The organism is Streptomyces sp. MUSC 14 (assembly GCF_001866675.1).
GTDB lineage: Bacteria > Actinomycetota > Actinomycetes > Streptomycetales > Streptomycetaceae > Streptomyces.
The window spans coordinates 168338-224200 of the sequence record NZ_MLYN01000022.1; the positions used below are offsets into that span (position 1 = coordinate 168338).

Sequence of the window (55863 nt, forward strand, 5' to 3'; positions counted from 1 at the left end):
CCCTCGCCAAGCACCCGGCGGTCGCCGACTACGACCTGTCCTCGCTGAAGCACGTCATCTGCGCCGCCGCCCCGCTGGACGCGCACCTCGCGCGCGCGTGCGCCGAGCGGCTCGGACTGCCCCCGATCGGCCAGGCCTACGGCATGACGGAACTGTCCCCGGGCACGCACGTCGTCCCCCTCGCCCGCCTGCACGACGCCCCCGCCGGCACGGTCGGCCGCCTCGTCGCCGGTACCGAGATGCGGATCGTCTCCCTGGACGACCCCGGCAAGGACCTCGCCGCCGGCGAGCCGGGCGAGATCCTGATCCGCGGACCGCAGGTGATGAAGGGCTACCTCGGCCGCCCCGACGCCACCACCGCCATGATCGACGCCGACGGCTGGCTGCACACCGGAGACGTCGGGCACGTCGACGCGGACGGCTGGCTGTACGTCGTGGACCGGGTGAAGGAACTCATCAAGTACAAGGGCTTCCAGGTGGCCCCCGCCGAGCTGGAGGCGCTGCTCCTCACCCACCCCGGCATCGCCGACGCCGCCGTCATCGGGTCCTGCAACGAGGACGGCAACGAGGTCCCGCACGCCTTCGTGGTCCGCCGGGCCGGTGCCGCCGAGGACCTGACGGAGAACGAGATCATGCTGTACGTCGCCGAACGGGTCGCGCCCTACAAACGCGTCCGCCGGATCACCTTCATCGACACCGTCCCGCGCGCGGCCTCCGGCAAGATCCTGCGCCGCGAACTGCGGGCACTCTAGGGAGCACGCGTGAGCACACCGATCGGCCGCACGCGCACGCGTGGCGTCGAGACCCTCAGCCTCGACGCCACCGGCACCCGCAACGCGCTCTCGGCGGCCCTCGTCTCCGGCCTGGCGAGCGCGCTGGCCGACTGCGCCGCGGACGCGGACGTACGCGCCGTCGTCCTCACCCACAGCGGCAACACCTTCAGCGCGGGTGCCGACCTGCGCGACCCGCCCGAACCGGACGCGCTCGTCGGCCTGCTCCGGCAGATCGTGGAACTGCCCCGACCGGTCGTCGCCCGGGTCACCGGGCACGTCCGCGCGGGCGGCCTCGGCCTGCTCGCCGCCTGCGACCTCGCCGCCGCGTCCGCCACGGCCACCTTCGCCTTCACCGAGGTCCGCATCGGGGTCGCCCCCGCGGTGATCTCCCTGCCCGTGATCCCGCGCACCGACCCCCGAGCCCTGGCCCGCTACTACCTCACCGGCGAGCGCTTCGATCCGGCCGAGGCCGTCCGCCTGGGCCTGCTCACCACGGCGGGCGAGGACGTGGACGAGGCCCTGGCCCCCATCCTCGACGGCCTGCGCCGCTCCTCCCTCGAGGCCCTGGCCGAGACGAAACGGCTGCTCACGGCTAGGGTGCTGGAAACATTCGACCGGGACGCGGCGGAGCTGACCGCGCTCTCGGCCCGGCTGTTCGCCTCCGGCCCGGCCCGGGAGGGGATGACGGCCTTCCTTCAGAAGCGGGACGCGGCATGGGTGGTGTGACCGGATGAGCACGACGGCGGAACGCGACCGCGCGCCCAAACAGGACCGCAGCCGGGCCACCCGGCAGCGGCTGCTGGAGGCCGCCGTGGCCTGCCTGGCCGAACACGGCTGGGCGGGCTCCACCGTCTCCGTCGTCGCCGAACGCGCCGGTGTCTCCCGGGGCGCCGCCCAGCACCACTTCCCGACCCGCGAGGACCTGTTCACGGCCGCCGTCGAGTACGTCGCCGAGGAGCGCTCCAGTGCGCTGCGCGAGCTCTTCCCGGGCGGCGCCGCCACCGACCGCCGGGCCGTCCTCGCGGCCGTCGTCGGCCTCTACACCGGCCCCCTCTTCCGCGCCGCCCTGCACCTGTGGGTCGCCGCCTCCGACGAGGACCAGCTCCGCGCGCGTGTGACCGAGCTGGAGGCCCGCGTCGGCCGCGAGACCCACCGCATCGCCGTCGAACTGCTCGGCGCCGACGAGCGGCTCCCCGGCGTCCGGGAGACCGTCCAGGGCTTCCTGGACATGGCCCGCGGCCTCGGCCTCGCCAACCTCCTGACCGACGACACCGCCCGCCGCGACCGGGTCGTCGCCCAGTGGGCCGACCTGCTGGAACGCGCCCTCGCCTGAGCCGGAGAAGCGTGAAAGCGTGAAGCAGGCCACATCCGTATCCCGTACGGCGCAGTACTCTTGCCGCATGCTTCCGATGCTCGTTCGCCGTCGCCACGTGGACTACGTGCGCGTCACGAGCATGGGCTGTCGCCTTTCGGCCTGAATCAGCCCCTTTCTTCCGCTCCTTCTTACGGCATCCTGGGCGCCGCCCTACCCTCGGCGGCCTGCCCGTGGCCCACACACCCCTGTGGACGCACCCATGACCTCGCACACCGCGACGAACCCGTCGTACGAACAGCTCCCGATCATCGACCTGTCGGCCGCCGACCGCGGCTCCCAGGCCCGGGCCCTGCTCCACGCCCAACTGCACAGCGCCGCGCACGACGTCGGCTTCTTCCAGCTCGTCGGGCACGGCGTGACCCGGGCCGAGACCGACGCGCTGCTCACCGCCATGCGCGCCTTCTTCGCCCTTCCCGAGGCCGACCGGCTCGCCCTCGACAACGTCAACTCCCCGCATTTCCGCGGCTACACCCGCACCGGCGACGAGCGCACCGCGGGTGCCCGCGACTGGCGCGACCAGCTCGACATCGGCGCCGAACGCCCCGCCCGCGTCCCGGGCCCGGCCGAGCCGCCGTACTGGTGGCTCCAGGGGCCCAACCAGTGGCCCGCCGCCCTGCCAGAGCTGCGCAGCGCCGCCCTGACCTGGATCGACAGGCTGAGCGCGGTCGCGGAACGCCTCCTCGCCGAACTGCTGACGGCGATCGGCGCCCCGGCCGACTTCTACGCCCCGGCCTTCGGCGAGCACGCCCACCCGCACCTCAAGCTCGTCCGCTACCCCGGCAGCGCGGGCGACGGCACCGACCAGGGCGTCGGCGCCCACAAGGACTACGGCTTCCTCACCCTGCTCCTGCAGGACACGGTCGGCGGCCTCCAGGTCCAGCGCGAGGACGGCCTCTTCCACGACGTCCCGCCCGTCCCGGGCGCCTTCGTGGTCAACCTCGGCGAACTGCTGGAAGTGGCCACCAACGGCTACCTGGTGGCCACCAACCACCGCGTGGTCAGCCCGCCCGGAGCGACGGAACGCTTCTCGGTCCCGTTCTTCTACAACCCCCGCCTGGACGCGAGGATCCAGCCGCTGTCCTTCCCGCACGCGGCGACGGCCCCCGGCATCACGACCGACCCCACGAACCCGCTGTACGCCGAGTACGGCTACAACGAGCTCAAGGGCAAGCTGAGGGCGCATCCGCTGGTGGCGGAGCGGCATCACGGGAAGCTGCTGACACCGGCGGGGTGAACGCCGCCGGGGCGCGGGGGCGCGTACCCCTCAGGTATGAGGTACGCCCCTCAGCGGGCGATGTCCGCGAACCCGTCCACATCCCGCGGACTGCGCACCCCCGGCCCCACGTACCGCGCGGAAGGCCGCACCAGGCGGCCCGTGCGCTTCTGCTCCAGGATGTGCGCCGACCAGCCGGCGGTCCGGGCACACGTGAACATCGACGTGAACATGTGGGCCGGGACCTCGGCGAAGTCCAGCATGATCGCCGCCCAGAACTCCACGTTGGTCGCCAGCACACGGTCCGGGCGCCGGCTGTGCAGCTCGTCCAGCGCGGCCTTCTCCAGGGCCTGTGCGACCTCGAACCGCGGCGCCCCCAACTCCCGTGCCGTACGCCGCAGTACACGCGCGCGCGGGTCCTCGGCCCGGTACACCCGGTGCCCGAAGCCCATCAGCCGCTCGCCGCGGTCCAGGGCCCGCTTCACGTACCCCTCCGCGTCCCCGGTGCGCTCGATCTCCTCGATCATGCCGAGCACCCGGGACGGCGCGCCGCCGTGCAGCGGACCGGACATCGCGCCGACCGCCCCCGACAGCGCGGCGGCCACGTCGGCACCGGTCGACGCGATCACCCGCGCCGTGAAGGTCGACGCGTTCATGCCGTGCTCGGCGGCGGAGGTCCAGTACGCGTCCACGGCCGCGACGTGCTTCGGGTCCGGCTCGCCCCGCCAGCGGATCATGAACCGTTCGACCACCGACCGGGCCTTGTCGATCTCCCGCTGCGGCACCATCGGCCGCCCCTGCCCGCGCGCGGACTGGGCGACGTACGACAGCGCCATCACGGCGGCCCGCGCGAGGTCGTCGCGGGCCTGGTGCTCGTCGATGTCGAGCAGCGGCTTCAGCCCCCACACCGGCGCGAGCATGGCGAGCGCCGCCTGCACGTCCACCCGGATGTCACCGGAGTGCACCGGGACCGGGAACGGCTCGGCGGGCGGCAGGCCGGGGGTGAAGGCGCCGTCGACCAGCAGCCCCCACACGTTCCCGAACGAGACGTGCCCGACCAGGTCCTCGATGTCGACGCCCCGGTAGCGCAGGGCGCCGCCCTCCTTGTCCGGCTCGGCGATCTCCGTCTCGAACGCGACGACTCCCTCGAGTCCGGGTACGAAATCGGACATCAGGCGGCTCCTCGTGATGTGTCGGGGGTGGTCACCCCGGTGATGCCCCGATCGGCCGGTGGTCACCCGGTGGTCACCCGTACGCAGGGCTCATCGGCGGGGAACCAGCACGATATCCCTCAGTGCCAGATATCGGGAGACCGAACGACACTGAGTGCCACGACTGTTCGAGATATCTTCGGTGGCGGGTACGGCAAGATGACCGCGTGACCGACCGCGAATTCCGCCTGGACTCCCTCGACCCCGCCTTCGATCCCGCCGCCATGCGCAAGCAGTACCGGGTCGACGGCCTCGCCGAACAGGACCTCGCCTCGCACCCCATGGACCAGTTCACGCGCTGGTTCGAGGACGCCGCGCGCGTGGCCCTGCACGGCACGCTCTACGAACCCAACGCCATGGTCGTCTCCACGGCGGACGCGACGGGCCGCCCCAGTTCACGCACGGTCCTGATGAAGCGGTACGACAGCGACGGCTTCGTCTTCTACACCAACTACGACTCCCGCAAGAGCCGTGACCTCGCGGAGAACCCGCACGTCTCGCTGCTCTTCCCCTGGCATCCGATCGCCCGACAGATCATCGTCACGGGCACCGCCCGCCGCACCGGCCGCGACGAGACCGCCGCCTACTTCCGTACCCGCCCGCACGGCTCCCAGCTGGGCGCCTGGGCCAGCGCCCAGTCCGCGGTGATCGCCTCCCGCACCGAACTGGTCGCGGCCTACGCCGATCTCCAGGCCCGCTACCCCGAGGGCGAACAGGTCCCGGTCCCCCCGCACTGGGGCGGCTTCCGGGTCGTCCCGGAGACGGTCGAGTTCTGGCAGGGCCGTGAGAACCGCCTCCACGACCGGCTGCGCTACGTCTCCCGCCCTGACGGCACCTGGGCGGTAGAACGCCTCAGCCCCTGAGGGACGGTGAAGCCCCGGGAACGCAGACGACCCGCGGGCTGGGTTCCTCCGAGGAGGAGCCGGCCGGACGTACCGGCAGCCCGCGGGTCGGGTGACTGCTTGGGATAGGCCGGCTGCATGCTCGTATCGCACGCTGGTCCGGCACCGCACAGAGCGTGGTGACGGGCCGCTAGCCCGCAGCCACCTCACGCGTCCGGTATGCATACATCTGCCGAACCACCTCCCTTCTCGTGTACCTCACACCCTAGGAAGCCGACGGGAGACGCTCAAGCTCTTTTTTCTCGGGAACAGGATGTGGGCTGAGTCACGTTCCAGTTGAATGAAGGCCAGTGAGAGGCCAGTGAGCGAGTCGTGCGCCGTTTACGCGCCGACGCAGCCTGCAGGGGGTCCAGGTGAGTGCTTCCCGGCGGAGTGGGACCACCGACGAGCTGGGGCCGGACGAGCCTGGCGAGCCGGGCCAGCCCGGTGAGTCCGGTGAGTCCGGGGGGTCCGATCTGCTCGCCGCGCTGCTCGACGGCATGGACGCGGCGCTGTGCGCCTTCGACGCCGACGGGGTCGTCACGCACTGGAACCGGGAGGCCGAGCGGATCCTCGGCTGGACGGCCGCCGAGGCGGTCGGCCGGCACGGCTTCGCGGGCTGGGCGGTGCGCAGCGCCGACGCCGAGGAGGTCCAGTCCCGGCTGATGTCCGCCATGCACGCGGCCGGCCGGCAGGTGCACGAGTTCGCCCTGGTGACCAAGGACGGCGGGCGGGTCCTGGTGCGCACGCAGTCCGCCGCCGTACGCGGTCCCGACGGCAAGCCCGCCGGCCTGTACTGCGCGTTCAGCGAGGTGCACGCGCAGATCGACCTGGAGCGGTCGATCGCGCTGAGCGAGGCCCTCTTCGAGGACGCGGCATGGGGCGTCGTCCTCATCGACGCCGATCTGCGCCCCGCCGTCGTCAACGCGCACGCGGCCCGTGCCCTCGGCGTCGGCCGTACGTCCGTGCTCGGCAGGCCCCTCGGCGAGCTGCTCGCCCAGGGCGTCGAGGACCTGGAGGCCGCGCTCACCCACGTCCTGTCCGAGGGCGCGCCGCCCGCGCCCGCCGAGATGTGGGTGAGCCTGCGCACCCCGGAGGGCGAGCGGCGGCGCTGCTGGCGCAGCGGCTTCGTACGGCTCGCCTCGCCGCTCGCGGAGGAACCGGTGCCGCTCGGCGTGGGCTGGCTGTTCCAGGACGTCACCGAGGCCAAGCAGGGCGATCAGGAGGCGTCCCTGCTGCGCTTCCGCGCCAACCAGCTGCGCCGCGCGGGCCACGCCGCCGCCGAGTGCGAGGACCCGGCCGAGGCGGTCACCGTCCACCTGGACTTCGCGCTCGCCGGCTTCGCCGACCACGCCCTGATCGACCGCGTGGCCCACTCCTCGCGCGCCGCCGGGGAAGAGGGCCAGGAGGGCGCCGTACGGCTGGTGCGGCTGGCCGCCACGCCCGCCGGGGCGCCGGGCCCGAGCATGCTGACCGGCGCGGCCGGGCTGCCCGTGCGCTATGCCGCCGGGCATCCGGCCGTGCAGTGCGTGGAGCGGGCCGGCTCCGTGCGCGCGGACGCCGGGTCGGTCCCGGCGGAGCTGGCGCGGCAGTGGGCGCTGGCCCGGCAGTGGCCCGACGACGCGGTGCACGCCCTGTGCGCGGTGCTGCGCAGCCGGGGCCGCACCCTCGGCGTCGTGACCTTCCTGCGCGGCTGCGGCCGCGCCCGCTTCGAGCGCTCCGACACGGTCTACGCCGAGGACGTGGCCGTACGCATAGCGGCCGCGCTGGACCTGGCGGACGCGGCGCACGGCGAGTAGGCGATACCTGCCGTCGGGCCTCCGGGTCAGTGCCGGTAGAAGATCCGGTCGCCGTACTCCCGCATCACCCGGCCGTTCCACTCGTGTCCGCCGTCGACGTTGCCCGAGCGCAGCAGCGGGGGCTCGATGCCGCGCTCGGCGAGGGTGGCGGCGGCGGTCGCCATGACGGCCTGCAGCAGGGCGGTGGTGACCACCGTGGAGGCGGGCGCGAAGGGCGCCGGGATGGTGTCGAGGGTGAGTTCGGCGTCGCCGACGGCGATCTTCGAGTCGAGGACGAGGTCGCAGTGGTCCTTCAGGAAGGTGCCCGAGACGTGCCGGGACGTCGTCTCGGCGGCGTACGCGACCGAGGTCACGCCGATGACCTTCACGCCGAGCACGCGGGCGTTCAGCGCCATCTCGACGGGCAGCGCGTTGCGGCCGGACAGGGAGATGATCACCAGGGCGTCGCCCGCGCGGACCGGCGAGGTGTCGAGAACGGCGCTCGCCAGGCCGTCGACGCGTTCGAGGGCGGAGCCGAGGGTGGCCGGGGTGACGTCGACGCCCACGACGCCGGGCACGGCCAGCAGGTTCATCAGGGCGAGGCCGCCGGCGCGGTAGACGACGTCCTGCGCGGCCAGCGAGGAGTGCCCGGCGCCGAAGGCGAACAGGCGGCCGCCGGCCGCGACGGTGTCGGCGAGCAGGGTGCCGGCCGCCCTGATCGGCTCGGCCTCCTCCTCGCGGACCCGTTGCAGCAGGTTGATGGCGGCGTCGAAGAACAGGTCGGCAGGCGTGCCGTCGCTCATGCGGTGCCCCTTCGCAGCGTCTGTGTCGCGGATCACCGTGCGGTCTGGACCAGTGCGGTGTCAATACGGCCGAGGGGGAGCGCACCGAAGGGGGCCGGCCCCTCGTTTTCCCGGTGCCCCCCGCTTGTCAGTGGGATCCGGCAGAATTGGTGCCAGGGCCAGCGCACGCGCCGGGCTTCGGGCAGAGGTTTCCGGCAGAGGTAATCGAGGGGCACGTATGTCCGGACTGATCGACACCACGGAGATGTATCTCCGCACCATCCTCGAACTCGAAGAGGAAGGCGTCGTGCCCATGCGAGCCCGCATCGCGGAGCGGCTCGACCAGAGCGGGCCGACGGTGAGCCAGACGGTGGCACGCATGGAGCGCGACGGCCTGGTGTCCGTCGCCAGCGACCGCCACCTGGAGCTCACGGACGAGGGCAGACGGCTCGCCACGCGCGTGATGCGCAAGCACCGGCTGGCCGAGTGCCTCCTCGTCGACGTGATCGGCCTGGAGTGGGAGCAGGTCCACGCCGAGGCGTGCCGCTGGGAGCACGTGATGAGCGAGGCCGTGGAGCGCCGCGTCCTGGAGCTGCTGCGGCACCCGACCGAGTCGCCGTACGGCAACCCGATCCCGGGTCTGGAGGAGCTGGGCGAGAAGGACGGCGCCGACCCGTTCCTGGACGAGAGCATGGTCTCGCTGGCCGACCTCGACGCGGGGGCCGACGGCAAGACGGTCGTCGTCCGCCGGATCGGCGAGCCGATCCAGACGGACGCCCAGTTGATGTACACGCTGCGGCGCGCGGGCGTGCAGCCCGGCTCCGTGGTGAGCGTGACCGAGTCGGCCGGCGGTGTGCTGGTGGGCAGCGGCGGCGAGGCGGCCGAGCTGGAGGCGGACGTCGCCTCCCATGTGTTCGTCGCCAAGCGCTGACAAGCGAAGGGCCCCGGCGCCTTGCGGCGCCGGGGCCTGTCCTCCCCTGTGCTGACCCGGAGCCCCGAGCTCTCAGGGTCATCCCCCTCGGACCGTTTTTCCCCGAGCGGTCCGCCTCCCGCCAGAAAGATCCCCTGGGCGGCGGCGATCATTCCTGGAGGGGTGTCACTCGAATGAGGGGTGTTGTCCGCGGAAACAGATCTTTCGAATAGCCATTCGATAATCTGCGACGGTACGACATGACATGGCACGACATGACGAGCACGACAGCGACAGCAGCGAGTACGAGCGAGTACGGCAGTACACCGGTACGAGGCAGGCGGAGCTGGGGGGTGCCAAGCCCATGGCGCGACGTATCGACGTGACGGGAGCGGGCGGGGTGCGCCTGGCCGCCTGGGAGTTCGCCGACCCTCCCAAGACGGACCCGGCGGTCGCCGACCGGCCGGCCCCGCAGCCCGGCGCTCCGGGCGTGCTCCTGCTCCACGGGCTGATGGGCCGCGCCTCGCACTGGGCGTCGACCGCCCGCTGGCTCGCCGCCCGGCACCGCGCGGTCGCCCTCGACCAGCGCGGCCACGGCCAGAGCGACAAGCCCGTGCAGGCCGCGTACACCCGCGAGGCCTACGTCGAGGACGCCGAGGCCGCCCTCGAACAGCTCGGCCTCGCCCCCGCCGTCCTCGTCGGCCACGCCATGGGCGCGCTGACCGCCTGGCAGCTCGCCGCGAAACGCCCCGACCTCGTGCGGGGCCTGGTCATCTGCGACATGCGCGCCTCCGCTCTCGGCGCGGCCTCGCAGCGCGAATGGGCCGAGTGGTTCCGCTCCTGGCCCGTCCCCTTCGCCACGCTCGCCGACGTCCGCAAGTGGTTCGGCGAGGACGACCCCTGGGCTGAGCGCCCGAACCCCGCGCGCGGCGCGTTCTACGCCGAGGTCATGCACGAGTCGGCGGACGGCTGGCGCCCCGTCTTCGAGCCGGAGCAGATGCTCAACTCCCGCGAGACATGGGTGTACGACGCCCACTGGGAGGAGCTGGCCCAGGTCCGGTGCCCCGCGCTGGTCGTCCGCGGCCTGGACGGCGAGCTGGGCCGCGCGGAGGCGCAGGAGATGGTGCGGGTGCTGCCCCGGGGGGAGTACGCGGAAGTGACGGACGCGGGGCACCTGGCCCACTACGACCGGCCGGTGGCTTGGCGGTCGGCTGTGCTGCCGTTTCTTGATTCGTTGCTCGGGGATTGAGGGGCTGCGCGTCTGCCGGGCTGCTGCTTCGTCGGCGGGTGCGGGTGGGCGGTGGGTTCTCGCGCAGTTCCCCGCGCCCCTCAGGCATGTTGATGCTCGCCGACCCAAGGGGCGCGGGGAACTGCGTGACAAGCCACGAACCACCCGCACCCGCCGACGGAACGGAAACCCGGCACACGCGTGGGCGAACGCCTACCGGTCCCTTCCGCACGCGTACGCCAGCGGGGAGATCAGCTCCTCCGCGTCCGGCAGCCATCGGTTCGCCGGGGTCGGGCGGCACGCCCACTGGACGGCGCCGCGGGAGCCGAAGCGGGTCGGCGGGGCGGCGACGTAGGAGCCCTCGCCCAGGGCCGCGAGGTCGAGGGACGACAGCGACCAGCCCAGCTTGCGCACCAGCTCCGGCACCTTCGCGCAGCCGCCCGGCAGCACGAAGAACTGCATCCGCCGGTCCGGCGCGAGCGTCACCGGCCCCAGCGTCAGCTGCATCCGCTCCATCCGGGCCAGCGCCAGGAACCCCGCGCTCTCCGGGACGGACAGCGCGTCGAAGGTCCGTCCCGTCGGCAGCAGGATCGACGCGGTCGGCTGCTTCTGCCACATCCGGCGCGCGACGGTCGCACTGCCGGTCGCCTGGGTCGGCCAGTCGGGGCGCGCGGGGTGCGCACCCGGCGCAGAGCAGGAGACGTCGCCGCACGAGCAGTGCTGCCGCCCGTCGGCGGCTTCCAGCCAGGTGCCGGGGACCACGTCCCAGTGCCGCTCCTCGGCGTACCGTACGGCGGTCTCCAGCAGCGTTTCCCCACGCTGCTGCGGAATCTGACCGGTCATCTGACTGTTCGGGGCGCCCGCGATCGTCTCTTCCACGCTCCTCTCAACTCCCGTGCCCACCTGGAGTTACGGCCGTACCGCGCGCGGGGGAGGAGCATCGATTCCGCAGCCGGGGCGCATGGGTGCACGTGCGGGGGCGCGTGGGGGGAAGCGGGGCGTGGGGTGGGTAGCCAGGTAGGGGGTTGGCAACCGTCTTTACCCCGGCAAACCGCACATGTCGCGCATTGACGGTATGTCAGCTGGGCAGTGATCTTTCCGAACGGATCGACTCGGCCGGATCTTTGCTCCAGGGGATCGCAACGCATCACAGGGGGTTGTACATGGCCGCAAGGCCTCTCGTGGCGAGGCAGCCGAACGAACGGCTGCAGGCACTCATCCAGGAAGCGGGATGCTCGAACGCCGGGCTGGCCCGGCGGGTCAACATGTGCGGGGCGGAGCACGGACTCGACCTGCGCTACGACAAGACGTCCGTGGCCCGCTGGCTGCGCGGCCAGCAGCCGCGGGGCCGGGCGCCGGCCGTCATCGCGGAGGCGCTGGGGCGCAAGCTCGGCCGTACGGTCACGATCGACGAGATCGGCATGGCCAACGGCAAGAACCTCGCTTCGGGGGTCGGTCTCCAGTTCTCGCCGACGGTACTGGGGGCCATCGAGCAGGTCTGCGAGCTGTGGCGCAGCGACGTGGGGCGCCGGGACTTCCTGTCCGGCTCCTCCGTCGCCGCCTCCGCGCTGGTCGAGCCCAGCCGCGACTGGCTGATCTCGGCGCCGGACTCCCAGGTGGCCCGGCAGGCGGGCCCGAGAGTCGGCCAGGCCGACGTCGCCGCCGTACGGTCCATGACACAGGCGCTGACCGACCTGGACCACCAGTTCGGCAGCGGACACGTCCGGCCGGTCGTCGTGCACTACCTCAACAGCGTCGTCTCCGGGCTGCTCGCCGGCTCCTACCGGGAGGCGGTCGGGCGCGAACTCTTCGCCGCCGTCGCCCGGTTGACCGAGCTGGCCGGCTACATGGCGGTGGACACCGGCCAACCCGGCCTGGCCCAGCGGTACTACATCCAGTCGCTGCGGCTCGCCCAGGCCGCCGGGGACCGCGGCTACGGCGGCTACGTGCTCGCCGCGTCCATGAGCCACCTCGCCGCGCAGCTCGGAAACCCGCGCGAGATCTCCCAGTTGGCGCGGGCGGCGCAGGAGGGCGCGCGCGGGCAGGTGACGCCGCGGGTGGAGGCGATGTTCCACGCGGCCGAGGCGCGCGGGCACGCCCTGCTCGGTGACGCGCGCGCGGCACAGACGGCCACCGGGCGCGCGGTCACGGCGATGGAGCAGGCGGACGACGCCTCCGGGGACGACCCGGCCTGGATCCGGCACTTCGACGAGGCTTATCTGGCCGACGAGTTGGCGCACTGCCACCGCGACCTCGGTCAGGCCGAGCAGGCGGCCCGGTACGCCGAGCAGTCGCTGGCCGGGCACCCCGAGCACCGGGCCCGCCGGCGCGCCATCGGCTATGTGCTGCTCGCCACGGCCCAGGTGCAGCAGCGCGAGATCGAACAGGCCTGCACCACCGGCCTGAAGGCGGTCGAGCTGCTCCAGTCGCTGCGCTCCAACCGGGGCGCCGAGTATCTGGAGGATCTCCAGCAGCGGCTGGAGCCGTTCGGGGAGGAGGCGGTGGTAAGGGAGTTCGGGGCGCGTCTCGATCTCCAGCAGGCCGCCTGAACACCGGCCCCGCGATGCGGTGAACACCCGGGAAACGGAACCCCCGGGTGTGACATGTGCCCTTGTACTGCGCATTGCGGGGCGGTTTTGTTACCACTCTCACAGGGATCGAGGTCGTGCCCTGAGCTGCGTGGCACCCGGCTCGGGGGACCCGGTAGCGTGACCCGACGATTCACAAGGTCCCCCATTAGTAGGAGTCCCGGTGACGCAGAGTGGACAACGCGAGGAGCCCGCGGCGCAGAACGCGCGCGAAGGCATCGTGCTGCCCTCCGACGGAGGCGAGCCCGTGCTGCCCGGCATGACCGGCGCGCCCGCTCCCGCCGCCCCCGCCGGCGGGCAGGCCTGGAGCGGATCCTGGGGGCCCGGACAGCAGCCGTCCCAGCCCGGCCAGGGCTGGCCCCCGGCGGCCGCCCAGCAGTGGGAGGCGCCCGCGGCGAGCCCCGGCGCGCTGCCGCCCGAGGGGGCCCCGGCCCCGTCGTACGGCGGCCAGGGCGGCGCGTACGGCACGGTTGCGCCGTACCAGCACCAGCCGGAGTACCCGCAGCCGCAGCAGCACCAGCCGGAGTACCCGCAGACCGCCGCGCACGGCGCGCATGCCGCCCCGGCCGGCGCCGCGCCGCTGCCGCCCGCCGTGCCGCCCGCCCGGCCCGGCGCGCTGCCCCCGGCGGCCGACGGTGCCACGCAGTACATACCGCCGGTCCCGGCCGTACCCGGCCCCGCCGACGAGGGCGCCACCCAGTACATACCGCCCGTGCAGGCCGCTCCGGCCGACGGTGCGACGCAGTACATCCCCCCGGTGACCCCCGGCGCCCTGCCGCCCGAGGCGAGCGGTGAGGAGACCCGCTACCTCGGTGTCACGCCGCAGCAGCCGGCGCCCGCGTCGTCCGACGCGGAGGCCACCCAGTACATCCCGCCGTACACGGCCCAGGCCCAGGGCGGGGACCGGCAGCCGCCGGCCGAGTTCGACAACCTCTTCCGCAGCGGCCCGGCGGGCGCCGACGGCGTGGCCGGGTCCACCCAGCAGCTGCCGCGCGTCGAATCGCCGGGCGGCTACCAGGGCCCCGCCCAGGCGCACGCCCCGGCACAACCGTCGTACGGCCAGTCGCAGACGTCGTACGGGGCGCAGCAGCCGGCGTACGACCCGGCGCACGACGACGACCGGCCCCGGCGGAAGTCGCGGGTGCCGCTGATCGCGGGCATCGGCGTCGGTATCGTCGTGATCGGCGTGGGCGCCGGCGCGCTCCTCAGCGACGGCGGCAGCAAGGGCACCGACAGCAAGACGGTCGCCGCCACGTCCCCGGCCGCGGGCCAGGGCTCCGCCGCGCCCGGCGCCGACCCGGCCCGGCAGCAGGCGGTCGAGCTGGACAAGCTGCTCGCCGACAGCGGCAGCAGCCGCGCCTCGGTGATCAGCGCGGTGGCCGCCGTCAAGGGGTGCGACAACCTCGACGGCTCCGCCGCCGACCTGCGCGCCGCGGCCAAGCAGCGCGACGGGCTGGTCACTCGGCTCGGCACGCTGGCCGTCGACAAGCTGCCGAACAACGCCGCCCTGACCGGCGCGCTGACCCAGGCCTGGCAGGCCTCCGCCGCGGCCGACAACCACTACGCGGCCTGGGCCGACCAGGTCAAGGGCCAGCACAAGGGCTGCCGCAAGGGCCATGCCAAGGTCACCGGGGAGGCCCAGGCGGGCAACCGGGCCAGCGGTACCGCCAGCGAGCAGAAGGCGAAGGCGGCCGGGCTGTGGAACGCGATCGCGCAGAAGTACGGCCTGACCCAGCGCCAGCCCACCCAGTTGTGAGCCGCGGCCGCTGAGCCGCGGCCTGTGACCCGTACCGCCGTCGGCACCCGTACTCCCGCCGGGGCCGGCGGCGCTCACTGCACCTGGGCGTTCTCCAGCGTCTGCGTCATGTCGGCGGTCCCGCCGACGCCGCCGGTGCCCTTGCGGGCCGCGACCAGCTCGCCGTTCTGCACGACCTCCAGGGTGACGTTCGCGTTGACCAGCCGCGGGAAGCCGACGGAGGCGAGTTTGCCCTCGTAGGGCCAGGTCAGGGTCGGGGTGAGGCCGCCCGTGGAGACGTGCAGGCCGTCGTTGAGCGTGCGGCGCACGGAGTCGGCGGTGACGCCACCGGAGCCGATCTTGTCCAGCACGGCCTTCAGCACGGTGTAGGCGATCCAGGTGGTCTGCACTCCGGCGTCCGCGGGGTCGATGCGGTTGTCGCCGAAGGCCTCCTCGTTGATCACCTTCTTCATCAGGTCCCAGCGCGCGTCCGTCGCCGGCGGGTACCAGCTGGTGATGTACGACCCCTCGTACGGCCCCTCGGCCCCGCCCGTGGAGTTGATCAGGGTCTGGTCGACGCTGCCGAGGACGGTCGCCATGCGCACGTCGGGGTAGTTCTCGCGGGCCCGGCGGAAGGAGTCCATGAAGGTGTCCGTGCGGTCCTCCAGGGCGGGCACCACACAGCCCTTGTGCAGCACGTCCCTGGTGGCCTCGCGCAGGGCCCGGTCGGACTGGGTGCTGTACTCGGTGGCGTCCTCCTCGGCCATCTCGTCGTCGGCGTTCGCGTGCCCGCCCGCCTTCAGGCCCGAGTCCAGCAGCGGGGGCAGCTCGTCGCCGGCGATGCTGTCGGGGCGGACCAGGGCGACGTTTCCGCAGGTGGACGCGAGGGCGCGGCCGAGGCCGGCGAGCAGGGCGGGCTGGCCGCCGTTGACCGGGTACGACATCTGGCCGGTGAACTCGTCGGTGGTGACGCCGTAGCCGCCTATGTACGGGATGCCGGCGCTCTCCAGCGGGGAGAGGAAGGAGTCGCCGAACTGGCTGTAGGAGCCGACGACCGCGACGACGTTCTCCTGGGCGGCCTGCCGGGCGCACTGCGCGGCGGCCACGCTGTCGTTGTGGTCGTTGCAGGTCAGGATCTCCAGCTTGCGGCCGTCGATCCCGCCGTGGGCGTTGATCCACTTGCCGTAGGCGCGGGCCATCGCGGGCATGCCGGGCTTGTTGGTGGCGTCGGTGTTCTCCGGCGCCCAGGTCATGACCTTGATCGGGTCATCCCCGGAGCCCCCCGTGGCACCGGGGATGACCCCGCATCCGGCGGTGAGCGACGCGCAGAGGGCCACGGCGCCCGTGGACAGCGCGGCGGCTCTGACGGGCCGGGAGAAGGAGCGGGGGAGGGTGGTGCGGTTGCGCGGCCTGCCGGTCATGTGCGCCCACGCTTCCCTCACATCACTAACCCGGGAGTGACCCTCGGTCAACGAAAGGTGACGTCGAGGTGAATTACGGGGGCCGGTGAGACGCGTGTGGCGAGGAACGTACGATCGATGACCGTGCAAGGTTCGGAGAACTCTTCCCGTCGCGGCCGTCGCTCCTCCACCATGGGCGGCATGCCTCTAAGCGACATGCCGTGGTGGCGCTGGCGCAGCAACGTGCGTTCGGCCCTGCACATGCTCTCCGACCCCGTGTTCCAGCGCGACGTCTGGCTGGCCGGCGTGGACGGGTACGGCGACGTCACCGACGCCGTGTACCGGCTGGTGGAGGACACCTGGCTGGACAACTGGTCCGCGGAGAAATACGTCGGCACGATATTCCGGGACTCGCAGGAGGCGGCGCTCGTGGACACCGCCGTGCTGCGGGTGCTGCGCATCATGCACCAGGTCGGTCCGGACGCGCAGGTCTCCGCGTATCTCGACCACCAGGGCTGGCCGGAGGCGGTGCGGGCGGCGCGGGACGCGCACGTCCGTATGTCGGTGAGCGACGGGGAGGACCCGGAGACGCCGCCGAAGACGCTGGAAGTGCTGCGCATCCTGACGCGGACCGCCTAGAACTGCCGAGATCCGCCGAGGACCCCGTAGGACCTCCTGGGCCGGGGCGCCGTTCCGTCCCGCGGACGATCGCCCACGGCGGGTGGTCGACATGAGACCCTGTGGTGCATGAACGAGCAGTCCGCGCCCGCCGCCGCGCCGTCGGCCCAGTACGTCCTCACCCTCTCCTGCCCGGACAAGAAGGGCATCGTGCACGCGGTGTCCAGCTATCTCTTCATGACCGGCTGCAACATCGAGGACAGCCAGCAGTTCGGCGACCACGACACCGGTCTGTTCTTCATGCGCGTCCACTTCTCGGCCGAGGAGCCGGTGACGGTGGACAAGCTGCGGGCGAGCTTCGCGGCGATCGGCGACTCCTTCCGCATGGACTGGCAGATCAACGAGGCCGACGCGAAGATGCGCATCCTGCTCATGGTCAGCAAGTTCGGGCACTGCCTGAACGACCTGCTCTTCCGGGCCCGGATCGGTGCGCTGCCGGTGGAGATCGTGGGCGTGGTGTCCAATCACACGGACTTCCAGGAACTGGTGGGTTCGTACAACATCCCCTTCCACCACATCCCGGTGACGAAGGACACGAAGCAGGACGCCGAGGCCCAGCTGCTGGAGATCGTCCGCGAGGAGGACGTCGAACTGGTCGTCCTCGCCCGCTACATGCAGGTCATCTCGGACGACCTGTGCAAGCAGCTCAGCGGCCGGATCATCAACATCCACCACTCCTTCCTGCCGAGCTTCAAGGGCGCCAAGCCGTACCACCAGGCCCACGCGCGCGGTGTGAAGCTGATCGGCGCCACGGCCCACTACGTGACGGCCGACCTCGACGAGGGGCCGATCATCGAGCAGGAGGTCGAGCGGGTGGGACACGACGTCACCCCGGACCAACTGGTGGCCATCGGCCGGGACGTGGAGTGCCAGGCGCTGGCGCGGGCGGTCAAGTGGCATGCCGAGCGCCGGATCCTGCTCAACGGCCGGCGGACGGTCGTCTTCGCCTAGCACCCCCCGGCCGCCGGGCGGTGGTCACTCGGGGATCGTGAAGTACTTCACGAACGCGGGTACGATCTCGGCCTCGCCGATCATGCGGCCGTGGTCTGTGTCGAGGCCGGGTGGTGGTCGCGGTGGTCCTGGCGGTGTCGTGGTGTTGCGGGGTCACTCGGGGATCGTGAAGTACTTCACGAACGCGGGTACGATCTCGGCCTCGCCGATCATGCGGCCGTGGTCCGTGTCGAGGCCGGGTGGTGGTCGCCGTGGTCCCGGCGGTGTCGTGGTGTTGCGGGGTCACTGGGCGATGGTGAAGTAGTTCGCGAAGGCGGGCATGATCTCGGCTTCGCTGTTCGTGCGGTGGTCGTCTGTGTCGAGGCCGGGTGGTGGTCGCGGTGGTCCTGGCGGTGTCGTGGTGTTGCGGGGTCACTCGGGGATCGTGAAGTACCCCGCGAACGCCGGCACGATCTCCGCCTCGCCGATCACGCCGTCGCCGTCCGTGTCGAGGGCGGCGGCGGTCGCCCCGGCCACGGCGTCCGGCACGCGCAGGGCCCGCAGCCCCCGGGCCGTGTCCGCGACCGTGATCCGGCCGTCGGAGTCCGTGTCGGCCACCGCCAGCGCCGCGTGCAGGAACGGGCGGGCGATCTCGGCGAAGCGGGCGGGGGTGTCGCGCAGGCGCTTGACCGCGCCGGTGACGAACTCCTCACGGGTGATGCGCTGATCGCCGTCCCGGTCCGCGATGCCGGCCATGCCCTGCCAGAACGCCTCCGCGCCCGCGTAGAGCGCCTGCCCCTGGGCGGAGCGGGCGGGCACGGTGAACTCGGCGAGGAGCGCCTTGGCCGCCGCGCTGAAGTCCTCGCGGTCGATCCAGCCGTTGCCGTCCTGGTCGAGGGTGGAGAACCGGGCGGCGATCCTGCGCTCGTACTCGGTGCTGACCATGTCTGTTCGGGCCGCCTTACGTATACGTCGGTCGATCTCGCTCGGAGCGTACGACGCGGGTGGCCGGAAGATGGCGGGAAACCGGCGGTTGTGCCAAGACCGGGGGAATCCTGCGACAGATGTGTGGACTTGTCGCGAAGAGCGGGGCACGCTGCGACGCGGGGTGCGGCGGCGCGTCAGGCCGACAGCGGGTCCGCCTCGTCGGACGTGGCGGAGTCGAGGTCGGGGCGGACGTCGAAGAGGCGGCGGACGCCGAGGGCGCCGAGGACCCGGTTGACGTGGGAACCGTCGACCGCGCCCCGGTCCGGCAGGATCAGCCGCAGCCGGCCCTGACAGGAGCGGATCAGCCGGCGGGCGGCGATGAGGACGCCGACCCCGCTGGAGTCGCAGAAGAACACGTCGGAGAGGTCCACGACGAGGCTGTGGTGCCCGTCGGCGACGACGTCGTGCACCCGCTGGCGCAGCACCGGCGAGGTCATCAGGTCCAGTTCCCCGGACACCCGCAGGACGGCCCACTCGCCCTGTTCGACGCCGGTCACGTTGAATGCCACGGCTATGCCCCTCCGCTCGCCGGAACTCCCGGAACCGCCTGAGCCGCCAGAAAACGGAAGCAGTTCCTACGCTTGCTTTCCGCGCGGCTGCCCAGCGGCCGTTCCCTGAAACGTCGAGCAGGAAACCGGACGCGATCGACAAGGGGCTTGTTTCGGTCACTATCGATCGTGTTCGATCAGAGATGTCGTGTAGATGCCCACGCTCTGTGTGAAGAATATGTGAAGAGGGCACTATCACCTGCGGTGCCTCGCGGGGCGCGCATTGACACAAAGGGGCGTGCACTGTCAGAGGTGCCGACTACATTCGAGAAGACGGTGCAGAGACGCTGTAGGGCCGGAGCACGGGCGAGGGGAGGGGACCGCATGGCCGCGAAGAACGTACCGCCCCGCTGGGACCGCAAGATGCAGCAGCGTCTCGCCCGTGGCGAGGCCGCCGCCCTGGGCGAGCTGTACGACAGGTTCGCCTCGCTGGTGCACAACCTCGCCCACCGCGTCCTCGGCGACGAGAAGGCCGCCGACATCGTCACCCGCGAGGTCTTCGCCCACGTCTGGGAGCACCCCGAGAGCTACGACCCCAGGCAGGGCCCGCTGCGCTCCTGGGTGGCCGGCGTGGCCCACCGGCTCGCGGTGCAGCGGCTGCGCGACTGCGAGACCGCCGCGCTGCCCCGGGAGGCCGGCGCCGCCGAGGAACTGGAGCGCAAGGTCCGGCGCGCCTCGGTCGCCGCCCGCGCCGACTTCATCGTCCACTCCATGCCCGCCCCGCTGCGCGCCGCGCTCGAACTGGCCTACTTCCAGCGCCGGGACTACCGCCAGACCGCCGTCGACCTCGGCGTCACGGAGGACGAGGCCCGCCGCCGGCTCCGCCTCGGCCTGCAACTGCTCTCCACCGCCCACGACGCCGGGGCGCCTCCGGGATACGGGGGTGCGGTGTGAGCGGCGCGGACCGGTTCGAGGCGCACGACGAGCACGGGGGACCCGAGGAGGAGCACAGGAGAGACGCGGAGCACGGCGGTCACCCCGGCCGGCGCGACGGCGACGGCTCCGGCGACGGCCCGGGACAGCTGACGCCCGGCTCCGGCGCGCCCGTGCCGGACCGCCCGCGCATACCGACGCCCCGCGCCTCCGTGGAGGACGACGGACGGCCCCTGCCCGACCTCGCCGACCTGGGAGATCCCGCCCCCGTGCCGCTCGACCTGCCGCACGACGTCCTGAAGTCGCTCCTCGGCGCCTGGGCGCTGGCCGCCTGCTCGGCGGCGGAGACGGCGGCCGTCGAGGACCATCTGGGCTCCTGCGGAAGCTGTGCGGACGAGGCCCGCCGGCTGCGCGAGGCCATCGGCCTGCTGCATCAGCCGGAAAGCCTCGACCTGGACCCGGGCCTGCGCACCCGCGTCCTGGAGAACTGCCTGGACCGCCGCCCGCCCCGTATCCCGCTGCCACTCTGGGCGGCGCCGTACGACGCCGAGACCGCCCGACTCGACGCCCTCCTCCAGGACTTCGGGGACGCCGAGTGGCACGCACCGGTCCGGCTGCGCTGGTTCGAGGGCGACACCGCGACGAGCCGTCGTACGACCGTCGCCGGGGTGATCGCCCACCTGCTGTCGGTGGACGGCATGATCGCGCTGGCACTCGGCCTGGAGGACCCTCTGACCGAGGCCACCGGCACGGACGGCACCTGTCCGACGGGCCCGGCGGAGCGCACCGAGGCGCACTGGCGGACCTCCCACTTCCCGCCCACGCGCTCGGTGCGCGGCCCCTGGCGGGAGCAGAGCCACAGCCTGGTGCGCACGGTGGCCTTCACGGGCAGCCACGCGGGCGGACTCCCGGTGTCGTACGGCGACTTCTCCCTCCCGCTGCACGACGCGATGCTGGACCGCGCCTTCGCGTGCTGGGTGCACGCCGAGGACATCGCGGAGGCGGTCGACTACCCCTACGACCCGCCCGCGCCCCGGCATCTCAACAAGATGATCGACCTCACGGCCCGCATGCTCCCTGCCGCGCTCGCCGAGCGGCGCCGCACCGGCCGCTCCGCCCCGGGCACCACCCCGCACCTGGTCGCGGCGGGCGCCCCCGGCCGCAGCCTGCGGCTGGAGATCGAGGGCGCGGCCGGCGGCGAGTGGCTGATCCCGCTGGACTCCCCGGCGGCGGTGGGCTCCGCGGAGTTCGAGGTGGCCCATGTCGCCCTGGACGGCGTGGAGTTCTGCCGCCTGGCCGCCGGCCACATCCCCCCGGAGGAGGCAGCCGCGGGTCAGGACGGCGACCGCCAGGCGATCAGGGACGTGCTGTACGCGACGGCGGGGCTGAGCCGGATGTGAGGACCGAGGGGAGTGCGCCGGCCTTGAGCGGGATCCACTCGATGCGGTCGGACCGAACGGCCGGGGCATCTGCCTCCACACCACCGGGACTTCCCGTTTGAAGGGCGCAAAGCACCCGATGGCATGAAACAAGCGAAGAAACCCGGCGAATCATTACCTCTTCGATACGGCAGAAAGGGCTCTTCATTCAGGGGATCCTCACGGCCTGCTCTCCGCCCTGCTGGGCGCAGTGACCGTCCCGGCCGCCAACGCGGTGGACCCGACATACCGCCGACGGCATCTACATGTACGCCTGGGATCCCGCCTGCACCTACGGCGTCGTCCTCGAACCCGACTCCAACGTCGCCGAGGTCTGGTGGTCCATCGACCAGATCTGAACCGGATCCCGGCCAGGTCGGGCAGGGAAGTCAACTTCCCTGCCCGGCATGGCGCGTGGTGTCCGCGCGCTGTGAAAACCGCTCCCGCAACCTGTACTTCAGCACCTTCCGCAGCGTCTCGTTCCTCGGCAGCGCCTCCAGCACCTCCAGCCGTTCCGGCAGCTTGTGCACGGAGAGGCCGCCGGCCCGCAGGTAGGAGACCACCATGGGCAGGGTCAACTCCTCGGCCCCCGGGGGCTGTTCCACGACCGCGCACACCAGCTCGCCCCGGTCCGCGTCAGGCAGTCCGATCACCGCCGCGTCCGTGACCAGCGGATGCGTGGCGAGCAGGTCCTCGATCTCCTTGGCCGAGATGTTCTCGCCCTTGCGGATGATCACGTCCTTCAGGCGTCCGGTGAGGACCAGATGGCCGGAGGGCGTGACATGGCCGAGGTCACCGGTGCGCAGGAAGCCCTCGGCGTCGAAGGCGGCGGCCGTCTGGGCGGGGTCCAGGTAGCCCTGGCAGACGGCCTCGCCGCGCAGCCGGACCTCGCCGTCGGCGATCCGGATCTCCATGCCCCGCGGGGGGCGGCCCTCGGTCGTCGCCAGGTTCTCGGCGGTGTCCTGCGGGTCGCCCATAGTGATCATCGGGACCTCGGTCATGCCGTACCCGTGCGTGAGCTGGACGTCCATCTCGCGCACGACGGCGTGATAGACCTCCGGCGGCTTCGGGGCGCCGCCGCCCGCGAGCAGCCGCAGGGTCGGGATCAGCTTCTCCCGTGGCCGTTTGCGCTGCTCGGCGAGGAACAGCGAGTAGAAGGCCGTCGAACCGCCGGCCACGGTCACCCCGTGCCGCCGGTACTCCGCGAGCGCGTCCGGCAGCGCGAAGTGCTCGAACAGCACCGCCGGGAAGCCGTACAGCAGGAGCATCACCAGGTAGTCGGGGCCGCCTATGTGGGCGTAGGGGAAGGCGATCGAGCCCACGTCGCCGGCCGTCAGCCGCAGCGCGTGCGCCAGGCAGGAGCCGCCCGCGATCAGTGAGCGGTCCGTGTGCAGCACGCCCTTGGGATCGGAGGTGGTGCCCGAGGTCCAGTAGATCCAGCGGACCGAGGTGCCCTCGGCGGGCGGGGCGGGGAGCGCCGAGGGGTCGCCGTCGGGGAGGGTGCTCCCGTCGTACGCCTCGAAGATTCCCTTCGCGCCGAGGCGCCGCGCCATCTCCGTGTGGTCGTGGCCGCGCCACACGCCCGGGACCGCGAAGAACTCCGCCCTCGACGCGCGCAGCGCGAAGCCGACCTCGCGGTCCCGGTAGAAGGGGATGACCGGGGACTGTACGGCGCCCAGGCGGGCCAGCGCCAGGGACAGCAGGACGGTCTCGACGCGGGTGGGCAGCTGCCAGGCCACCACCGTGCCGGGGCGGACGCCCATGGCGTACAGGCCCGCCGCGACCCGCTCGGCGCGTGAGCGCAGCTCGCCGAAGGTCAGCCGGTGCTCGCCCTGGAGGAGGGCCGGCCGCTCGGGGGTGCGGCGGGCCCGGCGGTCCACCAGGTCCCACAGGGTCGGCGCGGAACCCAGAGTGTGCGGGGTCTCGTTCACGGGTGCCCCCCTGACTGCTTGGCTGACGGTCCGTCAGGTGTCATGCTATCTGACGGGTCATCAGATAAGTACTGTCCGTCCGGAGGGGAACGCGGAGGGGAAACCATGACCGAACTGCCCCGCATCATCAGCGTCGACGACCATGTGATCGAGCCCGCCCACCTCTTCGAGACCTGGCTCCCGGCCAGGTACCGGGACCGGGGCCCCAAGCCGCTGACCGCCGGGATCGGGGAACTGGCCTACGTCGCCGGGAAGTACCAGATCACCATGGACCCGGCGGGGCAGCCGACGGACTGGTGGATCTACGAGGACCTGAAGTTCCCGTACAAGCGCAACATCGCCGCCGTCGGGTTCGACCGTGACGAGATGACGCTGGAGGGGATCACGCGCGAGCAGATGCGGCGCGGCTGCTGGGACCCCGCCGCGCGCCTCGCGGACATGGATCTCAACCACGTCGAGGCCAGCCTCTGCTTCCCGAGCTTCCCGCGCTTCTGCGGCCAGACCTTCGCCGAGGCGCACGACAAGGAGGTCGCCCTCGCCTGCGTGCGCGCCTACAACGACTGGATGGTGGAGGAGTGGTGCGGGGACAGCGGGGGGCGGCTGATCCCGCTGTGCCTCATCCCGCTGTGGGACGTGGAACTGGCGGTCGCCGAGATCCGGCGCAACGCCGAGCGCGGGGTGCGGGCGGTCACCTTCTCCGAGATCCCCACCCACCTCGGGCTGCCGTCCATCCACTCCGGCCACTGGGACCCGTTCTTCGCCGTCTGCGAGGAGACCGGCACGGTCGTCAACATGCACATCGGCAGCAGCTCGCAGATGCCCGCGGCCTCCCCCGACGCCCCGCCCGCCGTCCAGGCCTCGCTCAGCTTCAACAACGCGATGGCCTCGATGATGGACTACCTCTTCAGCGGGGTCCTGGTGAAGTTCCCGCAGCTCAAACTCGCCTACAGCGAGGGCCAGATGGGCTGGGTGCCGTACGCCCTGGAGCGCGCCGACGACGTGTGGGAGGAGCACCGGGCCTGGGGCGGGGTCAGGGACCTGATCCCCGAGCCGCCGTCGACGTACTACTACCGGCAGATCTACTGCTGCTTCTTCCGCGACAAGCACGGCGTCGCCTCGATCGACGTCGTCGGCCGCGACAACGCCACCTTCGAGACCGACTACCCGCACGTCGACTCGACCTTCCCGCACACCAAGGAGGTCGCCCTCGACCATGTGAAGGGCCTGGACGACGAGACCGTCTACAAGCTGATGCGGGGCAACGCCATCCGCATGCTCGACCTGGACTTCGACAAGTAATGGACCTCTCGTACACACCCGAGGAGGAGGAGTTCCGGGCCCGGCTGCGCGAGTGGCTCGCCAAGGTGCTGCCCACCCTGCCGGCGAAGCCGTCCCCCGGCGACTGGCCCGCGCGCCGGGCGTACGACCTCGGCTGGCAGCGGACGCTCCACGACGCCGGGTACGCCGAGGTCCACTGGGACGCCTCCCCGACCACCCGGCTGATCTTCCTGGAGGAGACCGAGCGCGCGGGGGCGCCCTACGTGGGGGCGAACTTCGTCGGCCTGCTGCACGCCGGGCCGACCATCGCCGCCGAGGGCACGGCCGGGCAGCGGGCGCGCTGGCTGCCGCCGATCCTGCGCGGCGAGGAGGTGTGGTGCCAGGGGTTCAGCGAACCGGACGCGGGGTCCGACCTCGCCGCGCTGCGCACGCGCGCGTGGCGGAACGGCGACGACTACGTGGTGAGCGGGTCCAAGATCTGGACCTCGCACGCCGAGGTCGCCGACTGGTGCGAACTGCTCGTGCGCACCGACCCGGACGCGCCCCGGCACCGGGGCATCACCTGGCTGGCCATGCCCATGGACGCCGACGGGATCACCGTACGGCCGCTGCGCACCCTCGCCGGCTCGGCCGAGTTCGCCGAGGTCTTCCTGGACGAGGTGCGGGTGCCGGCCGGCAACCGGGTCGGCGCGGAGAACGACGGCTGGCGCGTGACCATGGTGACCCTGTCCTTCGAGCGGGGCACGGCCTTCGTCGGCGAGGTGGTGGCCTGCCGCCGGGTACTCGGCGAACTCGCCCGCGCGGCACGGGAGAACGGCCGCTGGGACGACCCCGTGCTGCGCGGCCGGCTCGGCCGGCTGGAGGCGGAGTTCCGGGCGCTGTGGCGGCTGACCCAGTGGAACGTGAGCGCGGCGGAGACCAGCGGCGGGGTGCCGGGCACGGGCGCCTCGGTCTTCAAACTCCGCTACTCGCACGCCCGCCAGGAGCTGTACGACGCGGCGGCGGACGTCCTCGGCCCCGGCCGCCTCGACCTCGACCGGCCGTGGGTGCTCGACCGGCTGTCGTCCCTGTCGTACACGATCGCCGCCGGCACCTCGCAGATCCAGCGCACCATCGTGGCCGAGCGGATCCTCGGCCTGCCGAGGGGGAGATGAGCGTGCGGTTCCAACTCACGGACGACCAGCGGGCGTTGCAGGCGGGGGTACGGGAGCTGCTGGGCCGGTGCTTCGGACGGGAGGCGCTGCGGGCGGCCGTGGCGGCGCCGGGGCGGCTCGACCGGGCGCTGTGGCGGGCGCTCGGCGGGGCGGGGTTCTTCGCCCTGCGCCTGCCCGAGGCGGCCGGCGGGGTCGGGCTGGGCCTGCCCGAGGCGGTGCTGGCGTTCGAGGAGGCGGGACGGGCGCTGGTGCCGGGCCCGCTGATCGCCACGCACCTCGCGGCCGCCCGCGTACCGGGCGCGGCCACGGGCGAGACGGTGGTGGCGGCCGTGGACGGGGAGTTGGTGGAGTGGCTGGCGGCGGCGGACCGGGTGCTCGGGGAGACGGCGGGGTCCGTACCGGTGCGGTCGGTCGACCCGCTGACCCCGCTGCACCGGATCACCGGCGCCGCACCCGCCGGCGATCCCGCCGCCGATCCCGTCGCCGTCCTCCTGACCGCCGCCGAACAACTGGGCACTGCCGCGCGGGTGTGCGAGCTGGCCGTGCAACACGCCCGGACCCGCGAGCAGTTCGGGCGGCCCATCGGGGCGTTCCAGGCCGTTCAGCATCTGTGCGCGGACCTGCTGGTGCGGAGCGAAATCGCCCGAGTGGCGGTGTACGCGGCGGCCGTCACCGCCGATCCCGCCGACATCGCCGCCGCCCGGCTGCTGGCCGACGAGGCCGCCGTACGCGGTGCGCGCGACTGTCTCCAGGTGCACGGTGGCATGGGTTTCACCTGGGAAGCCGACGTCCACCTGCATCTCAAGCGGGCCTGGGTACGGGCCGAGCGTGGTGGCGGGAGCACGCAGAGTGAGGAACTGCTCGCGGCGCGGCTGGCCGGCTGAGCGGCCCGCACCGTCCTGTACTGCGGCGCCGGGAAAGTCGTGGCCCAAGATGTCGCGGATCGTGGCCAGATGGCGTCACAGAGCGTTGATACCCGGTTGTGTCCATCGTGTGACTCGTAACAGCCTGGAGTCGGGCGCCCGCTCCGGTACCTTGTGTGAGATGCGAGTGGCTGTGAGCGCGAGCCGGGCCGGCGATGCCCCTGGGGCGATGCCGGGCGGAGCGGTGCGCACCGCCGCTCGCGGGGCGGTCCCGGCGTCGTACACCACGTCGTGTGCCGTCTGTTCGACTCCCCGGCACGAGCGTCGCACAGTATGCCTCACACATACTCCTTCGCGCTGGAATATGCCCGAAGCGCTTGTTGGGGTGACTGTACGTCAACCATGCTGTCTCATCAGGGAATCACGGTCCGTGATCCCCGCTCTGGCCGTTGTTCTGGCCATGCAGAAAATGGCTACGATCGTGGCCCTCGTCGTGATCGCCGTCGCGGCTTACGCCGTGGCGGCCGGGCGGTGCGGGGTCATGTGTCCGCCGGTTCGGATGGTGTGAGCGGTGCAGGTGCTTCAAGTGCAGCTGGAGATCCGGCCCGACCCCGCGGAGGTGGGGCGGGCGAGGCGGTGGGCGCTCTCGCGACTCGCCGGGTTCGGTATAGCGGCCGACGAGCCGCTGGCCGAGACTCTGGTCCTGCTCGTCTCCGAGCTGGTGACCAACGCCGTGGTGCACACGGGGCGTCCGGCCGTGCTGAGACTCTCCCTGCCGGGCGGACCGGCCGGCGTACCGGAGAAGGCAGCCGCCTCGGCCACGGTGCGGGTCGAGGTGGCCGACACCAGCTCGCGCGCCCCTGTGCCGCGCTGCGCCCGCGGTGACGCCACCGGCGGGAGGGGCCTCGCCCTCGTGGACTGCCTCGCCGATCGCTGGGGCTGGAGCCCGGAGGACGCCGGCAAGAGCATCTGGTGCGAACTGGACCGCTGTTCGCAGCCCCGGGAGGGTGCGGCACTGGCGTACGGAGGCGCACTGTCCGCGTACGAGGGGCTGGCCTTCGAGGCGGTGTAGGTCCCGGTGCAGCGGTGCGCCGGGGGCGCATCCGTGCGCCCGGTCCGTGATGTGGGCGTACGTAACAAATCCCCGTACCGCCGTTGACGTCGCGTGACCGGCTGAACACGCTGGTGGGCGTCGATTCGCCGCGAGGGGACGGCAAGGGTCCGCGACAGGGGCCCTCGCCGAGTGTGGGTCGCATCGGATGGCGGCGTGCGCGCACGGCCGTGGGGGAGACGCGCCGTCGGGGGGTGCGCCGCCGTCCGGTCCCGCCGCGTCCGCCGCCTCACAGGATCGCCACCGGCGCCACCGGTGTGCCCGTCGCGCCGACGAACGGCTCCGGCATCGCCGACAGCAGGAAGGCGTACCGCCGCGCTTCTCCACAGGCTGTGGACAACTCCTCCAGATTCCAGTTCTGGCCCTGGAGCATCCCCATCTCCACGAGATCCAGCGCGTGTACGGGCAGCCACAGATCGTCGATCTCGGGCGGAAATATCTCGAACGTGAGCGTGTCGTTGGCGACGGCCGCCACGTCGCGCGCGTGGAACCACTCCGGCGTACGCACGGACAGTCCCGGCGACGGATAGCCGTACCCGTGCTTGTCCCCGGCCAGGTAGACCTGCACCTGGCCGGTCCGCACGAGCACGATGTCGCCGGCACGCACGCGCGTGCCCGCGAGTTCCTCGGCCGCCTCCAGGTCCTCCGGCGTGACCGCGTGACCCCCCGCCAGCCGGTCCGTGCCACGCGCGCGTGCCACGTCCAGCAGCACCCCGCGCGAGACGACGTGCCGGGCCGTGGCGATCCCGCTGAACTCGGCGCCGCCGTGCGCCGTGACCGTGTGCGCCGGGCGGCCGTTGTAGAGCTTCCCGGAGTGCGAGACATGGGTGAGCGCGTCCCAGTGGGTGCCCGCCTGCAGTCCCATGGTCACCACGTCGTCGCTGCACGCGACCGTGCCGGGGCCGAACAGCTCCTGGTTGACCTGCACCATGGCGTGCAGCGGGTTGACCCGGCCCGGGATCATCCCGGTCTGCACGCCGTCCTCCCGCAGGGGCAGGGCGAGCGGGACGCGGCGGCCGGTGCGGACGCAGGCGGCGGCCGCGCGCACGACCTCGTCGGTGACGAGGTTCAGGGTCCCGATCTCGTCGTCCGCCCCCCAGCGCCCCCAGTTGTTCACGCGCCCCGCGATCTCGCGGAACTCCTGCGGCAGTGTCATCCGGTGCCTCCCCGGGGCTTGTGTCCGTGCGTCCGACGGGCCATAGAATCTAACGGACCGTCAGAAATCGCGGGAAGGGGCCGGGCGTGGGGAACTTCTTGGCAGGCAAGGTGGTCGCCGTGACGGGGGCCGGGCGCGGCATCGGCCGCGCGGTCGCGCTCGCGGCGGCGGCCGAGGGCGCGAAGGTCGTCGTCAACGACTACGGGGTCGCCACCGACGGCACCGCACCGACGAGCGAGGTCGCCGAGGCCGTCGTCAAGGAGATCGAGGCAGCGGGCGGCGAGGCCGTCGCGGTCGCCGACGACGTCTCCACGATGACGGGCGGGCAGCGCGTCGTGGACACGGCGGTCGCGGCGTACGGCCGGCTCGACGGGGTCGTGTGCGTGGCGGGCATCCTGCGCGAGCGGATGCTGTTCAACATGACCGAGGCGGAGTGGGACCCCGTGCTCGCCACCCACCTCAAGGGGACGTTCACCGTCTTCCGGGCCGCCTCCGCGGTGATGCGGCAGCAACGCGCCGGCACGCTGATCGGCTTCACCAGCGGCAACCACCAGGGCTCGGTCTCCCAGGCCAACTACAGCGCCGCGAAGGGCGGGATCATCTCGCTGGTCCGCAGCGCCGCGCTGGGGCTGCACAAGTACGGGGTGAGCGCGAACGCCGTCGCCCCCGTGGCCCGTACGCGGATGTCGGCGAACGTCCCCATGGAGCTGGCCGAGATCGGTGAGCCGGAGGACGTGGCCGCGCTGGTGGTGTACCTGCTGTCCGACGGGGCCGCGGAGCAGGGGATCACCGGGCAGGTGTACACCGTCGCGGGCCCGAAGATCGCGGTGTGGGCCCAGCCGCGGGAGCTGCGCTCCGTCTATGCGGAGGGCTCCTCCTGGACGCCGGAGCGGATAGCCGAGGTGCTGCCGGGGTCGGTGGGCGCGGACCCGATGCCGATGCTGGACCGCCTGGTGACGATGGAGCGGGCGGCCCGGTCGGGCTCCCGTCCCAACGCCCGACCGGACACTCGGTCGGACACCCGGTCGGATGCCCGGTCCGACACGCGGCCGGACACCCGGTCCGACACCCGGCCGGACACCCGGTCCGACACGCGGCCGGACACCCGGTCCGACACGTGGCCGGACACCCGGTCCGGCACCCGGCCGGATGCCGGGTCCGATGCCGGGCTGGATGCCCGGTCGGATGCCCGGTGGGACACGCGGCCGGAGACCCGGTCCGACATCCGGCCGGATGTCGGGTCCGATGCCTGGCCGGATGTCCGCCCCGATGTCCGCCCCGATGCCGGGCCGGATGCCCGGTCCGGTGCCCGGACGGCCTGAGGCGGTCCCCGTGGATTTCGGATTCAGCGAAGAGGACGACGCGTTCCGTGCCGAGGCCCGCTCCTGGCTGGCTGCCCACGCCGACGCGTCGCGCGACAAGCGCACCTGGGAGCGCACCCTCGGCGCGGCCGGCTGGATCGGGCTCGGCTGGCCCGAGGCGGGATACGGCAACCGCACCGCCACCCTCACCCAGCAGGTCGCCTGGGCCGAGGAGTACGCGCGGTCGGGGGCGCCGGGGCGGTCCGGGCACATCGGCGAGAACCTGCTCGCACCCACCCTCGTCGCACACGGCAGCGACGAGCAGAAGAAGAGGTTCCTGCCCCCGATCGCCGCCGGCACGGAGCTGTGGTGCCAGGGGTACAGCGAGCCCGGGGCCGGATCCGATCTCGCCGGGATCCGGACGGCGGCCGTACGGGACGGGGGCCGGTACCGGATCAGCGGGCAGAAGATCTGGACCTCGCTCGCCCACGAGGCCGACTGGTGCTTCGTACTGGCCCGCACCGAGCCGGACTCCCGCCGCCATCACGGGCTGAGCTTCCTGCTCGTGCCCATGGACCAGCCCGGCCGCATCGAGGTCCGGCCCATCCGGCAGCTGACCGGTACCAGCGACTTCAACGAGGTCTTCTTCGACGGGGCGCACGCGCGCGTGGAGCACGTCGTCGGGGGCGAGGGGCAGGGCTGGCGGGTCGCCATGAGCCTGCTCGGATTCGAGCGCGGGGTGTCCACCATCGCCCAACAGATCGGCTTCACCCAGGAGTTGGGGCGGGTGGTGCGGGGCGCCGTGGAGAGCGGAGCCGTGGCCGATCCCGTCGTACGGTCGCAGCTCGTACGGCAGTGGGCCGAGCTGCGCACCATGCGCTGGAACGCCCTGCGCACCCTCGGCGGCTCCGGCGATCCCGGCGCGCCCAGCGTGGCCAAGCTGCTCTGGGCCGGCTGGCACCAGCGCCTCGGCGAGCTGGCGGTGCGGGTCCGGGGAGCGGCGGCCTCGGTGGGCCCGGCGGACTGGTCGCCCACGGCGCCGTACGAACTCGACGCGGACCAGCAGCTGTTCCTCTTCTCCCGGGCCGACACGATCTACGGCGGCTCCGACCAGGTCCAGCGCACGATCATCGCCGAGCGCGTGCTCGGTCTGCCCAGAGAGCCCAAGGGGGCCGTGTGATGCGTGGAGTGGTGTTCGACGGCGAACAGGTACGGGTGGTCGACGATCTCGCGGTGCGGGAGCCGGGCCCCGGCGAGGTGCTGGTGGCCGTCGCGGCGGCGGGGCTGTGCCACAGCGACCTGTCCGTGGTGGACGGGACGATTCCCTTCCCGGTGCCGGTGGTGCTGGGGCACGAGGGTGCCGGAGTGGTCGAGGCGGTCGGGCCCGGGGTCACGCACGTCGCGCCCGGGGACCATGTGGCGCTGTCCACGCTCGCCAACTGCGGCACCTGCGCGGAGTGCGACCGGGGCCGGCCGACCATGTGCCGGCAGGCCATCGGCCGCCCCGGCAGGCCCTTCACGCGGAGCGCCGGGCCGGTGTACCAGTTCGCCGCAAACTCGGCCTTCGCGGAACGCACGGTCGTCAAGGCCGTCCAGGCGATACCGATCCCGGCGGACGTCCCCCTCCCGTCCGCCGCGCTCATCGGGTGCGGGGTGCTCACGGGCGTGGGCGCGGTGCTGAACCGGGCCCGGGTGGACCGCGGGGACAGCGTCGTCGTCATCGGCACCGGCGGGATCGGGCTGAACGTCATCCAGGGCGCGCGCATCGCGGGGGCGCTGCGGATCGTCGCCGTGGACGCCAACCCGGCCAAGGCGGAGGCGGCCCGGCAGTTCGGCGCGACCGACTTCCTGACCTCTGCGGACGGCGTGCAGGACGTCCTGCCCACGGGCGCGGACCACGTCTTCGAGTGCGTCGGCCGCATCGAGCTGATCCGGCAGGCGATCGACCTCCTCGACCGGCACGGACAGGCAGTCCTGCTCGGGGTCCCGCCGGCCGGTGCCGAGGCGTCCTTCCTCGTCTCCTCCCTCTTCCTGGACAAGTCGGTCCTGGGCTGCCGCTACGGCTCCTCGCGCCCCCAGCGGGACATCCCCCTGTACGCCGAGCTGTACCGCCAAGGGCGGCTGCTGCTCGACGAGTTGGTGACGGCCGTGTACCCCGTGGAGGACTTCGAGAAGGCGCGGGCCGACGCGGAGTCGGGGCGGGTGGCACGGGCGGTGCTCACGTTCTGACGCCGCTCCGGAACGTCCGGCGATAGGCGGTCGGTGTCACCCCGAGCGCCTGCTGGAGATGCTGGCGCATGGACTGGGCCGTGCCGAAGCCGGCCTCGTGGGCGATCTGGTCGACGGACAGGTCGCTGGTCTCCAGCAGCTGGCGGGCGAGCTCCACGCGCTGCCGGGTGAGCCACTGGCCGGGGCTGACCCCGGCCTCCTCGCGGAAGCGGCGGGTGAAGGTGCGTACCGACATGGCCTCCTGCGCGGCCATGTCCCGCAGCTGGATGGGTTCGTGCAGCCGGCCGAGCGCCCAGACCCGGGCGGCGGTCGTGGTCGCCACCTGCGGGTCGGGGACCGGGCGCTGGATGTACTGGGCCTGGCCGCCGTCGCGGTGCGGCGGGACGACGGTGCGCCGGGCCACGTCGTTGGCGACCGCCGTGCCGAAGTCGCGGCGCACCATGTGCAGGCACAGGTCGATCCCGGCGGCCACCCCGGCCGAGGTCAGCACGTCGCCGTCGTCGATGAACAGCACGTCGGCGTCCACCTCGACCTTCGGGAACAGCCGCTGGAAGCGCTCGGCGTCGGCCCAGTGCGTGGTCGCCGGGCGGCCGTCGAGGTAGCCGGCGGCGGCGAGGACGTAGACGCCGGTGCAGATGGAGGCGAGACGGGTGCCGGGGCGGACGAGGGCGAGGGCGGCGGCCAGTTCGCCGGTGAGCCGGCCCTCGTCGAAGACCGGGCCCAGCTCGTACGACGCCGGGACGATCACCGTGTCGGCCTCGGCGAGGGCCTGCGGCCCGTGGGCGACGTGGATCGTGAAGTCGGCGTCCGTCTCGACCGGTCCGGGCGGCCGCACGGAGCAGGTCACCACCTCGTACAGGGGCCGGCCCCGCTCGTCCTTCGGGCGGCCGAAGATGCGGTGCGGTATGCCCAGTTCGAAGGGGAGCAGGCCGTCGAGGGCGAGGACGGCGACGCGGTGCGGGCGGAACTCCTCGGACGCCGTGGTGGCGGTGGCCGTGTTCCGGTCGATACCCATGGCCCGATCCTATCGAATGCTGTCCTTCGGGCCACTCGATGCGCGGGACCGGACACCGGAGGCTCTATGACGTGACTCAGACAAGCCCAGCCGCAGCCCCCGGCCAGACGCCACCGGCCCCGCCCGCCCGGCGCCCGCGCGTGCACCGCGCCTGGTTCGTCGCCGCCGTCACGTTCGTCACGATCATCGGCGCGGCCGCGTTCCGTTCGCTGCCCGGCCTGCTGATCGATCCGCTGCACCAGGAGTTCGGCTGGTCGCGCGGCACGATCGGCGCGGCCGTCTCCCTCAACCTCGCGCTCTACGGCCTCACCGCCCCGTTCGCCGCCGCCCTGATGGACCGGTTCGGCATCCGCAGGGTGGTCGCCGTCGCGCTGGTCGTGATCGCGGCCGGCTCGGGGCTGACCGTGTGGATGACGGCGGCCTGGCAGCTGTGGCTGTGCTGGGGCCTGCTCGTGGGCCTCGGCTCCGGCTCGATGGCGCTCGCCTTCGCGGCGACGGTCACGAACCGCTGGTTCACCGAGCGGCGCGGACTGGTCAGCGGCATCCTCACCGCCGCGTCCGCCTCCGGCCAGCTGATCTTCCTGCCGGTGCTGTCCTGGCTGTCCGAGCACCACGGCTGGCGCCCGGCGGCCGTGACGGTGTCCCTCGCCGCCCTGGCCGTCGTCCCCTTCGTCTGGATCCTGCTCCGCGACCACCCGGCGGACCTCGGCGTGAAGCCGTACGGCGCAAAGGAGTTCGTGCCCAAGCCGCCACCGGTGACGGGCGCCGCCCGCCGCACGCTCACGGTGCTGTCGACCTCCGTGCGCACCGGCACCTTCTGGCTGCTGGCCGGCACCTTCGCGATCTGCGGCGCCTCCACCAACGGCCTGATCCAGACCCACTTCGTGCCCGCCGAGCACGACCACGGCATGCCGGTCACCACGGCGGCCTCGCTGCTCGCGGTCATCGGGGTCTTCGACGTGGCCGGCACGATCGCCTCCGGCTGGTTCACCGACCGCTTCGAACCACGCCGCCTGCTGGCCGTCTACTACGCCCTGCGCGGCCTCTCCCTGCTCTTCCTCCCGATGCTGCTGGGCCCGGCCGTCCACCCCCCGATGCTCTTCTTCATCGTCTTCTACGGCCTCGACTGGGTGGCCACCGTCCCGCCGACGCTGGCCCTGTGCCGGGAGCAGTTCGGCGAGGACAGCGCCATCGTCTTCGGCTGGGTGCTCGCCTCCCACCAGCTCGGCGCGGCCGTGGTCGCCTACCTCGGCGGCGTCGCCCGCGACGTCTTCGGCTCCTACGACCTCGTCTGGTACGCCTCCGGCGCCCTGTGCGCGGCGGCGGCCCTGATGTCTTTGGTGATCAGGCGCCGGCCGGCGGTTTCTGTGCTGACGGCGGCCTGAAAGTCGATGCGTCATCCCTGGGCCAGAGGGCACGGGAGACCGAGGCTCTCGCGGTTCGGGGAACCGCTGTATCTGGCTCACACGCAATGCATTCAACTGAATACATTCACTCGTCCACTCGATCGAGTGACGTATCCTCAGGGCGCGAGTCTGTGTGGCATCGTTGCCGCAGGAGGGGGGAGGCCTCACGCCCGCAGGTGGACGGCCGACGGTGCGCAGCAGGCGCTTGGGGACGGCGTTGAGGCAGTACCGGCTGGCCGCCAAGTTCGACCAGCCGCAAGCCGCCGAGGTCATCGCGTCAAGTCAGGCCAGGGTCAGCCGTCTTGAGACCGGGCACGTCACCGCGCGCGTCATCGAAGTACGGCTGCTGCTGGAGGCGTACGGCGTCACTGACCCGGAAGTACGCTCCAAGCTGGAGGAGTTGGCGAAGCACTCCAAGAACCGGGGCTGGTGGCTGGAGCACGCCGCACACCTGCGGCCGGACTACGTCGACCACATCGCGCTGGAGGACGACGCGACGTACATCCGGGAGTGGCAGCAGGTACTGGTGCCAGGGCTCCTGCAAACTCCGGCCTACACAGAGGCTGTCATCCAGACGAGCCCCACCTGCATGCCTTCCGGACGGGTCGCCGAGTTGGTCAAGGTGCGAGAGGCCCGCCAGGCAAAGATCGAGGAGGGCGGGGCAACGTACTCCGCCATCATCTGGGAAGCGGTGATCACCCACCCTCTGGTGAGCGTCGAAGTTCACCGGCAGCAGCTCTCGGCAATCCTTGAGGTCGGGAGGCGGAAGAATGTCACCGTGCAGGTACTCCCGTTCAGCGTAGGAGCGCTGGCCACCGTGACCTCTGCCTTCTCGACCTTCAGCTTCGACTCCGAACCGGCAGTCCAAGCCGTGGCTCTGGAGAACCTGAGAGGCACATCGGTCCTTGAGGGCCCGGAAGACCTCGCCGCTTACGCCAATATGTACGACCTACTACGATCGTCGGCACTGGCACCGGATGCGAGCGCGAAGCTCATCCGGGGCATACAGCGGAGCTTGAAGGAAGACGCATCGTGACCGAGGTTATAGGCCCCTTCCGGAAGTCGTCGTACTCAGGGGCTCAGAGCAACTGCGTAGAGGTCGCCGACACCACCGACAACGGCCGAGCCGTCCGCGACAGCAAGCACCAGCACGGCCCCCTCCTCACCGTCTCCCGCGACAGCTGGCACGCGTTCCTCCAGCAGTTCGCGTAGTCCCTTCACTGCCGGTATGCCCTGCACGGGGGTAGGCCGAGTGGCCGGTGGCGCGCTGATCGTCATGCCTGGGGAGCGAGCCGCGCGAACCGCCCCCGGTGGAAGAGCAGCGGGTCGGCGCCGTCCCCGGCCGTGCCCAGCGCGTTCACCCGGCCCACGACGATCAGATGGTCGCCCCCGGTGTGCACGGCCTGGATCGTGCAGTCGATCCAGGCGGCCGCACCGGCCAGGCGGGGCGAGCCGGAGACGGGCGCCGGGTCGTGGGCGACCCCCGCGAACTTGTCGGCGCCGCTCACCGCGAAGGCCCGGCACAGCTCGCCCTGGCCGGCGCCGAGGACGTTGACGCAGAAGACGCCGGCTCGGGCGATGCGCGGCCAGGTGCTCGATGTACGGCCCACCAGGAAGCAGACCAGGGGTGGTTCCAGGGAGACGGAGGAGAAGGACTGGCAGGCGAAGCCGGCGGGCATCGGCTCGCCCTCGGCGGCCGGGGCGGTGACGACCGTGACCCCGGTCGCGAAGTGCCCCAGCACCCGCCGGAACTCCCCGGCCTCCACCGGCGCCCGCTCCCCCTCCCGGACGCACCGCAACTCCGGGCGCGGCAACGGCTCCACGGGCGCCGGCGCCGTGGCCGGGGTCGGGGCCGACCTGAGGTATCGGACGGCTGCCGCTGCCGCCCCTGCGTGTCCCATCACATCCTTTATTGAAACTGACGGAACGTCAGTTGAGAAGGTGTACGGCCGCTCTCATCGCCCCCGGAATTCAGGCGCCCTCCGCTCCACGAACGCCCGCAGCCCGTCCTGGGCGTCCTCGGTCGTCATGTTGATCTCCTGGGCCCAGGCCTCCGCGGCGAAGGCGGTCGCGCGGTCGGCGTCGAGGGAGGTGTTCACCAGGTGCTTGGTCAGGGCCAGGGCGCGGGTGGGACCGGCCGCCAGGCGGGCCGCCCAGGTACGGGCCGTCTTCTCCAGGTCGCCGTCCGGTACGACCCGGTTGACCAGGCCCAGCCGCTCCGCCTCCGGCGCCGGGAGCGCGTCCCCGAAGAACATCAGCTCCTTGGCCCGCCGGGGACCCAGGAGGCGGGGGAGCAGATAGGCGCCGCCCCCGTCCGGCACCAGGCCCCGGCGCACGAACACCTCGATGAAGCGGGCCGATTCGGCCGCCAGGACCAGATCGCAGGCCAGCGCCAGATGCGCGCCGAGGCCCGCCGCCGTACCGTTCACGGCGGCGAGCACCGGTTTCTCGCAGTCCAGCACGGCCGCGATCAGACGCTGGGCGCCCTGGCGGAGGACGCGGGCCACGTCGCCGGGAAGCCGTTCGCCGGTCCCGCCGCCCCGCAGGTCCGCGCCCGCGCAGAAGCCCCGCCCGGTGCCGGTCAGCACCAGCGCCCGTACCTCCGGGTCCGCCGAGGCCGCCGTGAACAGCTCGACCAGGTGGTCCCGCATGTCCGGCGTGAGGGCGTTCAGCGACTCCGGGCGGGACAGGGTGACGTACGCGACGTGATCCCTGACCTCGTGCTCGATCCCGGCGCCCGGCACCGGCGGCGTCACCGGCACACCACCAGCGCGTCCAGCGCCACCGCGCCCTGCCCCCGCTCCAGCACCATCAGCGGGTTGATGTCCAACTCGGCGATGTGGTCGCCGAGTTCGAGCGCCATACGCTGGACCCGCAGGACCACCTCCACCAGGGCCTCCCGGTCGGCCGGCGGGCGGCCGCGGACGCCGTCCAGCAGGGCCCGGCCGCGCAGTTCGGCGAGCATGGCGTGGACCTGGTCCTCGCCGAACGGCGGGACGCGGACCGCCGCGTCGTGCAGGACCTCCACCAGGACCCCGCCGAGGCCCACCGTCACGGTCGGGCCGAACAGGTCGTCGTGCGTGACCCCGACGACCATCTCCACGCCCTGCTCGACCATCTGGCACACCAGGATCCCGTCCAGCGAGACCCCCTCGTAGCGCGCGATGTCCGTCAACTCGCGGTAGGCCTCCCGGACCTGGCTGGCCGACGTCAGGCCGACCTTCACCAGACCCAGTTCGGTCTTGTGGGCGATCTGCGCGCCGGAGGCCTTCATCACCACCGGGTAGCCGACCTGGGCGGCCGCCCGTACGGCCGCCGCCGCGCTGGTCACCAGCTGTTCGCGCGGGACCCGGATGCCGTAGGCACGCAGCAGCTGCTTGGCCGCGTGCTCGCTGAGCCTGCGGCCCGGACTCATCAGGGCCTCCGCCTTGCGGTAGGAGGGGGAGGGGGTGCGCGGGGCCTCGTCGAAGGGGGAGCGGTAGTCGCTGACGAAGGCGTGGTGGCCCAGCCAGGCCCGGACCGCCGTCAGGCAGTTGCCGACCGTACGGAAGGTCGCCACCCGGGAGGAGCCGAGCAGCACCTCGCGGTAGGCGGGCTCCGTGCCGACCGGGGAGCCCCACACCACGCAGATCAGCTTGTCCGTCTCCTCGGCCGCCGCGACGAGGTCCGCGACCAGCCTGTCGCTCAGCGGCGGGAAGGGGCCGGTGACCGGGCAGATCAGGACCCCGATCGAGGGGTCCGCGAGCAGCGCGTCGATGATCTTCCGGCCGCGGTGGTCGCCCACCGGATGGCCGCCGTTGTCCACCGGGTTGGCCACGCTCAGGTACTCCGGGATCCACCGGTGCAGCTCCGCCTGCCGGTCCTCGGACAGCCGGGGCAGCCGCAGTCCCATCCCTGCCGCCAGGTCGGCGACGTGCGCGCCGGTGCCGCCGGAGATCGAGTAGACGGCCACCCCGTCCGCCAGCGGAGCCCGCGCCCGCGCCAACAGGGCCGCCGTGTCCTGGAGTTCGTCGAGTCCGTCGACACGTACGACGCCGTACTGGCGCATCGCCGCGTCCACCACGTCGTCCGCGCCGGTCAGCTTGCCGGTGTGCGAGGCGGCCGTACGCGCCCCGGCCTCGGTGCGGCCCACCTTCACCGCGACCACGGGCACCCCGCGGCGGGCGGCGCGGTCGGCGGCCAGCAGGAAGGCGCGGCCGTCCTTGAGGCCCTCCACGTAGGCGGCGATGGCGCCGACCTCGGGCTGTTCGGCGAAGTACGAGATGAAGTCGGCGGTCTCCAGATCGGCCTCGTTGCCGGTCGGCGCCCAGTGCGAGAGGCGGATGCCCAGCTGCTGGAGCGAGAACACCGGGCGGCCCTGGTGGCCGGACTGGGTGATCAGGGCGATCGCCGGGCCGGTGAGGTCCTCGCGGAAGTGCTCGAAGGCGTTCAGGTTGGTGTTCGGGCCGAGCAGGCGCAGGCCCGAGCGGTGCACGGCCTCCGCCAGCCGCTGCTGAGCCTCCGCGCCCGCCTCGCCGGTCTCGGCGAAGCCCGAGGCGAAGGCGACCGCGAACTTCACCTTCACGTCGGCCAGTTGCCCGATCAGCGGGAGCGGATCGGCGACGAGGAGGACGGCCAGGTCGATCTGGCCGGGCGGCAGGTCGGCGACGGAGGCGGCGCACGGGATGCCGAAGACGGCCGGTCGGGTCGGGTGCACCGGGTGCACCCGCGCGCCGACCCGCTCGGCCCAGGCGACCAGCTGCCGGGTGATCCCGGTGTTGGGCCGTCCCTCGGCGTCCGAGGCGCCGATCACGGCGACGGACTCGGGCCGGAAGAAGCGGGTCAGGTCCGGTACGTCCGCGTACAGCGGGCGCCCGCTGACGTCGAGGTCGTCGCCCCGGTCGTGGATCCGGTCGTGGACCGAGGGCCGGGGCCGCTGCTCGCCGCAGGCGATGACCCGGGCCCGGCGGGAGTCGGTGGTGAGGGTGCCGTGGGTTGATCCAAGCATCGGTCCGCCCCGCTCCTGTGAGACAGCAGAAGTAAACTGACGCATGGTCAGATTACTGAACTGACGCAGTGTCAGGAACTGGTCGGACATTCAAAGTTACCGGCGGGTGCGCCCCCTCGTCACCGGGCCCGCCATCGAAGCCGTCACCGAATCCGCCACCGGATCCGTCTTCGGCCCCGTCACCGAGGCGGCCCGGCCACCGCCTTCGCGATCTTCGTCGCGTCCAGCGCCAGTTCCCGGAGCATGCCGCTGATCGGGTCGGTGAAGCCGGTGAAGTACAGGCCGGGCGCCTGCGCGGGGGTGTGGCCGCCGTGCACGACCGGCATGCCGCGCCCGTCGAGGACGTCGAGATGGCCGACCAGCTCCTCCAGCGCCCGCGCATAGCCCGTCGCCGCGATCACCGCGTCCGTCTCGACCCGGCTGCCGTCGGCGAGGACGACCTTTCCGGGGTTCCCGCCCTCGAAGGAGTCGACGGCGGCCACGATCTCGACCGTGCCCGCCCGCACGGCGTCGATCAGGCCGACGTCCTGCACCGGGATCGCGCCCTGGCGCACCCTGCTGTAGAGGCCGGTGTCCGGGCGGGGCAGCCCGTGCGCCGTGAGGTCCGGCACGGTGGCCTTCGCGAACGGCCCGGCCAGCCGGTCCACGAGGCCCACCGGCAGCCGCCGTACCAGCACGCCCGAGTACTGCGCGGCCCAGCCGAGCGTCGAGCGGCGCAGGATGTGCGGGGCGGTCCGCACCGCCAGCCGCACCCGCGCAGCCCCGCCCTCGGCCAGGTCCACGGCGATCTCCGCACCGGTGTTGCCGGCCCCGACGACCAGCACGTCCCGGCCGGCGTACGGTGCGGCGTTCCGGTATGCGGCGGCGTGCAGAAGCTCCCCGGTGTAGTCGTCGAGGCCCGGCCAGTCGGGCAGCCGCGGGGTGTGGTGGTGGCCGGTGGCGACGACGACCGCGCTGCCGGTCAGCTGCCGGCCGCCGGAGGCGTGCAGCAGCCAGCCGGTGCCGTCCGGCGTCCGGTCGACCCGGAAGACCTCCACGCCGGTGACGATCTCCAGCTCGTGGTGGTCGGCGTACTTCTCCAGGTAGCGCACCACGTCGTCCCGGGCGACCCAGCGGCCGGACTTGCGGGGGATCGCGAGGCCGGGCAGGGCGGACAGCCGCCGCGTGGTGTGCAGCCGGAGGCGGTCGTGGCGTCCGCGCCAGGAGGCGCCCACCCGGTCCGCCTTCTCCAGGACCACCGCCCGTACGCCCCGGGCCCGCAGCGCGTACGCGGCCGCCAGACCGCCGGGCCCGGCGCCTATGACGTACACCGGGTGGCCGGCGGAGGCCGGGGCGGGCCGCGCGGAGGCGGGGGTGGAAGCGGAATGTGAATCGGCCATGCTCGGAGCGTAATCACCCACCTGCTTGATGGGTCTCGGTCAAGACCGGAATTGGTTGCGGATTGATCACGGGTGTACGGGAAGGGTTCGTGACCGGTGAAGAAAAGCCCCAAGTCGTGGCCGGTTACTGCCTGTTGTTCACCACCTGCTGGTCACCGTTTCCTGGCGCGGTGGCCGGGCTCCAGCCATGGGCTTCACGGCCTGTCTGACGTACCGTCAGATCCATGGACTCCATATGGCTGGACGGCGCTCAGTGGCTGGCGGTGCTGCGGATCGGCCTCGGGCTGTGGTGGCTGGAGAGCTGGCGGCACAAGGACAAGAAGGCCTGGTTCGAGCGGGGCAGCGGCATCGCGTGGGCGGCCGGGATCGCGGAGAAACACCGCTGGGCGGCCGTGCGCGACGGCTTCGCGGCGACGGTGAAGCCGCACCCGAAGCTGATGGCCTACGTCGTCGCCTACGCCGAGCTCTCCCTCGGCCTCGGCCTGATCCTCGGCTTCCTGACCCCGGTGGCACTGATCGGCGGCCTGCTGCTGAACGCCGTCTACTTCGTGCTGATGATCCACGACTGGGCCGAGCAGGGGCAGAACTCGATGATGGCGCTGATCTCGTCGGTCGGCCTCTTCGCGATGGCCTGGCAGACCTGGTCGGTCGACGCCTGGCTGGGGTGGTTCTGATGAGCACCGCGCGGTACGACATCCCCGAGCCCGACACCTTCACCCGCCCCTACTGGGAGGCCGCTGCCGCCGGCCGCCTTCTGATCCGCCGCTGCGGGGCCTGCGGCCGGGCTCACCACTACCCCCGCGAGTTCTGCCCGCACTGCTGGAGCGAGGACGTGACCTGGGAGGAGGCGAGCGGCCGGGCCGCGCTCTACACCTGGTCCACCGTCCACCGCAACGACCTGCCGCCCTTCGGCGACCGCACGCCGTACACCGCCGCCGTCGTCGACCTGGCCGAGGGACCACGGATGATGACCGAGCTCGTGAACTGCGCGGAGAGTGGGCTGCGGGCCGGGATGGAGCTGGAGGTGGCCTTCCGGGAGGGCGACGGGTTTACGTTCCCCGTATTTCGAGCGCGCGAGTGAGCCGTACGGACTTCAATGGGCGGATGACCCGGACGAGTGAGCGACCTCTCGATCAACCCCTGCCCGAGCTGCACGGCAACGGCCTGTGCCTGCGTCACTGGGACGCGGAGTCCGACGCCGACGTCGAGACATGGCTGCGCGGCACCACCGACCCGGATTTCCGGCGCTGGAACACCCCGCTCACGGCGGTGACGACCCTCGACGAGGCCCGCGAGTCGCTGCGCACTCGCGCCGCACAGGTGGCGCAGGGCAGCAGCGCGTTCTTCCGGATCACCGACGAGGACAGCGGTACGACCCTGGGACACATCGGCATCAACGAGATCGACCCCGTCCTGCGGGTCGCCCGCGTCGGCTACTGGGTGCTTCCCGAGGCCCGTGGCCGCGGCACCGCCACCCGGGCGCTCACCCTGGTCACCTCCTGGGTCTTCGCCGAACGCTCCCTGCACCGCGTCGAGTTGGGCCACGCCCTCGGCCACGACATCTCCTGCCGGGTGGCCGAACGATCCGGTTTCCGCCACGAGGGCACCCTGCGCGACGCGATGTTCGAGGCGGGACGGCACGACGCCTTCCGGGACGTGCACCTGCATGCCCGTCTTGCGACGGACCCGGACCCGGGGGCCGGGCCGCGACGGTGACCGACGAGCAACGGCCTGTACCAGCGGATCGGCTACCGGCCGGTGGCGGACTTCGCGGTGTGGGGGTTCGGGGGCTGAGTCCTCACGGCCACAACAACCCCCTGCTCCACCCGAACTCCGTGCTCCGGTACTCCAGCCGCACATGCCGGCGCTCCGCGTCGCCCTGGAAGAACTCCACCGTCTCGGGGTGCAGCCGGTACAGGGTCCAGGTCGGGGACGGCTCGGACGGGTTGGCGCGGGCCCGGTCCCAGGCCGCCTCCGAGGCCCGGCGCAGCTCGTCCAGCGAGGAGAGGCCGTCACTCTGTCGGCCCGTGAGCGCCGCCGCCAGCGCGCCCGTCGAGCGGGCGTGCAGATCCGCCTGGCTCTCGGTCGAGGGGGCCGCCGTCACCGGGCCGCGCACCCGGACCTGGCGGCCCAGCACCGGCCAGTAGAAGGCCAGGGCGGCGTGCGGGTGGGCGGCGAGGGCGCGGCCCTTGCGGCTGGTGCGGTGGGTGGCGAAGGCCCAGCCGTCCGCGTCGGCGCCGTGCAGCATCACGATCCGTACGTCCGGCCGCCCCTCCTCGTCCACGGTCGCCAGCGACATCGTGTGCGGCTCCGGCTGCCCGGCCGCCACCGCCTGCGCGAACCAGTCCGTGAAGAGGAGCAGAGGGGTCGGCGGGGCCGTGCCCGGGTCGAAGGCGGGCAGTGTCGTCGTCCCCGCGTCCCACACCCGCAGCGACCTCAGCAGTGCCGGGAGATCAGTTGCCATGCCGTCCATGGTCACATCCCCGTGGTCACAGCCGTGTGCCCGCGCCCCGTGGTCACACCTGGCCGAGATCCGACGACACCCACCGCTGCGGGCGCATGTGGATCACCAGTTGCTCCCCGTGGTTCTTCCAGGCGAAGTCGACGTAGCCGGGCACCTTCTCGGCCGGCAGATAGCGTGCGGAGATCTCCCGGAGTTCCTCGATCGTCGCCGGGTCCGTCCGCACCACCGGGCCCTCCACCGACACGTACCGGATCGTCGGCTCCAGCCGGTCGATCATCAGCGTGAACCGGCCCGCCTCGCTGATCAGGCCGTACTTGCGGGACTCCCGCCCCGTCATGATCCACACGTCCCCGCCGGGCTCGTACCAGTACCAGATCGGCACGGTCAGCGGCGCCCGCCCCGGACCCGCGTCCACCGCCAGCGCGGCGACGTGCGGCTCGGCCAGGAACGCCTCGCGCTCTGCGCGACTCAACGCCATGTCGGTCTCCTCCAGCTGTCCGGTGTGCGGCCGGTGGCAACAGCGGCCGTACGGACCGTCTTCCCGCAGCGCCGTCCGGCCGATCAGTTCCGGCCGAGCACCACCGTCCCGGACGAACAGAACCATCCCCCCGTCCCCGAGGCGACCCCGAGCCGGGGCGGCTGACCGTCCCGGCCCCGCACCTGCCGTTCGCCCGCCTCCCCGCGCAGTTGCCGCACCGCCTCCACCAGCAGGAACAGCCCCCGCATCCCGGGGTGTTGGGCCGACAGCCCGCCGCCGTCCGTGTTCACCGGCAGCTCCCCGCCCCGCACCAGCAGCCGCCCCTTCTCCACGAACGCCCCGCCCTCGCCCTTCCCGCAGAAGCCCAGGTCCTCCAGGGTCACCAGGGTCATGTAGGTGAAGGCGTCGTAGATCTGCGCGAAGTCCATCTCCCGCGCCCGCACCCCGGCCCGCCCGAAGGCGAGCCGGCCGCTCACCGCCGCCGGGGAGACCGTGAAGTCCGGCCACTCGGACATCGCCGCGTGCGAGGTGTGCTCGCCGGTGCCGAGGATCCAGACGGGCGCCGTACGACAGTCCCGTACGTACTCCTCGGCGGCCAGCAGCACCGCCGCGCCGCCGTCCGAGCGGATGCAGCAGTGCAGCTTGGTGAACGGGTCGGCGATCATCGGGCCGGCCAGGACGTCGTCCACCGTGACCGGGGTGCGGAACATCGCCTCCGGGTTCAGGGCGGCGTTCGCCCGCGCCTGCACCGCCACCTCCGCCAACTGCTCGACGGTCGTGCCGTGTTCGAGCATGTGACGGCGGGCGGCCATCGCGTACTTGGCGATCAGGGTGTGGCCGTAGGGGACCTCGAACTGGAGGGGGCCGCGCGCGCCGAAGGACAGGTCGCCCGTCCGGCGGCCCGCCTTGATGTCGGCGCGGGCCGTGGAGCCGTAGACGAGGAGGACGGCGTTCGCGTGGCCCGCCGCGATCGCGTCCGCCGCGTGCGCCGCCATCACCTCCCAGGCCGAACCGCCGACCGAGGTGGAGTCCATCCAGGTCGGGCGCAGGCCCAGGTACTCGGCGACCTCGACCGGCGCCAGCGTGCCGAGGCCGGCGGAGGCGAGGCCGTCGACCAGCGCGCGGTCCAGGCCGGCGTCCGCGAGGGCGCGGCGGGCCGCCTGCGCGTGCAGGGTGTACGGCGTCGCGTCGGCCACCCGCCCGCAGTCCGACAGCGCCACCCCGACCACGGCGACTTTCCGGCTCCCGGCAGTCATACGGTCCTCCGTCCCCTGTGCATCTCGCTTCGGCGCTCCTAATATGACGGACCGTCAGATCCGGTGGAAGAGGCCGGGAAGAGGCCGGGAAGAGGCAGGGGAAAGCCATGGACACGCGTCTCACCGCCGAACAGGACGAGATCCGCCGCACCCTGCGCGAACTCCTCCACAAACGCTGCGGCCCCGAGGAACTGCGCGCCGCCCTCGACGCCCCCGCCGGACACGACCCCGCCCTCTGGTCCGCCCTCGCCGACCGGCTCGGCCTGCCGGGGCTCGCCCTGCCCGAGCGGTACGGCGGGATCGGCTGCCCGGTCACCGAACTGGCCCTCGCCTGCGAGGAGACCGGCCGCGCCCTCGCCCCCACCCCGCTGCTCGCCACCGCCGTACTCGCGGCGCCCCTCGTGCTCGCCCTCGGCACGGAGGCCCAGCGCGCCGAACTGCTGCCCCGCCTCGCCGCCGGCACCCTCACCGCCGCCCTCGCCGTACCGGGCACCGGCCTCGCCACCGTGCTCGCCCTGACCGGCGACAACGGCGGCTTCTCGGCCGGCGGCGGCCGGGCCGGCGGTGTCCAGGCCCGGCGCACGCCGGACGGCTGGCTGCTGTACGGGCAGGCCGACCAGGTGCTCGACGGGCACAGCGCCGGGCTGCTGCTCGTCGCCGCGCACACCGGAGGCTTCGCCCGCGCCCGGACCCGGCTGTTCCTGGTGCCGGGCGACGCCCCGGGGGTCGTACGGGTACGGCAGACCGCCCTCGACGCCACCCGCCCCCAGGCGCGCGTCCAACTGCGCGATGCGCGGGCCGAGTCGCTGGGGGAGGAGGACGCGGACGCGCTGTCCGCCCTTGCCGGCCTGGGGGACGGGGCCGCCGCCGTGCTCGCCTGCGAGGCCGTCGGGGCGGCCGGCCGGGCGCTGGAGCGGACCGTGGAGTACGTCGGGCAGCGCGAGCAGTTCGGCCGGCCGATCGGCTCCTTCCAGGCGGTGAAGCACCGGCTGGCCGAGGTGTACGTGGCGGTGCAGGCGGCCCGCTCGGCCGCGTACTACGCCGCCTGGGCGACCGCGCAGGGGGAGAGGGCCGGTGCGCTGGCTCTCGCCCAGGCCCTGGAGGCGCTGCGGCTGGCCGCCGCCGAGGGCATCCAGCTGCACGGCGGGATCGGCTTCACCTGGGAGCACGACGCCCACCTGTACTTCAAGCGGGCGGCCGGGGACGAGCTGCTGTTCGGCCCGCCGCACCGGCTGCGGGAGCGGGCCGCCGAGGCCGCCGGGCTGTTCGGACGCGGCGAGGTGGCGGTGTGATCGGCGTCCGGATGGTGCAGAAGGTGTCCTCGACGCGGGGGTTCGCGAAGGTCGCCCCGCATGTGATCCCGGCCCTCGACCGCACCGTGCACCGGCTCACCCGGGGCCGGGTGCTGCTCAGCGCCCAGATGCTGCCCGGTGTGATCCTCACGTCCACGGGTGCCCGCAGCGGGCTGCCCCGCAGGACTCCGCTGGCCTGCATGCCGCAGGAGGACGGGCGGAGCTGGCTGCTCGTCGGCTCCAACTTCGGCCGTCCGGGCCATCCTGCGTGGACCCACAACCTCCTCGCCCATCCGGATGCCTCGATCAGCTGGGAGGGGCGGGACATCCCGGTGGCGGCCCGGCTGCTGGAGGGGGAGGAGCGGGCGGCGGCCTGGCGGTCGGCCGTCGCGTTCTGGCCGCCGTACGTCGCGTACCAGGACCGGGTGACGCGGGAGATCCGGCTGTTCCGGCTGGTCACAAGGTAGCCAGGCGCTCCACGAGCAGAATCGCCCCGATGCCCAGCATCGCCGCCCCCGACGTCCGGGTCACCGCCCGGGCCGCCGCGGGCCGGGCGGACAGCAGGGCGCGGGCCAGGACGCCCACGGTGAGGTAGACGGCCGCGCAGCACGCCATGTGCAGCAGGCCGAGGGCCGCCGTCTGGGCCGGGACCGGCAGATGGGCGCCGCGCAGGGTGAGGAACTGGGGGAGGACGGAGAGGTAGAGCAGCAGGCCCTTGGGGTTCAGGCCGCTGATCGTGGCGCCCCGGAGGAAGAGCCGCCCCTCGGCCGCGTGCGAGGCCGCCTCCGAGGCCGCGTCCGGGACCCCGTTCGCGCCGGGCACGGCCGGGCGGCGCAGGACCCCCCACCCCAGCCACAGCAGATACCCGGCGCCCGCGACCGTCAGCGCGGTCAGCAGCTTCGGCGAGCCCGCCACCAGGACCGCCAGACCCGCCGTCGCGAGGACCGTGTGCAGGGCGTACCCCGACACCAGGCCCGCCACCGCGCGCGGCACCGAGCGGCCGCGCAGCGCGGTCGCGATGACGTACGCCCAGTCGGCACCCGGTACGCACACCAGCAGCAGGTCCACGGCGAGGAAGGAGAAGAGCAGTCCCGAATCCATGTCGGTGACATTAGGAGGGAAAGCCCCAAAAGTGTTCCCGATGTTTTCCCGCGAACAAGTGTTTCGAGGGAAGATCTGCTCCATGGACGACGTTGACCGGAAAATCCTTGCCGAGCTCCAGCAGGACGGGCGGCTGACCGTGACCGAGCTGGCCGCGCGGGTGCGGCTGAGCGTCTCGCCCTGCCACCGGCGGCTGCGCGAGCTGGAGCGCTCCGGCGCCATCGAGGGGTACCGCGCGGTGGTCGACCCGGGCGCGCTCGGGCTGAACTTCGAGGCGCTGGTCTTCGTGTCCATGCGGCAGGAGGACCGGGACACGGTGGCCGACTTCGAGCGGGCGGTCAGCGAACTGGAGCACGTGCTCGACGCCCAGCGTCTCTTCGGCGAGCCCGACTATCTGCTCCGCATCGCCACCGTCGACCTCGCCGCCTTCCAGCGGCTGTACGACGAGCGGCTCGCGACCCTGCCGGGCGTGCAGCGGCTGACGTCGACCCTGGTGATGAAGCACGTCGTACGGGACCGGCCGCTGCCCGCATGACAGCGCAGGCGGCGGCTCATCTCGAGTGAACCGCCGCCTGCCAGACAGGACTTGGGGAGAGCAAGAAGGGAAGGGAGCCTGTTGCCTATTTGCTCGGCTTCTTCCCCGTCACGCCCAGGTGGACCAACAGTGCGAGGTTCGGCTTCAGTTCGGCCTGTTTCACGCCCCAGGACGAGAAGCCCTTCTGGTGGGCCGCCACCGCCGCGAGCATCGCGACCAGCGAGCCGGCCACCGCCGCCGGGTTCACGTCCTTGTCGACCCTGCCCTTGGCCTGGAGTTCGGCGATGGAGTCCGCGAGGGAGTTGTTCACCGAGTTCAGGATCTTCATCCTGAGCTTGTAGAACCGTTTGTCCCCTTCGGCCGCGCCAAGGTCGACCACCCGCAGGATGGCGTCGTTCTTCCGCCAGAACTCCAGGAATCCGTCCACGAGTTCCTGCGCGGTCTGCCACCCGGACTTGCCGGCCCACGACCGCCCTTCGAGCAGCTCGGTCAACCCGGCGCCCTCGGTGGCCATTTGCTCGGCGATCTCCAGGACGGCACCTTCGACGTCCGGGAAGTACTGATAGAAGGTCGCGGGCGAAGTGCCCGCTTTCCGGGCGACATCGATGACCTTGACGTCCCGGTACGGGGAGGAGCTGAGCATCTCGCTGAGGCAGTCGAGCAGCTTCTGCCGGGTCGCCTGCCCACGCCGGCCGGCCACGCGGCCGTCGACGGTACGCACTTGTCCTGTCATGCCGTCAGCTTACCGAGGGGTGATCGGAGCGCGATTCGGCCGACTGCAAATGGGGTGCATGGGTGCTCTGGGGGTGGTGTGCCTGGTCTGCGGGGTGCGGGCGGCCCGGTTACTTTGGCGGCATGGCCGAAAACAGGGCATCCGCGAACGAAGCGACGGATGAGGCGGAAGAGGCGGACGGGGCGGAAGAAGTGGTCGAGGGGGAAGTGGTCGAGGCGGCAGGCGCGGCTGAGCCGTACGGGGAGGGCGTGCCCTGCTGGGTGGACGCCCAGCTGCCCGACGTCGAGGCGGGCAAGCGCTTCTACGGCGAGCTGTTCGGGTGGTCCTTCGAGGACGTGTACGGCTCCTCGGTGTGGGCCCGGCTGGACGGGCGGCCGGTCGCCGCGCTCGTGCCCAAGACCGACGGCCGGATGCCCACCGTCTGGACGGTGTACTTCGCCACCCCGGACGCCGACGCCTTCACCCGGCGGATCCTCGCGGCCGGCGGACAGGTGGTGACGGCGCCCACCCCGCTGGAGGACCTGGGCACCGCCGCCCTGGCCGCCGACTCCGAGGGCGCGGTGTTCGGCCTGTGGCAGCCGGGCCGGCACCGGGGCTTCGGGGTCCGCCGCGAGCCCGGCAGCTTCGTCTGGGCCCAGCTCTACACGCGCGACATCTCCGCCGCCAACGCCTTCTACGGCACCCTCTTCCACGACGCCCTCTTCGGCGCGGGCGCCGAGCCCGACTTCGGGCGGGCCGAGGTCACCGAGGTGTTCCCGGCCGAGATGCCCCCGCACGTCCTCGCCCACTTCCGGGTCACCGGCCTGGGCGAAGCCCTCGGGGCCGTCCAGCGGCTCGGCGGCCGGGTGCAGGCGCCACCCTTCGAGACGTCGTACGGAGCTGTGGCGGTCGTCACCGACAATCAGGGGGCGTCGTTCGCACTATTGCAGCGATGATCCGGCCGACGCGGCGGCAATCCGTCCGCTTTGATCGGATTAAGTGCCAGACACCCCGATTTTTCGCCGGGTTCGCAACGAGCCGCCCGGCCAGGAAGAATCAGGGTGCGTGCCGCCACGGCGGTGCGGTGGTGAGACGCTGCACGTCGGTCGCGTACATATGGGGTGGCGCGGCCAGTACGGGGAGGTGGCAGGCAAGTGGTGGATCAGCTGACGCAGCACGATCCGCGGCGGATCGGGCCGTTCGAGGTGCTGGGGCGGCTGGGCGCCGGCGGCATGGGGCTGGTCTATCTCGCGCGCTCGGCGTCCGGCCGGCGCGTGGCGATCAAGACGGTCCGCACCGAACTGGCCGAGGACCAGCTCTTCCGCGTCCGCTTCACCCGTGAGGTGGAGGCGGCCCGCGCGGTCTCCGGGTTCTACACGGCCGCCGTGGTCGACGCCGACCCGCGCGCCGCCGTGCCCTGGCTGGCCACGGCCTACGTGCCCGCGCCCTCCCTCGAAGAGATAGTGAACGACTGCGGGCCCCTCCCGGCCCAGGCCGTGCGCTGGCTCGCCGCGGGCGTCGCCGAGGCCCTCCAGTCCATCCACGGCGCGGGACTCGTGCACCGGGACCTGAAGCCGTCCAACGTCCTCGTGGTCGAGGACGGCCCCCGGGTGATCGACTTCGGCATCGCGTCCGGCGTCTCGAACACGCGCCTGACCATGACGAACGTCGCCGTCGGCACCCCCGCCTACATGTCACCGGAGCAGGCCAAGGACTCCCGCAGCGTCACCGGCGCCAGCGACGTCTTCTCGCTCGGCTCCATGCTGGTCTTCGCCGCGACCGGCCACCCGCCCTTTCACGGCGCCAACCCGGTCGAGACGGTCTTCATGCTGCTGCGCGAGGGCCCGGACCTGACCGGCCTGCCCGACGAGCTGCGCCCGCTCATCGAGGTCTGCATGCAGATGGAGGCGACGGGCCGCCCCTCCCCGGCCGACCTCCAGGCCCAGCTCGCCCCCCATCTCTTCGGCTCCGGCTCCGACGACAGCGGCACCGCATCGGCCTGGCTGCCCGAGAAGGCCGTCGCCCTCATCGAGTCCCGCCGCGGCGGCCGCCCCGCCACCAGGCCCGCCACCCCGGTCGGCACCGGCGGCGGCCGCAGCGGCGGCCGTTCGGCGGTCCCCCCGCTGCCCTCGTACGACCCCGCCCCGCCGGCGCCCGTCGGTGGCCCCGACGCCGGCCCGGTCCGCCTCGCCGGCGCCCAGGTGCCGATCGGCCCCGGCCCGCGCGTCGCCGACGCCCGCGCCGCCGCCGTCAAGGCACCCCCGCCGGAGGCCGGCCTGGTGGCCACCTGGTCCCGCCCGCGCCCCGGCGTCGCCGGCGCCGACCCGGCCCTGCCGGCCGCGCCGCCCGTGCCCCCGGAGACGGCGAACGGCTGGCGCCCCTGGCGGTTCCGCATGTCCAACGACGTCTGGGGCACCCCCACCGTGGGCGGCGACCTGGTCTACGTCACCTCCTTCGAGGTGCACGCCCTGGACGTGGCCACCGGCCGCCGGCGCTTCAAGACCCGCGACGTCGCCTGGTCCATGGCGGTGGCGGACGGCCGTATCCACGCCTCCGACGGCCCGACCCTGTTCGCCCTGGACGCCCGCGAGGGCAGCGACCTGTGGCGGCTGTCGACGGACGCCTGGGTGTACTCCCTGAAGGCCGACCACGGCACGGTCGTCACCGGCACCCGCGGCGGCGGCGTCCAGGCCTGGGAGGCCGCTACGGGCCAGAAGCTGTGGGAGATCAGCGGCTGCCAGACCGACTTCGAGTCCCCCGAAGCCGGCCCGCTCGTCCACGACGGCACGGTCTACGTGTGGCAGAACGGCCGGCTGCGCGCCCTGGAGGCCCGCACCGGCGAGGAGCGCTGGTCGTACCCGGTCGGCGACGCGGCCTCCTGCGGCGGTGTGCCCGTGCGCCTCACCCCGGCCGTCGACGGCTACGTCTACGTCTCCGCGGGCACCCGGGTGATCGCCGTCGAGGCGGCGAGCGGCATGGTCCGCTGGCACTTCGAGGCCCCGGCGGTCTTCCTGAGCCCGCCGACCTTCGCGCCCGGCCCGGCGGTCACGGGCGGCGGCGTCTACCTCGCCGACTACCTCGGCACGGTCTACGCCCTCGACGCCACCGACGGCCGCGACCGCTGGCGCATCGCGACCGAGGCCCGCTCCTCGATCGAGCCGGTCCTGGTCGCCGCCGGTCACGTCCACGTGGGCAGCGGCAAGGCCCTCTACACCCTGGACGCGGTCACCGGCACGCCCAAGTGGCGCTTCCAGGCGGGCGGCGACGTCGTGGGCGCACCCGCGGTGGCCGAGGGCCGCATCCACTTCGGCTCCACCGACCACCTCCTCTACACCCTCAAGGCCGACGACGGCCGGCTGCGCTGGAAGCTGGCGACGGGCGGCGAGATCACCGGCTCCCCGGTGGTCAGGGACGGCGTGGTGTACGCGTGCAGCAAGGACCGGTGCGTGTACGCGCTGGACGCGGAGAAGGGGACGGGCACGGCGCGGACGGCGTAGCGCGGCCCCGTCCGGCGGCGTGCGTGACGGCCGTCGTACCGGTTGTCACGGAAAGGGCTCCGGACGGCGGCCGTCCCAGGGCTGACGCTACCCCCGGCCCCGGACACCCGCCATGCGGTGCCGCCGGTGACGGCGGACGGTCACCGCACCCGGAACCCACCGACGCGCCGCCCCGCGAACAGCTCCGCCTGCCGCCCGGCCGGCAGATTGCCGAGGGCGATGAGGTGCGGCGCCTGCGCGAACGCCTGCGCCAGCGCCGCCTCCCGTGCCGCCCACAGCGCCCGCACGGTCCCCTGCACACCCCCCGCCGGATACCCGGCGATCACGCCCGCACAGCGCACCGCGGCGGCCAACGCCCCGCCCTCCTCCGTGACTTCCGACACGAGCCCGATCTCATGGGCCCGCCGGGCGGAGATCCGTTCCGCGGTGCCCATGAGCATCATCCGGGCCACCTCCCCGTACGGCATCCGCGCGGCCAGCAGCATGGACTCGTACGCGCTGACCATGCCGTACGAGGTGTGCGGATCGAAGAAGACGGCCGTCGGATCGGCCACGACGACATCGCACTCGCCGAGCAGATAGAAGGCACCCCCGCAGGCCATCCCGCGCACGGCGGCCACGACCGGCTTCCACAGGTCGTTCGCCTTGGGCCCGAGTCGCAGCAGCGGATCGTCCTGCATGTACGGCGACGACGGCTGCGGCACGACGACGTCCCGGTCGATCCCGGTGCAGAAGGCCCGCTCCCCGCTCCCGGTGAGCACGACCGCCCGCACCACGTCGTCGACCCTGAACTCCCGCCACACGCCGGTCAGTTCACGCACCATCTCCAGATCGACGGCGTTGAGCCGCGCGGGCCGGTCCAGCGTGACGACGGCGACACCGGTGCCCTTGTCGACGTCGACCCGGACGGTGTTCACGACAGGACCCACTGCGGAAGTCCGCCCGCGAACACGACATGCACCCGCGCCCCGATCCGAAGCCTCCCTGGATCAAGGGAGTTGAGAGGATCACCGGCCCGCCCGACCACGTTGCCCACGAGCCGGATGCGCGGAGCGTCCTCCAACTCCACCACGACGACGTTGTACGGCGCCTGCTCCGCGTACGCGGGCAGCAGCGGCGGATGCGGTACGACGTACGACCAGATCCGGCCCCGCCCCGACACCGCCCGCCACTCGCTCTCGAACGACTGGCAGTGCGGGCAGCAGGGCCGGGGCGGGAAGCGGAGCTCGGCGCAGTCGGCGCAGGCCTGGACGCGCAGTTCACCCCGGGCGGCGTACTCCCAGAAGGGGGCGCCGTCGGCGTCCGTGACGGGGGTCAGCATGGTCGGCTCCTTCAGTTCCTGAGGAGGAGGGCGGAGGTGGGTACGCCCTCGCCGGCGGTGACCAGGCAGGTGGCGGCGCCGGGCACCTGGGCGGTGCTGGTGCCGCGCAGCTGCTTCACCCCTTCGGTGATGAGGTTGAAGCCGTGCACATAGGCCTCGGAGAGCCCGCCCCCGGAGGTGTTGAGCGGCAGCCGCCCCCCGATCTCGATCGCGCCCCCCTCCGTGAACGCGCCCCCTTCACCCCGCCCGCAGAAGCCGTACCCCTCCAGCGAGAGCGGGACGAGGGCGGTGAAGGCGTCGTAGATCTGCGCCACGTCGACGTCGTCCGGAGTGAGGTCGGCGTGCTTCCACAGCTGCCGGGCAGTGCTCCAGGCGGGCCCGGTGAGCGGGTCGTCGTTCCAGTAGTTGACCATCCCGTGGTGCTGGGCGGGCAGCCCCTGGGCGGCGGAGTGGACGTAGACGGGCCGCTGCCGGCAGTCCCGCGCCCGCTCCCGCCCGACGACCACACAGGCCAACGCCCCGTCCGTCTCCAGGCAGTTGTCGAAGAGGCAGAGCGGCTCGCTGATCCAGCGGGCGGTCATGTACATCTCGCGGGTCAGCGGCCGTTCGTACATCACGGCGGCCGGGTTCTGGTTGGCGCGGTTGCGGCAGGCCAGGGCGACGTTGAAGAGGTGGTCGCGGGTGGCCCCGTACTCGTGCATGTACCGCCGCGCCAGCATGGCTATCTCGTCGGCGGGCCGCAGCAGCCCGAAGGGCCGGGTCCACTGGGCGGGAGTGGGGAGTTGCACGGTGGTGTTGGTCCACGGCCGCGGCCCGCTGCCCCGCTTCCGGGACCGCCATGCCACGCCCACGGAGGCCTGCCCGGAGGCGATGGCGGCGGCGAGATGCGCGACGGTCGCGCAGGACCCGCCCCCGCCGTACCCGACCTTGCTGAAGAAGGTCAGATCCCCGAACCCGACCGCCTTGGCCAGCTCGACCTCGTCGGTCTCCTCCATGGTGTAGGAGGCGAGCGCGTCGACCTCGCCGGGCGCGATCCCGGCGTCGTCGAGCGCGGCGAGCACGGCCCGGCAGGCGAGCGTCTTCTCGTCCTCCGGCAGATGCCGCGCGAACGAGGTCTGCCCGATCCCGACGACGGCGGTGGCGTCCTTCAGTCCGGCGGCTGCCATGCGTGTCCCCCTCATCGCGCCCTCACATGCGGATTGCTGACTGACCGTCAGATTACCGCTAATCTGACGGATGGTCAGCTGTGCGGTGTGTGGGTCTGGTCATGAAGGGGGTCTGACATGGGCGACTGGGGGACCGTTCCGGAGCTGGTGTGGTGGTCGGCCGAGCGGTACGCGGACGGCGAGGCCGTGGTGGACGGCCGGACGAGGATCACCTACGCCGAGCTCGGCGCCCGCGTGGACCGCTCGGCGGCCGCCTGCATCGCGAGCGGCGTGCGCACCGGCGACCGCGTCGCGGTCTGGGCTCCCAACTCGCTCGACTGGATCGTCGCCGCGCTGGGCGCGGTGAGCGCGGGCGCCGTCCTCGTCCCCCTCAACACCCGCTTCAAGGGCACGGAGGCGGCGGACGTACTGCGCCGCAGCGGAGCCCGGCTGCTCTTCGTGACCGGCACCTTCCTGGGCACGTCGTACGTGGCCTCCCTGCGCCGGGCCGCCGGACAGGGCACGGTGGCCCCCGGCGGCCGGGGCCCACTGCCGGGCCTGCCCGAGCTGACGGACGCGGTGGTCCTGTCGGAGGACGCACCACCGGAGTTCCGCACGTGGAAGGACTTCCTGGCGGGCGGGGAGGGCGTGCCGACGGAGGAAGTACGGTCGAGGAGCCGCGAGTTGACCGCATCCTCCCTCTCGGACATCGTCTACACCTCGGGTACGACGGGCCGCCCCAAGGGCGCGATGATCACGCACGAGCAGACACTGCGGGCGTACGACATCTGGGCCGACCTGGCCGGCCTGCGCGCCACGGACCGCTACCTCATCGTCAACCCCTTCTTCCACACCTTCGGCTACAAGGCGGGGGTGATCGCCTGCCTGACGCGCGGGGCGACGATGATCCCGCAACCGGTGTTCAACGTGGAGACGGCACTGGC

Annotated in this window: 53 protein-coding genes and 1 pseudogene (2 of these 54 only partly in view); 33 read left to right on the forward strand and 21 right to left on the reverse strand. The window is 72.6% G+C overall.

The window, feature by feature from the left end; genetic code table 11:
• The 4 genes from BIV25_RS13905 to BIV25_RS13920 all read left to right on the forward strand — a co-directional run.
• On the forward strand, positions 1-752 hold the final stretch of the coding sequence (locus tag BIV25_RS13905; RefSeq protein ID WP_071372588.1) for a 4-coumarate--CoA ligase family protein. Its footprint begins 817 nt before the window's first position; the window shows 752 of its 1569 coding nt (coding positions 818-1569); its start codon lies off the left edge, out of view; its stop codon occupies positions 750-752.
• A gap of 9 nt (positions 753-761) precedes the next feature.
• Positions 762-1499 carry an enoyl-CoA hydratase family protein gene (locus BIV25_RS13910; RefSeq protein ID WP_071372589.1) on the forward strand — a complete coding sequence of 246 codons (738 nt, stop codon included), beginning with the start codon at positions 762-764 and terminating at the stop codon, positions 1497-1499.
• A 4-nt stretch (positions 1500-1503) separates the two neighbouring features.
• Positions 1504-2106 carry a TetR/AcrR family transcriptional regulator gene (locus BIV25_RS13915; protein ID WP_071372590.1) on the forward strand — a complete coding sequence of 201 codons (603 nt, stop codon included), beginning with the start codon at positions 1504-1506 and terminating at the stop codon, positions 2104-2106.
• A gap of 241 nt (positions 2107-2347) precedes the next feature.
• Positions 2348-3382, forward strand: coding sequence for an isopenicillin N synthase family oxygenase (locus BIV25_RS13920; protein ID WP_071372591.1), 1035 nt, complete (start codon positions 2348-2350; stop codon positions 3380-3382).
• Between the two features lie 50 nt (positions 3383-3432).
• On the opposite strand, the gene BIV25_RS13925 is transcribed toward BIV25_RS13920, so the two are convergent.
• Positions 3433-4533, reverse strand: a complete 1101-nt coding sequence (locus BIV25_RS13925; RefSeq protein ID WP_071372592.1) for a citrate synthase 2 — start codon at positions 4531-4533, stop codon at positions 3433-3435.
• A 263-nt stretch (positions 4534-4796) separates the two neighbouring features.
• On the opposite strand from BIV25_RS13925, the gene pdxH reads away from it, so the two are divergent.
• Positions 4797-5435 carry a pyridoxamine 5'-phosphate oxidase gene (pdxH, locus tag BIV25_RS13930; RefSeq protein WP_071372650.1) on the forward strand — a complete coding sequence of 213 codons (639 nt, stop codon included), beginning with the start codon at positions 4797-4799 and terminating at the stop codon, positions 5433-5435.
• A 392-nt stretch (positions 5436-5827) separates the two neighbouring features.
• Positions 5828-7252: a PAS domain-containing protein gene (locus tag BIV25_RS13935; RefSeq protein WP_071372593.1), complete on the forward strand. Its 1425-nt coding sequence runs from the start codon at positions 5828-5830 to the stop codon at positions 7250-7252.
• Between the two features lie 26 nt (positions 7253-7278).
• On the opposite strand, the gene BIV25_RS13940 is transcribed toward BIV25_RS13935, so the two are convergent.
• Positions 7279-8034 carry an SIS domain-containing protein gene (locus BIV25_RS13940; protein ID WP_071372594.1) on the reverse strand — a complete coding sequence of 252 codons (756 nt, stop codon included), beginning with the start codon at positions 8032-8034 and terminating at the stop codon, positions 7279-7281.
• 217 nt (positions 8035-8251) lie between these two features.
• On the opposite strand from BIV25_RS13940, the gene BIV25_RS13945 reads away from it, so the two are divergent.
• Together BIV25_RS13945 and BIV25_RS13950 are read left to right on the forward strand one after the other, a co-directional pair.
• Positions 8252-8944, forward strand: a complete 693-nt coding sequence (locus BIV25_RS13945) for a metal-dependent transcriptional regulator (RefSeq protein ID WP_055710351.1) — start codon at positions 8252-8254, stop codon at positions 8942-8944.
• Between the two features lie 343 nt (positions 8945-9287).
• The gene (locus tag BIV25_RS13950; protein ID WP_071372651.1) at positions 9288-10172 is read left to right on the forward strand and encodes an alpha/beta fold hydrolase; all 885 of its coding nucleotides are present in this window, start codon (positions 9288-9290) and stop codon (positions 10170-10172) included.
• Positions 10173-10364: 192 nt separating this feature from the next.
• Here the strand turns inward: BIV25_RS13950 and BIV25_RS13955 are convergent, their stop codons facing one another.
• Complete coding sequence (locus BIV25_RS13955) at positions 10365-11030, reverse strand: bifunctional DNA primase/polymerase (protein ID WP_071372595.1); 666 nt, start codon at positions 11028-11030, stop codon at positions 10365-10367.
• A gap of 284 nt (positions 11031-11314) precedes the next feature.
• On the opposite strand from BIV25_RS13955, the gene BIV25_RS13960 reads away from it, so the two are divergent.
• Positions 11315-12700 (forward strand): transcriptional regulator, encoded by a 1386-nt coding sequence (locus BIV25_RS13960; RefSeq protein ID WP_071372596.1) that lies wholly within the window; start codon positions 11315-11317, stop codon positions 12698-12700.
• 202 nt (positions 12701-12902) lie between these two features.
• Positions 12903-14495, forward strand: a complete 1593-nt coding sequence (locus BIV25_RS49220; protein ID WP_071372597.1) for a hypothetical protein — start codon at positions 12903-12905, stop codon at positions 14493-14495.
• A gap of 74 nt (positions 14496-14569) precedes the next feature.
• Here BIV25_RS49220 and BIV25_RS13970 read toward each other — a convergent pair whose 3' ends face one another.
• The gene (locus BIV25_RS13970; RefSeq protein ID WP_079176624.1) at positions 14570-15895 is read right to left on the reverse strand and encodes an ABC transporter substrate-binding protein; all 1326 of its coding nucleotides are present in this window, start codon (positions 15893-15895) and stop codon (positions 14570-14572) included.
• A 117-nt stretch (positions 15896-16012) separates the two neighbouring features.
• Here BIV25_RS13970 and BIV25_RS13975 point away from each other — a divergent pair, with 117 nt between their 5' ends.
• Together BIV25_RS13975 and purU are read left to right on the forward strand one after the other, a co-directional pair.
• Positions 16013-16513: a hypothetical protein gene (locus BIV25_RS13975; protein ID WP_071372598.1), complete on the forward strand. Its 501-nt coding sequence runs from the start codon at positions 16013-16015 to the stop codon at positions 16511-16513.
• A gap of 108 nt (positions 16514-16621) precedes the next feature.
• Complete coding sequence (purU, locus tag BIV25_RS13980) at positions 16622-17503, forward strand: formyltetrahydrofolate deformylase (protein WP_071372599.1); 882 nt, start codon at positions 16622-16624, stop codon at positions 17501-17503.
• 411 nt (positions 17504-17914) lie between these two features.
• On the opposite strand, the gene BIV25_RS13985 is transcribed toward purU, so the two are convergent.
• The gene (locus BIV25_RS13985; protein ID WP_071372600.1) at positions 17915-18427 is read right to left on the reverse strand and encodes an EF-hand domain-containing protein; all 513 of its coding nucleotides are present in this window, start codon (positions 18425-18427) and stop codon (positions 17915-17917) included.
• Between the two features lie 176 nt (positions 18428-18603).
• Positions 18604-18984, reverse strand: a complete 381-nt coding sequence (locus tag BIV25_RS13990; RefSeq protein WP_071372601.1) for an STAS domain-containing protein — start codon at positions 18982-18984, stop codon at positions 18604-18606.
• Between the two features lie 357 nt (positions 18985-19341).
• On the opposite strand from BIV25_RS13990, the gene BIV25_RS13995 reads away from it, so the two are divergent.
• Positions 19342-19911 carry an RNA polymerase sigma factor gene (locus tag BIV25_RS13995; RefSeq protein ID WP_071372602.1) on the forward strand — a complete coding sequence of 190 codons (570 nt, stop codon included), beginning with the start codon at positions 19342-19344 and terminating at the stop codon, positions 19909-19911.
• Positions 19908-21290, forward strand: a complete 1383-nt coding sequence (locus BIV25_RS14000) for a zf-HC2 domain-containing protein (RefSeq protein WP_177235269.1) — start codon at positions 19908-19910, stop codon at positions 21288-21290. Before BIV25_RS13995 ends, BIV25_RS14000 begins: the two co-directional genes overlap by 4 nt.
• A gap of 407 nt (positions 21291-21697) precedes the next feature.
• On the opposite strand, the gene BIV25_RS14005 is transcribed toward BIV25_RS14000, so the two are convergent.
• The gene (locus BIV25_RS14005) at positions 21698-23239 is read right to left on the reverse strand and encodes a class I adenylate-forming enzyme family protein (RefSeq protein ID WP_071372603.1); all 1542 of its coding nucleotides are present in this window, start codon (positions 23237-23239) and stop codon (positions 21698-21700) included.
• 105 nt (positions 23240-23344) lie between these two features.
• Here BIV25_RS14005 and BIV25_RS14010 point away from each other — a divergent pair, with 105 nt between their 5' ends.
• The 4 genes from BIV25_RS14010 to BIV25_RS14025 all read left to right on the forward strand — a co-directional run bounded on the left by BIV25_RS14010 (position 23345) and on the right by BIV25_RS14025 (position 27606).
• Positions 23345-24538 (forward strand): amidohydrolase family protein, encoded by a 1194-nt coding sequence (locus BIV25_RS14010; protein ID WP_071372604.1) that lies wholly within the window; start codon positions 23345-23347, stop codon positions 24536-24538.
• Positions 24538-25671: an acyl-CoA dehydrogenase family protein gene (locus BIV25_RS14015; protein WP_071372605.1), complete on the forward strand. Its 1134-nt coding sequence runs from the start codon at positions 24538-24540 to the stop codon at positions 25669-25671. The genes BIV25_RS14010 and BIV25_RS14015 overlap by 1 nt, the downstream gene beginning before the upstream one ends.
• Before the next feature lie 2 nt (positions 25672-25673).
• A complete protein-coding gene (locus tag BIV25_RS14020) occupies positions 25674-26555 on the forward strand; it encodes an acyl-CoA dehydrogenase family protein (protein ID WP_071372606.1) in 882 nt (293 codons plus the stop codon).
• 565 nt (positions 26556-27120) lie between these two features.
• Entirely contained in the window at positions 27121-27606 is a 486-nt protein-coding gene (locus tag BIV25_RS14025) for an ATP-binding protein (RefSeq protein WP_071372607.1), read from the forward strand.
• Between the two features lie 268 nt (positions 27607-27874).
• On the opposite strand, the gene BIV25_RS14030 is transcribed toward BIV25_RS14025, so the two are convergent.
• Complete coding sequence (locus BIV25_RS14030) at positions 27875-28801, reverse strand: cyclase family protein (protein WP_071372608.1); 927 nt, start codon at positions 28799-28801, stop codon at positions 27875-27877.
• Between the two features lie 86 nt (positions 28802-28887).
• Here BIV25_RS14030 and BIV25_RS14035 point away from each other — a divergent pair.
• The 3 genes and pseudogenes from BIV25_RS14035 to BIV25_RS14045 form a co-directional block, all read left to right on the forward strand.
• Positions 28888-29799, forward strand: a pseudogene (locus BIV25_RS14035) (SDR family NAD(P)-dependent oxidoreductase); the annotation flags it as partial.
• 334 nt (positions 29800-30133) lie between these two features.
• Positions 30134-31282 (forward strand): acyl-CoA dehydrogenase family protein, encoded by a 1149-nt coding sequence (locus BIV25_RS14040; protein WP_071372654.1) that lies wholly within the window; start codon positions 30134-30136, stop codon positions 31280-31282.
• Entirely contained in the window at positions 31282-32331 is a 1050-nt protein-coding gene (locus BIV25_RS14045) for a Zn-dependent alcohol dehydrogenase (RefSeq protein ID WP_071372609.1), read from the forward strand. The genes BIV25_RS14040 and BIV25_RS14045 overlap by 1 nt, the downstream gene beginning before the upstream one ends.
• Here the strand turns inward: BIV25_RS14045 and BIV25_RS14050 are convergent.
• Complete coding sequence (locus BIV25_RS14050; RefSeq protein WP_071372610.1) at positions 32321-33346, reverse strand: GlxA family transcriptional regulator; 1026 nt, start codon at positions 33344-33346, stop codon at positions 32321-32323. The two genes, BIV25_RS14045 and BIV25_RS14050, sit on opposite strands and share 11 nt — an antisense overlap.
• 71 nt (positions 33347-33417) lie before the next feature.
• Here BIV25_RS14050 and BIV25_RS14055 point away from each other — a divergent pair, with 71 nt between their 5' ends.
• The 3 genes from BIV25_RS14055 to BIV25_RS14065 all read left to right on the forward strand — a co-directional run bounded on the left by BIV25_RS14055 (position 33418) and on the right by BIV25_RS14065 (position 35964).
• Positions 33418-34731, forward strand: coding sequence for an MFS transporter (locus tag BIV25_RS14055; RefSeq protein WP_177235270.1), 1314 nt, complete (start codon positions 33418-33420; stop codon positions 34729-34731).
• 211 nt (positions 34732-34942) lie between these two features.
• Positions 34943-35788 (forward strand): helix-turn-helix transcriptional regulator, encoded by an 846-nt coding sequence (locus BIV25_RS14060; protein WP_071372612.1) that lies wholly within the window; start codon positions 34943-34945, stop codon positions 35786-35788.
• Positions 35785-35964, forward strand: a complete 180-nt coding sequence (locus tag BIV25_RS14065) for a DUF397 domain-containing protein (RefSeq protein ID WP_071372613.1) — start codon at positions 35785-35787, stop codon at positions 35962-35964. The genes BIV25_RS14060 and BIV25_RS14065 overlap by 4 nt, the downstream gene beginning before the upstream one ends.
• Positions 35965-36026: 62 nt before the next feature.
• Here the strand turns inward: BIV25_RS14065 and BIV25_RS14070 are convergent, their stop codons facing one another.
• The 4 genes from BIV25_RS14070 to BIV25_RS14085 all read right to left on the reverse strand — a co-directional run bounded on the left by BIV25_RS14070 (position 36027) and on the right by BIV25_RS14085 (position 41118).
• On the reverse strand, positions 36027-36653 hold the full coding sequence (locus BIV25_RS14070) for a flavin reductase family protein (protein WP_071372614.1): 627 nt from the start codon (positions 36651-36653) through the stop codon (positions 36027-36029).
• A 54-nt stretch (positions 36654-36707) separates the two neighbouring features.
• Complete coding sequence (locus tag BIV25_RS14075) at positions 36708-37508, reverse strand: enoyl-CoA hydratase/isomerase family protein (protein WP_371273018.1); 801 nt, start codon at positions 37506-37508, stop codon at positions 36708-36710.
• Positions 37505-39739, reverse strand: coding sequence for an acetate--CoA ligase family protein (locus BIV25_RS14080; protein ID WP_071372615.1), 2235 nt, complete (start codon positions 39737-39739; stop codon positions 37505-37507). The genes BIV25_RS14075 and BIV25_RS14080 overlap by 4 nt, the downstream gene beginning before the upstream one ends.
• Positions 39740-39918: 179 nt before the next feature.
• Positions 39919-41118 (reverse strand): NAD(P)/FAD-dependent oxidoreductase, encoded by a 1200-nt coding sequence (locus BIV25_RS14085; protein ID WP_071372616.1) that lies wholly within the window; start codon positions 41116-41118, stop codon positions 39919-39921.
• A gap of 224 nt (positions 41119-41342) precedes the next feature.
• Between BIV25_RS14085 and BIV25_RS14090 the strand changes: the two genes are divergently transcribed.
• From BIV25_RS14090 to BIV25_RS14100, 3 genes are read left to right on the forward strand one after another with little or no spacing between them, the layout of a single operon-like run.
• Complete coding sequence (locus BIV25_RS14090) at positions 41343-41792, forward strand: DoxX family membrane protein (RefSeq protein ID WP_071372617.1); 450 nt, start codon at positions 41343-41345, stop codon at positions 41790-41792.
• A complete protein-coding gene (locus tag BIV25_RS14095) occupies positions 41792-42199 on the forward strand; it encodes a Zn-ribbon domain-containing OB-fold protein (RefSeq protein WP_071372618.1) in 408 nt (135 codons plus the stop codon). Before BIV25_RS14090 ends, BIV25_RS14095 begins: the two co-directional genes overlap by 1 nt.
• A gap of 23 nt (positions 42200-42222) precedes the next feature.
• Positions 42223-42834, forward strand: a complete 612-nt coding sequence (locus BIV25_RS14100; protein ID WP_071372619.1) for a GNAT family N-acetyltransferase — start codon at positions 42223-42225, stop codon at positions 42832-42834.
• An 82-nt stretch (positions 42835-42916) separates the two neighbouring features.
• Here the strand turns inward: BIV25_RS14100 and BIV25_RS14105 are convergent, their stop codons facing one another.
• From BIV25_RS14105 to BIV25_RS14115, 3 genes are all read right to left on the reverse strand, one after another.
• A complete protein-coding gene (locus tag BIV25_RS14105) occupies positions 42917-43582 on the reverse strand; it encodes a pyridoxal 5'-phosphate synthase (protein ID WP_071372656.1) in 666 nt (221 codons plus the stop codon).
• Positions 43583-43634: 52 nt separating this feature from the next.
• Complete coding sequence (locus tag BIV25_RS14110; protein ID WP_071372657.1) at positions 43635-44060, reverse strand: pyridoxamine 5'-phosphate oxidase family protein; 426 nt, start codon at positions 44058-44060, stop codon at positions 43635-43637.
• 83 nt (positions 44061-44143) lie between these two features.
• Complete coding sequence (locus tag BIV25_RS14115; RefSeq protein WP_071372620.1) at positions 44144-45316, reverse strand: acetyl-CoA acetyltransferase; 1173 nt, start codon at positions 45314-45316, stop codon at positions 44144-44146.
• 107 nt (positions 45317-45423) lie between these two features.
• Here BIV25_RS14115 and BIV25_RS14120 point away from each other — a divergent pair, with 107 nt between their 5' ends.
• On the forward strand, positions 45424-46608 hold the full coding sequence (locus tag BIV25_RS14120) for an acyl-CoA dehydrogenase family protein (RefSeq protein ID WP_071372621.1): 1185 nt from the start codon (positions 45424-45426) through the stop codon (positions 46606-46608).
• Positions 46605-47075, forward strand: coding sequence for a nitroreductase/quinone reductase family protein (locus tag BIV25_RS14125; protein ID WP_071372622.1), 471 nt, complete (start codon positions 46605-46607; stop codon positions 47073-47075). The genes BIV25_RS14120 and BIV25_RS14125 overlap by 4 nt, the downstream gene beginning before the upstream one ends.
• Here BIV25_RS14125 and BIV25_RS14130 read toward each other — a convergent pair.
• A complete protein-coding gene (locus tag BIV25_RS14130) occupies positions 47065-47709 on the reverse strand; it encodes a LysE family translocator (RefSeq protein ID WP_071372623.1) in 645 nt (214 codons plus the stop codon). The genes BIV25_RS14125 and BIV25_RS14130 overlap by 11 nt on opposite strands.
• Before the next feature lie 82 nt (positions 47710-47791).
• Between BIV25_RS14130 and BIV25_RS14135 the strand changes: the two genes are divergently transcribed.
• Positions 47792-48244 carry an Lrp/AsnC family transcriptional regulator gene (locus tag BIV25_RS14135; RefSeq protein WP_071372624.1) on the forward strand — a complete coding sequence of 151 codons (453 nt, stop codon included), beginning with the start codon at positions 47792-47794 and terminating at the stop codon, positions 48242-48244.
• 85 nt (positions 48245-48329) lie between these two features.
• On the opposite strand, the gene BIV25_RS14140 is transcribed toward BIV25_RS14135, so the two are convergent.
• On the reverse strand, positions 48330-48977 hold the full coding sequence (locus BIV25_RS14140) for a TetR family transcriptional regulator (RefSeq protein ID WP_256255798.1): 648 nt from the start codon (positions 48975-48977) through the stop codon (positions 48330-48332).
• A 260-nt stretch (positions 48978-49237) separates the two neighbouring features.
• Between BIV25_RS14140 and BIV25_RS14145 the strand changes: the two genes are divergently transcribed.
• Entirely contained in the window at positions 49238-49912 is a 675-nt protein-coding gene (locus tag BIV25_RS14145; protein WP_071372658.1) for a VOC family protein, read from the forward strand.
• A 198-nt stretch (positions 49913-50110) separates the two neighbouring features.
• Complete coding sequence (locus BIV25_RS14150) at positions 50111-52453, forward strand: serine/threonine-protein kinase (RefSeq protein WP_071372626.1); 2343 nt, start codon at positions 50111-50113, stop codon at positions 52451-52453.
• Positions 52454-52593: 140 nt separating this feature from the next.
• Here BIV25_RS14150 and BIV25_RS14155 read toward each other — a convergent pair whose 3' ends face one another.
• The 3 genes from BIV25_RS14155 to BIV25_RS14165 are packed head-to-tail and all read right to left on the reverse strand — an operon-like array spanning position 52594 to position 54940.
• Positions 52594-53370 (reverse strand): enoyl-CoA hydratase/isomerase family protein, encoded by a 777-nt coding sequence (locus tag BIV25_RS14155; protein WP_371273019.1) that lies wholly within the window; start codon positions 53368-53370, stop codon positions 52594-52596.
• On the reverse strand, positions 53367-53774 hold the full coding sequence (locus tag BIV25_RS14160) for a Zn-ribbon domain-containing OB-fold protein (protein ID WP_071372628.1): 408 nt from the start codon (positions 53772-53774) through the stop codon (positions 53367-53369). Before BIV25_RS14160 ends, BIV25_RS14155 begins: the two co-directional genes overlap by 4 nt.
• An 11-nt stretch (positions 53775-53785) precedes the next feature.
• Positions 53786-54940: a lipid-transfer protein gene (locus BIV25_RS14165; RefSeq protein ID WP_071372629.1), complete on the reverse strand. Its 1155-nt coding sequence runs from the start codon at positions 54938-54940 to the stop codon at positions 53786-53788.
• Positions 54941-55057: 117 nt separating this feature from the next.
• On the opposite strand from BIV25_RS14165, the gene BIV25_RS14170 reads away from it, so the two are divergent.
• A protein-coding gene (locus tag BIV25_RS14170) for a FadD3 family acyl-CoA ligase (protein WP_071372630.1) crosses the window boundary here: on the forward strand, positions 55058-55863 show its 5' portion. It continues 799 nt past the right edge of the window; only the first 806 of its 1605 coding nucleotides appear in the window; the start codon lies at positions 55058-55060; the stop codon falls past the right edge of the window.

Excerpts from the sequence above, each read along its gene's own strand:
- BIV25_RS13915 (WP_071372590.1), top strand. The coding sequence starts at position 1,504 with ATGAGCACGACGGCGGAACGCGACCGCGCGCCCAAACAGGACCGCAGC.
- BIV25_RS13920 (WP_071372591.1), top strand. The coding sequence starts at position 2,348 with ATGACCTCGCACACCGCGACGAACCCGTCGTACGAACAGCTCCCGATC.
- BIV25_RS13925 (WP_071372592.1), bottom strand. The coding sequence starts at position 4,533 with ATGTCCGATTTCGTACCCGGACTCGAGGGAGTCGTCGCGTTCGAGACG.
- pdxH (WP_071372650.1), top strand. The coding sequence starts at position 4,797 with ATGCGCAAGCAGTACCGGGTCGACGGCCTCGCCGAACAGGACCTCGCC.
- BIV25_RS13940 (WP_071372594.1), bottom strand. The coding sequence starts at position 8,034 with ATGAGCGACGGCACGCCTGCCGACCTGTTCTTCGACGCCGCCATCAAC.
- BIV25_RS13945 (WP_055710351.1), top strand. The coding sequence starts at position 8,252 with ATGTCCGGACTGATCGACACCACGGAGATGTATCTCCGCACCATCCTC.
- BIV25_RS13950 (WP_071372651.1), top strand. The coding sequence starts at position 9,288 with ATGGCGCGACGTATCGACGTGACGGGAGCGGGCGGGGTGCGCCTGGCC.
- BIV25_RS13960 (WP_071372596.1), top strand. The coding sequence starts at position 11,315 with ATGGCCGCAAGGCCTCTCGTGGCGAGGCAGCCGAACGAACGGCTGCAG.
- BIV25_RS13970 (WP_079176624.1), bottom strand. The coding sequence starts at position 15,895 with ATGACCGGCAGGCCGCGCAACCGCACCACCCTCCCCCGCTCCTTCTCC.
- BIV25_RS13975 (WP_071372598.1), top strand. The coding sequence starts at position 16,013 with ATGACCGTGCAAGGTTCGGAGAACTCTTCCCGTCGCGGCCGTCGCTCC.
- purU (WP_071372599.1), top strand. The coding sequence starts at position 16,622 with ATGAACGAGCAGTCCGCGCCCGCCGCCGCGCCGTCGGCCCAGTACGTC.
- BIV25_RS13985 (WP_071372600.1), bottom strand. The coding sequence starts at position 18,427 with ATGGTCAGCACCGAGTACGAGCGCAGGATCGCCGCCCGGTTCTCCACC.
- BIV25_RS13995 (WP_071372602.1), top strand. The coding sequence starts at position 19,342 with ATGGCCGCGAAGAACGTACCGCCCCGCTGGGACCGCAAGATGCAGCAG.
- BIV25_RS14010 (WP_071372604.1), top strand. The coding sequence starts at position 23,345 with ATGACCGAACTGCCCCGCATCATCAGCGTCGACGACCATGTGATCGAG.
- BIV25_RS14015 (WP_071372605.1), top strand. The coding sequence starts at position 24,538 with ATGGACCTCTCGTACACACCCGAGGAGGAGGAGTTCCGGGCCCGGCTG.
- BIV25_RS14030 (WP_071372608.1), bottom strand. The coding sequence starts at position 28,801 with ATGACACTGCCGCAGGAGTTCCGCGAGATCGCGGGGCGCGTGAACAAC.
- BIV25_RS14045 (WP_071372609.1), top strand. The coding sequence starts at position 31,282 with ATGCGTGGAGTGGTGTTCGACGGCGAACAGGTACGGGTGGTCGACGAT.
- BIV25_RS14050 (WP_071372610.1), bottom strand. The coding sequence starts at position 33,346 with ATGGGTATCGACCGGAACACGGCCACCGCCACCACGGCGTCCGAGGAG.
- BIV25_RS14070 (WP_071372614.1), bottom strand. The coding sequence starts at position 36,653 with ATGGGACACGCAGGGGCGGCAGCGGCAGCCGTCCGATACCTCAGGTCG.
- BIV25_RS14080 (WP_071372615.1), bottom strand. The coding sequence starts at position 39,739 with ATGCTTGGATCAACCCACGGCACCCTCACCACCGACTCCCGCCGGGCC.
- BIV25_RS14085 (WP_071372616.1), bottom strand. The coding sequence starts at position 41,118 with ATGGCCGATTCACATTCCGCTTCCACCCCCGCCTCCGCGCGGCCCGCC.
- BIV25_RS14090 (WP_071372617.1), top strand. The coding sequence starts at position 41,343 with ATGGACTCCATATGGCTGGACGGCGCTCAGTGGCTGGCGGTGCTGCGG.
- BIV25_RS14095 (WP_071372618.1), top strand. The coding sequence starts at position 41,792 with ATGAGCACCGCGCGGTACGACATCCCCGAGCCCGACACCTTCACCCGC.
- BIV25_RS14100 (WP_071372619.1), top strand. The coding sequence starts at position 42,223 with ATGACCCGGACGAGTGAGCGACCTCTCGATCAACCCCTGCCCGAGCTG.
- BIV25_RS14105 (WP_071372656.1), bottom strand. The coding sequence starts at position 43,582 with ATGGCAACTGATCTCCCGGCACTGCTGAGGTCGCTGCGGGTGTGGGAC.
- BIV25_RS14110 (WP_071372657.1), bottom strand. The coding sequence starts at position 44,060 with ATGGCGTTGAGTCGCGCAGAGCGCGAGGCGTTCCTGGCCGAGCCGCAC.
- BIV25_RS14115 (WP_071372620.1), bottom strand. The coding sequence starts at position 45,316 with ATGACTGCCGGGAGCCGGAAAGTCGCCGTGGTCGGGGTGGCGCTGTCG.
- BIV25_RS14120 (WP_071372621.1), top strand. The coding sequence starts at position 45,424 with ATGGACACGCGTCTCACCGCCGAACAGGACGAGATCCGCCGCACCCTG.
- BIV25_RS14130 (WP_071372623.1), bottom strand. The coding sequence starts at position 47,709 with ATGGATTCGGGACTGCTCTTCTCCTTCCTCGCCGTGGACCTGCTGCTG.
- BIV25_RS14135 (WP_071372624.1), top strand. The coding sequence starts at position 47,792 with ATGGACGACGTTGACCGGAAAATCCTTGCCGAGCTCCAGCAGGACGGG.
- BIV25_RS14140 (WP_256255798.1), bottom strand. The coding sequence starts at position 48,977 with ATGACAGGACAAGTGCGTACCGTCGACGGCCGCGTGGCCGGCCGGCGT.
- BIV25_RS14160 (WP_071372628.1), bottom strand. The coding sequence starts at position 53,774 with ATGCTGACCCCCGTCACGGACGCCGACGGCGCCCCCTTCTGGGAGTAC.
- BIV25_RS14165 (WP_071372629.1), bottom strand. The coding sequence starts at position 54,940 with ATGGCAGCCGCCGGACTGAAGGACGCCACCGCCGTCGTCGGGATCGGG.